General features: G+C 73.2%; 50 protein-coding genes, 1 tRNA gene and 2 pseudogenes (2 of these 53 running past the window's edge). 12 read left to right on the forward strand and 41 right to left on the reverse strand.

The genetic code is table 11. From position 1 onward, the window contains the following. From POD19_RS00845 to POD19_RS00935, 19 genes and pseudogenes are all read right to left on the reverse strand, one after another. A protein-coding gene (locus tag POD19_RS00845) for an AI-2E family transporter (RefSeq protein ID WP_144818804.1) crosses the window boundary here: on the reverse strand, nt 1-367 show its 5' end (the start). 851 nt of this gene lie to the left of the window's left edge; only the first 367 of its 1,218 coding nucleotides appear in the window; its start codon is at nt 365-367; the stop codon falls past the left edge of the window. 40 nt (nt 368-407) lie between these two features. After that, the gene (locus POD19_RS00850; RefSeq protein ID WP_340309265.1) at nt 408-1,334 is read right to left on the reverse strand and encodes an aldose 1-epimerase family protein; all 927 of its coding nucleotides are present in this window, start codon (nt 1,332-1,334) and stop codon (nt 408-410) included. A 122-nt stretch (nt 1,335-1,456) separates the two neighbouring features. Further along, nucleotides 1,457-2,329 (reverse strand): Bax inhibitor-1/YccA family protein, encoded by an 873-nt coding sequence (locus POD19_RS00855; RefSeq protein WP_073115962.1) that lies wholly within the window; start codon nt 2,327-2,329, stop codon nt 1,457-1,459. A 184-nt stretch (nt 2,330-2,513) separates the two neighbouring features. Then, nucleotides 2,514-2,590, reverse strand: a tRNA-Leu gene (locus POD19_RS00860). Nucleotides 2,591-2,681: 91 nt separating this feature from the next. Continuing rightward, the gene (locus POD19_RS00865; RefSeq protein WP_073115964.1) at nt 2,682-4,097 is read right to left on the reverse strand and encodes an NAD(P)/FAD-dependent oxidoreductase; all 1,416 of its coding nucleotides are present in this window, start codon (nt 4,095-4,097) and stop codon (nt 2,682-2,684) included. Between the two features lie 53 nt (nt 4,098-4,150). Continuing rightward, complete coding sequence (locus POD19_RS00870) at nt 4,151-5,749, reverse strand: DUF501 domain-containing protein (RefSeq protein WP_144818802.1); 1,599 nt, start codon at nt 5,747-5,749, stop codon at nt 4,151-4,153. Nucleotides 5,750-5,798: 49 nt separating this feature from the next. Further along, nucleotides 5,799-6,611 (reverse strand): FtsB family cell division protein, encoded by an 813-nt coding sequence (locus POD19_RS00875; RefSeq protein ID WP_144818800.1) that lies wholly within the window; start codon nt 6,609-6,611, stop codon nt 5,799-5,801. 136 nt (nt 6,612-6,747) lie between these two features. Beyond that, on the reverse strand, nt 6,748-8,025 hold the full coding sequence (gene eno, locus POD19_RS00880; RefSeq protein WP_036384859.1) for a phosphopyruvate hydratase: 1,278 nt from the start codon (nt 8,023-8,025) through the stop codon (nt 6,748-6,750). A gap of 177 nt (nt 8,026-8,202) precedes the next feature. Next, a complete protein-coding gene (locus tag POD19_RS00885) occupies nt 8,203-9,006 on the reverse strand; it encodes a MazG nucleotide pyrophosphohydrolase domain-containing protein (protein WP_144818798.1) in 804 nt (267 codons plus the stop codon). Nucleotides 9,007-9,013: 7 nt separating this feature from the next. Then, nucleotides 9,014-10,225, reverse strand: coding sequence for an adenosine deaminase (locus POD19_RS00890; protein WP_144818796.1), 1,212 nt, complete (start codon nt 10,223-10,225; stop codon nt 9,014-9,016). A gap of 24 nt (nt 10,226-10,249) precedes the next feature. Beyond that, entirely contained in the window at nt 10,250-10,897 is a 648-nt protein-coding gene (locus POD19_RS00895) for a DedA family protein (RefSeq protein WP_060974050.1), read from the reverse strand. A 4-nt stretch (nt 10,898-10,901) separates the two neighbouring features. Further along, nucleotides 10,902-12,236: a thymidine phosphorylase gene (locus POD19_RS00900; RefSeq protein ID WP_144818794.1), complete on the reverse strand. Its 1,335-nt coding sequence runs from the start codon at nt 12,234-12,236 to the stop codon at nt 10,902-10,904. Nucleotides 12,237-12,310: 74 nt separating this feature from the next. Beyond that, entirely contained in the window at nt 12,311-12,742 is a 432-nt protein-coding gene (locus POD19_RS00905) for a cytidine deaminase (protein ID WP_100058753.1), read from the reverse strand. A gap of 2 nt (nt 12,743-12,744) precedes the next feature. Next, nucleotides 12,745-14,052, reverse strand: coding sequence for an ABC transporter permease (locus POD19_RS00910; RefSeq protein ID WP_020626190.1), 1,308 nt, complete (start codon nt 14,050-14,052; stop codon nt 12,745-12,747). Then, a complete protein-coding gene (locus POD19_RS00915) occupies nt 14,049-15,464 on the reverse strand; it encodes an ABC transporter permease (RefSeq protein WP_115165335.1) in 1,416 nt (471 codons plus the stop codon). The genes POD19_RS00910 and POD19_RS00915 overlap by 4 nt, the downstream gene beginning before the upstream one ends. Continuing rightward, nucleotides 15,461-17,058 (reverse strand): annotated as a pseudogene (locus POD19_RS00920) (ABC transporter ATP-binding protein). The gene POD19_RS00915 and the pseudogene POD19_RS00920 overlap by 4 nt, the downstream one beginning before the upstream one ends. Nucleotides 17,059-17,184: 126 nt before the next feature. Further along, the gene (locus POD19_RS00925) at nt 17,185-18,354 is read right to left on the reverse strand and encodes a BMP family lipoprotein (protein WP_445299757.1); all 1,170 of its coding nucleotides are present in this window, start codon (nt 18,352-18,354) and stop codon (nt 17,185-17,187) included. Between the two features lie 133 nt (nt 18,355-18,487). Beyond that, on the reverse strand, nt 18,488-19,744 hold the full coding sequence (locus POD19_RS00930; protein ID WP_036314553.1) for an amidohydrolase: 1,257 nt from the start codon (nt 19,742-19,744) through the stop codon (nt 18,488-18,490). Between the two features lie 61 nt (nt 19,745-19,805). After that, complete coding sequence (locus POD19_RS00935; RefSeq protein ID WP_144818790.1) at nt 19,806-20,957, reverse strand: mannose-1-phosphate guanylyltransferase; 1,152 nt, start codon at nt 20,955-20,957, stop codon at nt 19,806-19,808. 246 nt (nt 20,958-21,203) lie between these two features. On the opposite strand from POD19_RS00935, the gene sdhC reads away from it, so the two are divergent. The 4 genes from sdhC (at nt 21,204) to POD19_RS00955 (ending at nt 24,747) form a co-directional block, all read left to right on the forward strand. Beyond that, nucleotides 21,204-21,608 (forward strand): succinate dehydrogenase, cytochrome b556 subunit, encoded by a 405-nt coding sequence (gene sdhC / locus POD19_RS00940; RefSeq protein WP_078025777.1) that lies wholly within the window; start codon nt 21,204-21,206, stop codon nt 21,606-21,608. A gap of 3 nt (nt 21,609-21,611) precedes the next feature. Then, entirely contained in the window at nt 21,612-22,091 is a 480-nt protein-coding gene (locus POD19_RS00945; RefSeq protein ID WP_036314556.1) for a succinate dehydrogenase hydrophobic membrane anchor subunit, read from the forward strand. 77 nt (nt 22,092-22,168) lie between these two features. Next, nucleotides 22,169-23,956, forward strand: coding sequence for a succinate dehydrogenase flavoprotein subunit (sdhA, locus tag POD19_RS00950; RefSeq protein WP_100057761.1), 1,788 nt, complete (start codon nt 22,169-22,171; stop codon nt 23,954-23,956). Next, entirely contained in the window at nt 23,956-24,747 is a 792-nt protein-coding gene (locus tag POD19_RS00955) for a succinate dehydrogenase iron-sulfur subunit (protein ID WP_100057760.1), read from the forward strand. Before sdhA ends, POD19_RS00955 begins: the two co-directional genes overlap by 1 nt. 29 nt (nt 24,748-24,776) lie before the next feature. Here POD19_RS00955 and POD19_RS00960 read toward each other — a convergent pair whose 3' ends face one another. The 8 genes from POD19_RS00960 to POD19_RS00995 form a co-directional block, all read right to left on the reverse strand. Then, nucleotides 24,777-25,451 carry a hypothetical protein gene (locus tag POD19_RS00960; protein WP_340309267.1) on the reverse strand — a complete coding sequence of 225 codons (675 nt, stop codon included), beginning with the start codon at nt 25,449-25,451 and terminating at the stop codon, nt 24,777-24,779. A gap of 8 nt (nt 25,452-25,459) precedes the next feature. Beyond that, on the reverse strand, nt 25,460-26,044 hold the full coding sequence (locus tag POD19_RS00965; protein ID WP_101965812.1) for a hypothetical protein: 585 nt from the start codon (nt 26,042-26,044) through the stop codon (nt 25,460-25,462). Between the two features lie 108 nt (nt 26,045-26,152). Further along, nucleotides 26,153-26,809, reverse strand: coding sequence for a hypothetical protein (locus tag POD19_RS00970; RefSeq protein WP_102708603.1), 657 nt, complete (start codon nt 26,807-26,809; stop codon nt 26,153-26,155). Between the two features lie 58 nt (nt 26,810-26,867). Continuing rightward, nucleotides 26,868-28,151: an ABC transporter permease gene (locus POD19_RS00975; protein ID WP_102708604.1), complete on the reverse strand. Its 1,284-nt coding sequence runs from the start codon at nt 28,149-28,151 to the stop codon at nt 26,868-26,870. Further along, nucleotides 28,148-28,909, reverse strand: coding sequence for an ABC transporter ATP-binding protein (locus POD19_RS00980; protein WP_049145557.1), 762 nt, complete (start codon nt 28,907-28,909; stop codon nt 28,148-28,150). Before POD19_RS00980 ends, POD19_RS00975 begins: the two co-directional genes overlap by 4 nt. Before the next feature lie 188 nt (nt 28,910-29,097). Further along, a complete protein-coding gene (trpS, locus tag POD19_RS00985; RefSeq protein ID WP_049145560.1) occupies nt 29,098-30,180 on the reverse strand; it encodes a tryptophan--tRNA ligase in 1,083 nt (360 codons plus the stop codon). 26 nt (nt 30,181-30,206) lie between these two features. Beyond that, complete coding sequence (locus POD19_RS00990) at nt 30,207-31,133, reverse strand: exodeoxyribonuclease III (RefSeq protein WP_070708991.1); 927 nt, start codon at nt 31,131-31,133, stop codon at nt 30,207-30,209. After that, a complete protein-coding gene (locus POD19_RS00995) occupies nt 31,133-31,696 on the reverse strand; it encodes a hypothetical protein (protein ID WP_020624732.1) in 564 nt (187 codons plus the stop codon). Before POD19_RS00995 ends, POD19_RS00990 begins: the two co-directional genes overlap by 1 nt. Before the next feature lie 102 nt (nt 31,697-31,798). Between POD19_RS00995 and POD19_RS01000 the strand changes: the two genes are divergently transcribed. Further along, the gene (locus POD19_RS01000) at nt 31,799-32,503 is read left to right on the forward strand and encodes an MFS transporter (protein ID WP_340309268.1); all 705 of its coding nucleotides are present in this window, start codon (nt 31,799-31,801) and stop codon (nt 32,501-32,503) included. Beyond that, entirely contained in the window at nt 32,470-33,300 is an 831-nt protein-coding gene (locus tag POD19_RS01005) for an MFS transporter (RefSeq protein WP_340309269.1), read from the forward strand. Before POD19_RS01000 ends, POD19_RS01005 begins: the two co-directional genes overlap by 34 nt. 16 nt (nt 33,301-33,316) lie before the next feature. Here POD19_RS01005 and POD19_RS01010 read toward each other — a convergent pair whose 3' ends face one another. The 4 genes from POD19_RS01010 to glyA all read right to left on the reverse strand — a co-directional run bounded on the left by POD19_RS01010 (nt 33,317) and on the right by glyA (nt 38,466). Next, nucleotides 33,317-35,185, reverse strand: a complete 1,869-nt coding sequence (locus POD19_RS01010; protein WP_144818786.1) for an ABC transporter permease — start codon at nt 35,183-35,185, stop codon at nt 33,317-33,319. Between the two features lie 3 nt (nt 35,186-35,188). Then, nucleotides 35,189-36,169 carry an ABC transporter ATP-binding protein gene (locus POD19_RS01015; protein ID WP_070709516.1) on the reverse strand — a complete coding sequence of 327 codons (981 nt, stop codon included), beginning with the start codon at nt 36,167-36,169 and terminating at the stop codon, nt 35,189-35,191. A 97-nt stretch (nt 36,170-36,266) separates the two neighbouring features. Continuing rightward, the gene (locus tag POD19_RS01020) at nt 36,267-37,178 is read right to left on the reverse strand and encodes a bifunctional methylenetetrahydrofolate dehydrogenase/methenyltetrahydrofolate cyclohydrolase (protein ID WP_020624736.1); all 912 of its coding nucleotides are present in this window, start codon (nt 37,176-37,178) and stop codon (nt 36,267-36,269) included. A 7-nt stretch (nt 37,179-37,185) separates the two neighbouring features. Further along, the gene (gene glyA / locus POD19_RS01025) at nt 37,186-38,466 is read right to left on the reverse strand and encodes a serine hydroxymethyltransferase (RefSeq protein WP_010079361.1); all 1,281 of its coding nucleotides are present in this window, start codon (nt 38,464-38,466) and stop codon (nt 37,186-37,188) included. Between the two features lie 227 nt (nt 38,467-38,693). Here glyA and POD19_RS01030 point away from each other — a divergent pair, with 227 nt between their 5' ends. Beyond that, nucleotides 38,694-40,208 carry a catalase gene (locus POD19_RS01030; RefSeq protein WP_036314582.1) on the forward strand — a complete coding sequence of 505 codons (1,515 nt, stop codon included), beginning with the start codon at nt 38,694-38,696 and terminating at the stop codon, nt 40,206-40,208. A gap of 105 nt (nt 40,209-40,313) precedes the next feature. Here the strand turns inward: POD19_RS01030 and POD19_RS01035 are convergent, their stop codons facing one another. Next, on the reverse strand, nt 40,314-41,852 hold the full coding sequence (locus tag POD19_RS01035; protein WP_101965723.1) for a hypothetical protein: 1,539 nt from the start codon (nt 41,850-41,852) through the stop codon (nt 40,314-40,316). Between the two features lie 179 nt (nt 41,853-42,031). On the opposite strand from POD19_RS01035, the gene purU reads away from it, so the two are divergent. Beyond that, nucleotides 42,032-42,937: a formyltetrahydrofolate deformylase gene (gene purU / locus POD19_RS01040; protein ID WP_036314586.1), complete on the forward strand. Its 906-nt coding sequence runs from the start codon at nt 42,032-42,034 to the stop codon at nt 42,935-42,937. 42 nt (nt 42,938-42,979) lie between these two features. Here the strand turns inward: purU and POD19_RS01045 are convergent, their stop codons facing one another. Continuing rightward, complete coding sequence (locus tag POD19_RS01045; protein WP_036314588.1) at nt 42,980-43,987, reverse strand: IS481 family transposase; 1,008 nt, start codon at nt 43,985-43,987, stop codon at nt 42,980-42,982. Between the two features lie 126 nt (nt 43,988-44,113). Here POD19_RS01045 and POD19_RS01050 point away from each other — a divergent pair, with 126 nt between their 5' ends. Together POD19_RS01050 and POD19_RS01055 are read left to right on the forward strand one after the other, a co-directional pair. Next, complete coding sequence (locus POD19_RS01050) at nt 44,114-44,635, forward strand: gamma carbonic anhydrase family protein (protein ID WP_036314590.1); 522 nt, start codon at nt 44,114-44,116, stop codon at nt 44,633-44,635. Between the two features lie 33 nt (nt 44,636-44,668). Continuing rightward, nucleotides 44,669-45,664 (forward strand): D-isomer specific 2-hydroxyacid dehydrogenase family protein, encoded by a 996-nt coding sequence (locus POD19_RS01055; RefSeq protein WP_220482126.1) that lies wholly within the window; start codon nt 44,669-44,671, stop codon nt 45,662-45,664. A 28-nt stretch (nt 45,665-45,692) separates the two neighbouring features. Here POD19_RS01055 and POD19_RS01060 read toward each other — a convergent pair whose 3' ends face one another. The 6 genes and pseudogenes from POD19_RS01060 to POD19_RS01085 all read right to left on the reverse strand — a co-directional run. Continuing rightward, on the reverse strand, nt 45,693-46,985 hold the full coding sequence (locus POD19_RS01060; RefSeq protein WP_041102958.1) for an ABC transporter ATP-binding protein: 1,293 nt from the start codon (nt 46,983-46,985) through the stop codon (nt 45,693-45,695). Between the two features lie 35 nt (nt 46,986-47,020). Next, nucleotides 47,021-47,923: a carbohydrate ABC transporter permease gene (locus POD19_RS01065; RefSeq protein ID WP_080695955.1), complete on the reverse strand. Its 903-nt coding sequence runs from the start codon at nt 47,921-47,923 to the stop codon at nt 47,021-47,023. Then, nucleotides 47,920-48,891, reverse strand: coding sequence for a carbohydrate ABC transporter permease (locus tag POD19_RS01070; protein WP_070708749.1), 972 nt, complete (start codon nt 48,889-48,891; stop codon nt 47,920-47,922). The genes POD19_RS01065 and POD19_RS01070 overlap by 4 nt, the downstream gene beginning before the upstream one ends. Continuing rightward, the gene (locus POD19_RS01075) at nt 48,888-50,189 is read right to left on the reverse strand and encodes an extracellular solute-binding protein (RefSeq protein WP_070708748.1); all 1,302 of its coding nucleotides are present in this window, start codon (nt 50,187-50,189) and stop codon (nt 48,888-48,890) included. Before POD19_RS01075 ends, POD19_RS01070 begins: the two co-directional genes overlap by 4 nt. 86 nt (nt 50,190-50,275) lie before the next feature. Further along, on the reverse strand, nt 50,276-51,226 hold the full coding sequence (locus POD19_RS01080; RefSeq protein ID WP_340309270.1) for an ATP-dependent helicase C-terminal domain-containing protein: 951 nt from the start codon (nt 51,224-51,226) through the stop codon (nt 50,276-50,278). A 341-nt stretch (nt 51,227-51,567) separates the two neighbouring features. After that, nucleotides 51,568-52,956, reverse strand: a pseudogene (locus POD19_RS01085) (helicase-related protein); the annotation flags it as partial. Between the two features lie 296 nt (nt 52,957-53,252). Here POD19_RS01085 and POD19_RS01090 point away from each other — a divergent pair. Then, nucleotides 53,253-54,869: a glutaminase gene (locus tag POD19_RS01090; RefSeq protein WP_340309271.1), complete on the forward strand. Its 1,617-nt coding sequence runs from the start codon at nt 53,253-53,255 to the stop codon at nt 54,867-54,869. Between the two features lie 43 nt (nt 54,870-54,912). On the opposite strand, the gene POD19_RS01095 is transcribed toward POD19_RS01090, so the two are convergent. Next, a complete protein-coding gene (locus POD19_RS01095; protein ID WP_036338179.1) occupies nt 54,913-56,511 on the reverse strand; it encodes a TIGR01777 family oxidoreductase in 1,599 nt (532 codons plus the stop codon). A gap of 72 nt (nt 56,512-56,583) precedes the next feature. Here POD19_RS01095 and POD19_RS01100 point away from each other — a divergent pair, with 72 nt between their 5' ends. Then, nucleotides 56,584-57,177: a methylated-DNA--[protein]-cysteine S-methyltransferase gene (locus tag POD19_RS01100; RefSeq protein ID WP_095353386.1), complete on the forward strand. Its 594-nt coding sequence runs from the start codon at nt 56,584-56,586 to the stop codon at nt 57,175-57,177. A 145-nt stretch (nt 57,178-57,322) separates the two neighbouring features. Here POD19_RS01100 and POD19_RS01105 read toward each other — a convergent pair whose 3' ends face one another. Continuing rightward, a protein-coding gene (locus tag POD19_RS01105) for an NADP-dependent isocitrate dehydrogenase (protein WP_144818782.1) crosses the window boundary here: on the reverse strand, nt 57,323-57,671 show its 3' portion. The gene runs 1,874 nt beyond the window's last position; the window shows 349 of its 2,223 coding nt (coding positions 1,875-2,223); the start codon falls outside the window, past its right edge; the stop codon is at nt 57,323-57,325.

A 57,671-nucleotide genomic window follows, 5' to 3' on the forward strand; every position in this document is an offset into this window, starting at 1 on the left:
CGATCGCGTCGTCGACGGCCTGGCCCAGCTGGTCGCCCAGTTGGGCGAAGCCCTGGACGATCTGCTGACCGGCGAGCCCCATGAGGCCCACCACGACGACGACCAGCAGCAGCACGCACAGCAGGGCGGCCGCGACGCCCGGCACCTTGATGCGCCGCATCGCCTGGAACACCGGGGCCAGCAGGGTGGCCAGCAGCGCGGCCACGAGGATAGGGATCACCACGAGGCTCACGAAGCCCAGCAGGTACACCACGACGCCGATGCCGATGACGACGGCCACCAGCCGCCAGGACCAGGCCGCGGCCACCGTCAGCCCGTAGGGCACGTCCTTGTCGATCTTGGTCTGGGCCGCCAGGGTCGAGCTCACGCGCGATCCTCCTCGTGTGGGTGGTCGGGGACATGGGGGGTCAGACCCCACTGGACGCTCCAGCGGGCGTGCGGGGCGAGCCGGTGCAGGCCCTCCCCGAGTTCAGGGCGTCCGCGGGAGCGGTGAGCGGCTCCACCGCGAGTGCCGTGTCACGGCCGGGCAGCCGGTCCGTGACGAAGACGTGGGTGTAGGCGAACGCGTGGTCGGTCCACAGGGTCACGGCGCGGCCGTCCGCGGCGAGCAGGGTCTGGCGGTGTCGGCCGTCGGCGTCCGGGGTCAGGCCGGTGAGGCACACGTCCAGGGCGGCCTCGCCCACGGCCCGGCCGCGGCGGAAGTCCAGGTCCGTGCCGTCCACCGGCAGGGTCTCCACGGGGATGAGGTCCTCCCCCGTGCGGATCCAGGCGTCCGCGGGCACGCGCAGGCTCAGCTCCGCCGTCGGGACGTCCCCGATGCGCAGGAACGGGTGGGCGCCGACCGCCACGGGCACGGTGGCGTCCGTGTGGTTCTGCACCTCGGCGGTGACGGTGAGGCCGCCGTCCGCCTCGAGCTCGTAGGTGACACGGTGGGTGAGCCGGAACGGCCAGCCGTGCTGGGGGTGGATCTCACCGCGCAGGGTCACCGCGTGGGCGGAGAACGTCTCGGTGACGAAGTGGGTGTTGCGCAGCAGGCCGTGGCTGGCGTGGCCGCGCGCGGGTTCGGTGACGTCCAGGCGCTGCTCGACGCCGTCCAGGATCCAGCGGGCGCCGGCGACACGGTTCGGCCACGGGCTCATCTGGATGCCGTTGGCGGCGGGCGGGACCACGTCCGGGCCGTACGGCTCGGTGAGGTCCACGCCGGCCACGCGGTACCTGCGCAGGGCACCGGCCAGGCCGACGACGACGGCCTCCGCGGACCCGCGGTGCAGGCGGTGCTGGGTGCCGGTGGCGTCCGGGGCCCCGAAGGCGGGCAGGTCGCTGGTCTCGGTCACGGGACCTCCTGGGTGACGGCGAGGGACCCCCTCAATCTACGCCCTCGCGGACGCAGACCGCCCCGGCCTGTGCAGGACCGGGGCGGCGGTGCGGGTCTCCGTGCGGGGACGGGACGGACGGGTCAGTCGTCGCTGCGCAGGATGGAGAGGATGCGCAGGATCTCGACGTACAGCCAGACCAGGGTCACGGTCAGGCCGAACGCGACGGACCAGGAGTACTTCTGCGGGGCGCCGTTCTTCACGCCCACGGCGGCCATCTCGAAGTCCATGGTCAGCGAGTACGCCGCGAGCAGCACGGCGATCGCTCCGATGATCAGGCCGAGGCCGCCGGTGCGCAGGTTCGCGATGCCCGTCCAGGTCAGGACCAGGTTGACGAGCATGAACACGAGGTAGCCCAGCATGGCCGTCATGACGATCTTCGTCATGCGCGGGGTGGGGCGGAACTTGCCCGAGGTGTACAGGGCCAGCATCACCGCGAACACGGAGAAGGTGCCGAGCACGGCCTGCACCACGATGCCCGGGTAGGCCGCCTCGAACACGGCGGAGATGCCGCCGAGGAACAGGCCCTCGGCCAGGGCGTAGAGCATGATCAGCACGGGCGAGGGCTCGCGCTTGAACGAGTTGACCAGGCCGAGGACGAGGCCGGCGATCGCGCCGACGATCATCAGGCCCGGCGAGAACCAGCCGACGGCGCCGGCCACGACGACCAGCACGAGCATGAGGCCGGTCTTGCCGACGACGTCGTTGTAGGTCATCCGGCCGGTGTGCTCCGGGCCGGCGGCGGGGGCGCGGAAGGCGTCCTCCATGGACCGCTGGTGGGCGTAGTCCTGCGCGGCCTGGCCGGCGCCGAACGCCTGGGCCCGGCCGGAGGGGTCCTGCTGGCCGTAGGGGGACTGCGCGGACTGCGTCCCGCCCTGGTACCAGCCGGGCTGCGCCTGTCCGCCGCCCTGCATCTGCTGCTGGAAGTTCTGAGAGTTCATGACCGGATTCGCCACGGCTCGCTCCTTCGGGTCGAGTCGGCCCGGTCGCACGCCGCTGCAGTGAGCAGCGCTCGTGCCCCGGGGTTCAGCACGATCCTATCGGGAGGTCTGTGTCCGCGCGCGGGGTCGGTGCGTGGATCCGCGCCGGTTCACCGGCTGTTCACGGTGGGCGCAGAAGCGAGGCGCGCGGGGAGACGCGTGGTGCCCCCGGCGGGACTCGAACCCGCAACACGCCGATTTTAAGTCGGCCGCCTCTGCCAGTTGGGCCACGGGGGCGTGGCGGGCCCGTGGACGCGGGCCCGGGTGCGGACGACGCCGGCCCCGCCCGATGCGCTCGGACGGGGCCGGCGGCCCGCTGGCTGCGGGATCAGCCCTTCGAGGACTCGAGGGCCCGCTGCCGCTCGAAGCGGCCGGGCTCGAGCTCGACGCCCGCGGCGCGGCGGAACGGGTTGAAGGGGGTGTCCAGGCCCGCCACCGAGGTGGAGTCGCGGCCGAACAGGGTCTCGGCGACCCAGCCGGACAGGATGCGGAACTTCCGCTCCAGGGTGGGCATCGCGTAGCCGTGGTAGCCGCGGTGGGCCAGGAACGCCGGGATGCCGGCGATCTTGGTGCCCAGCGGGTTGCCCACGCCGCGGCCGAAGCCCAGCCCCGCCACGGTGCCCAGGGACTTGTGCACGTACTCCTGCACCTCGCCCTCGCCGTGGCGCACGGCCATGTAGTTGGCGGCCAGACGCTTGGCCTGACGGATGGCGTGCTGGGCGTTCGGGACGCAGAAGCCGCCCGGGCCGGCCCCGGTCAGGTCCGGCACGGCGGAGACGTCGCCGCAGGACCACGCACCCTCGAGCGCGCCGGCCTCGCCGTCCTTGATCTGCAGGGTGGGGGTGGCCTCCACGCGGCCGCGGTCGTCCACCGGGAAGTCGGTGCTCTTGACCACGGAGTTGGCCACCACGCCGGCGCACCACACGAGGGTGTCCGCCGCGAAGGTCTCCGCCTCCTCCTTGGAGGGCATGGCCACGAGCTTCATGACGCCGTCCGTGGCGTCGCCCAGCGAGGTGTTCAGCAGGACCTCGACGCCGCGGGACTTCAGATGCTCCACCACGCCCTGGGCCTGCTCCTCGGAGACCTCGGGCATGATGCGGCCCATGGCCTCGACGAGGACGATCCGGATCTCCGACTGGGAGAGGCGCTCGTTGCGCTCCACGGCGTTGCGGATGAGGTTCTCCATCTCCGCGATGGCCTCGATCCCGGCGAAGCCGCCGCCCACCACCACGAAGGTCAGGGCACGCTTGCGCTCCTCGGCGTCCGTCATCAGGGAACCGGCGTCCAGGCGCTCCAGGATCTGGTTGCGCAGCTGGACGGCCTCCTCGACCGAGCGCAGACCGATGCCCTGCTCGCCCAGACCCGGGATCGGGAACACGCGGGTCACGGCGCCCGCGGTCATCACGATGTCCTGGTACGGGATCTCGAACTCGTCGCCGCCCTCGCCGCGCACCACGGCGGTGCGGCCGGCGTGGTCCACGGACACGACGGCGCCGCGGACGACCTCGGCGTCCTTGAGGTGCGTCTGCAGGTCCACGTTCACGTGGCGGCCCTCGATGTGGCCGCCCACGACCTCGGGCAGGAACGGGTAGTACGTCATGTACGGGCGGGGGTCGACGACGGTCACGACGCCGCCGCGCTCGGCGACCTTCTTCTGCAGCTCGCGGGCGACATGGAACCCGGCGTAGCCGCCGCCGACGATCAGCAGGCGCGGCTTGGGAGACAGTTCAGGAGTGAGAGACATACCGCCAGTCTACGCACGCACGGGCCCGGCCCCTCCACTCTCCGCCGTCGTGGTCAGGACCGCAGCGAGAGCACGATCCCGTCCAGGATGTCGTGCTCGCTCGCCCAGGCCTCGGTGACGCCCGCGACCTCGGCCACCCGCTCCAGGACGGTGCTCCACAGCAGCGCGCCCGCGCCGATCACGTCCACCCGTCCCGGGTGCATGAACCCCCGCTCGGCGCGTTCGGCCCGGGTCGCCGCCACGAGGCCCTCCGCCGCCGCGCGGAACTCGGCGATCGGCAGGCGCGCACCGTGGATGGCCTCGGGCTCGTACGTGCTGAGCCCGAGGGCCTCGGCGGTCACGGTGGTCACCGAGCCGGCCACGCCGACCACGCGCGCCACGCGTTCCAGCGGCAGGCGGGCGGCGGCGTCGTCGAGGAGACGGAGCGCGTCTGCGCGGGCCGCGGTGACCTCATCCGACGTCGGGGGGTCGGAGCGCAGATGACGCTCGGTGAACCGCACGCAGCCCATGTCCAGGCTGACCGCGCCCACGACCTCGCCCGCGGGCGTGCCGACGACCAGCTCGGTGGAGCCGCCGCCGAGGTCCACGACGAGCACGAGGTCCTCCGGGCCCAGGTCCGCGGTCTCGACGGCGGAGACGGCGCCCGCGAAGGACAGGCCGGCCTCCTCGGCGCCCGAGACGACCTCCGGCTCGACGCCGAGCCGCTCCCGGACGCCGTCGACGAACGCGGCCCGGTTGGAGACGTCCCGGCTGGCGGAGGTGGCCACGAACCGGACCCGGCCGGCGTGGTGGCGCTGGACCAGGCGGGCGTACTCGTCGACCGCCGCGAAGGTGCGCTCCAGCGCGGCGTCGGAGAACGCGCCGGTGGCGTCCACGCCCTCGCCCAGGCGCACCACGCGCATCTCGCGCACGACGTCGGCCAGCGGCGCCGCCGGGTCGGCCCCGGTCCCGGTGGTCTCGTCCGTCCCGGCCGGCCGGGAGATCAGCAGGCGGATGGAGTTCGTGCCGCAGTCCACGCCGGCCACCGTCACCTCCTTCAGCGCGGCGACGCGCTCGAGGTGCTTCACGTGCCGGGAGAGGTCCTTCGTGGGCACCGCCGCGGCCTCGTCCCACGCGCCCTCGCACGCGCAGACCTCGGGCGTCCACCACGGGGCCACCAGGGCGATCGCCTCGTCACCGAGCGGGTTCACCCCCGGCCCGGCCGCGAGCGCGTGGCCCACGAGGGCGTGCAGGCACTTCACGCGCTCGGGCATGCCGCCGGCCGAGACCCCGGCGATCTCCGGGACGGGCCCCGTGCCGGCCTCGGCCCCGACCCGGTCCCGCTCGGCGATGTAGGCCTCATGCGCCGCGCGGTGCGCGGCCGCGAGCGCGGGGTCCTGGGCGAGGCGGTCGTTCATGCGCGCCATCTCCCCGTCCGCCTCCACGCGCGAGACCGCCGCCGTCAGCACGGGGTGCGTCAGGTAGAAGGTCGTGGGGAACGGGATTCCGTTGGAGAGGCGCGGCGCGGTGGTGGCCACGAGGGGGTTGCCGCACACGCAGCGGGCGCCGATCTCCACGACATCCCGGACCGGGCGGCCGAGCTGGCGGGACAGGGTGTCCAGGTCCTTCTCGGTGACGGTGCGGTCCTGGGCGGGGCGGGGGCTGACGGTCATGGTGTCCTCGGGGGTACGGGGTGATGCGGGCGGGGGCGGGACGCGGGGTTCACTCGAGCCCGGCGCGGACGGCCGAGTCCCACAGGCCCTCGGCCCACGGCAGGCGGGTGTTGACGACCCCGTCCGCGCCGGCGGCGGGCGTGTCCTCGGCCTCGGTGCCGGTCTCGGTCTCGGTCTCGGGGGGCCGTCCCGTCACGGAGTACAGGGTCTCCCCCGGCATGACCAGTTCGAGACGCTCACGCGCCTGCTGGGTCACGTAGGCGGGATCGTCCCACAGCTGGATCCGCCGTTCGTAGTCCTCGCGCTGGGCCTGCATGGCGGCGATCTCCTCGCGCGCGGCCGAGATCTCCAGCTGCTGGTTCAGGAACGCGCGCAGCGTGGGCGCCACCAGGACGGCGGCCACCAGCAGCACGGCGACGACGATGAGCGAGCGGCCCGTGATCTGCCGGGCCGGCACCGGCTCCGGCAGCGGGGCCCGACGGCGGGCGGCCGTGGCGGCGGCGGATGCGGCGCGGCGGGGGGCGGGCTGGGGCCGACGCCCGGCCGGGCGGGCCGGTGCCGTCCGGCGCGGGGGTGCCGACGGGGACGCGGGGGCGGCGGTGTCCTCGGCGGGGGCCGTGTCGGCCCGGTCCACGTCCGGGTGACCGGCCTGGCGGCGCTCCTGGATGCTCTGCAGGTCGATGACCTCTGCGTCCGTCGCCGCGGGCGCCGGCGTGGGGGCCGCAGGGGCCGCGGGGGTCGGCGTGGGCGCGTCCGCCTTCGGGGAGGCCGTCGTCGGGGCCGCCGGGGCCGCGACGGCGGTCCGGCGCGGGGCGCCCGTCGTCGGGTCGACACGGGGCACGCGGGGGCGGCGCGGACTCATCGCGGACTCCTTCGGACGCACTGCGGGAACCCTCCCAGCCTACTGCCCGCCCCTGGCAGGATCCTGGTCGCGCCGGGACGGGCACGGGCCCGCCCGGAAGGATCCGGGCGGGCCCGCGCGTCGTCGTCGGGGACGGTCAGCCGCGGAAGCGCGGGAAGGCGGAGCGGCCCGCGTAGACGGCGGCGTCGGCCAGGTCCTCCTCGATGCGCAGCAGCTGGTTGTACTTGGCCACGCGGTCCGAGCGGGCCGGGGCGCCGGTCTTGATCTGGCCGGCGTTGGTGGCCACCGCGAGGTCCGCGATGAACGTGTCCTCGGTCTCGCCCGAGCGGTGCGAGATCATGCAGTGGAACATGTGGCGCTGGGCCAGGGCGATCGCGTCGAAGGTCTCGGTCAGGGAGCCGATCTGGTTGACCTTCACGAGCAGGGCGTTGCCGGCCTTCTCGTCGATGCCGCGCTGCAGCCGCTCCACGTTGGTGACGAACAGGTCGTCGCCCACCAGCTGGACGCGATCGCCCAGCTGCGCGGTCAGGTGCTGCCAGCCGTCCCAGTCGTCCTCGTCGAGCGGGTCCTCGATGGAGACGATCGGGTAGTTGTCCACCAGCTCGGTGTAGTAGGCGGCCATCTCCTCGGCGGAGCGCTGCTGGCCCTCGAAGGTGTAGGAGCCGTTGTCGAAGAACTCGGAGGAGGCGACGTCCAGCGCCAGCGCGATGTCCTCGCCCAGGCGGTAGCCGGCCTTCGTCACGGCCTCGGCGATGAGGTCCAGGGCGGCGCGGTTGGACTCCAGGGACGGGGCGAACCCGCCCTCGTCGCCCAGGCCGGTGGACAGGCCCTTCTCCTGCAGCACGGTCTTCAGGGCGTGGTAGACCTCGGTGCCCCAGCGCAGGGCCTCGCGGAAGGACGGGGCGCCGATCGGGGCGATCATGAACTCCTGGATGTCCACGTTGGAGTCCGCGTGGGCGCCGCCGTTGAGGATGTTCATCATCGGCACGGGCAGCACGTGGGCGTTCGGGCCGCCCAGGTACTTGTAGAGCATGAGGTCGGAGGCCTGCGCGGCGGCCGCGGCGACGGCCATGGACACGCCCAGGATCGCGTTCGCACCCAGATTGCCCTTGTTGGGGGTGCCGTCCAGGTCCCGCATCGCGCGGTCCACGGCGCGCTGGTCCGCGGCGAACTCGCCCTCGAGCTCCTCCGCGATGCCCTCGACGGCGGCGACGGCGTCCAGCACGCCCTTGCCGCCGTAGCGCTTCTTGTCCCCGTCACGGCGCTCGACCGCCTCGAACTCGCCGGTGGACGCGCCCGAGGGCACGGCCGCGCGGCCCAGGGAGCCGTCGGTGAGCAGGACCTCCACCTCGACGGTGGGGTTGCCCCGCGAGTCGAGGATCTCGCGAGCGTGGATGGCGTCGATCAGGGCCATGGACGGGTCTCCTTCAATCGAAGTCGGAAGTCGTGCCCGCGGCGTGGACACGGCCTCAGCCTAGCGGGGACCTCCGGTTCCGGTCGGCCGCGCGCCGGCGACAAGACCGCCGTTCCCCCCGGCTGCGATGTCGCTGGGGCGCGGTCGGGGCTGCGGCCGGGCCGGCGCGGCGCCGCGTCAGCCGGACGGACGCAGCGCCGACCAGTCCCCCGCACGCACCCGCGCCACCGTGGTGCGCAGGGCCCGTTCGGGGTCCAGCCCCGCCGCCCGGGCCCGGCGCACCAGCGCGAACAGCTCCGCCCCGAGCGCGGTCTCGTCCGGCCACCCCACCGGGCGCTCCCCCGCCTCGGCGGCCGGCGCCGGGACGTGCGCCGCGAGCGGGTCCGGCTCCTGCCGGGCCGCGCGGTCGACCACCTTCGCGGCGGCGGCCAGCGCCGGCAGCCGGGCCGGGATGTCGCCGACGTCGAGGCCCGGGCCGGTGCCGCCGTCGTCGTGGGCCGGGGCGGCGGACGAGCACCCCGCGGCGGCCCGCTCCTGCGCCTTGACCCGCTCCCAGGCCAGCTCGACGGCCTCGGGCGTGACGGCGGCGAGCTCCTCGGCCGGGCGCAGGCCGCCCTCGGGAGTGAGCACGAGCGGATTGCGCCGGATCATCTTGGCGGTGAGGGCGTCGGCGGCGTCGTCCAGGCGGAACCCGGCCGTCTCCGCCGGGGCGCCCGGCGCCCGGGAGACGGCGGCGTGCAGCACCACCTGGAACAGGACGTCCCCGAGCTCGGCGGCCAGGGCGGGATACGCGCCGTCGGCCCGACGCGCGGGCACGTCGGCCCACGCGGCGGCATCGCGGGACTCGATCTCCGCCACCGCCTCATACGCCTCCTCCACGAGGTACTCGGCGAGGTCGGCGTGCGTGAGCGCGGCCGTCCAGGGGCAGTGATCGCGCAGGGCCTCGACCACCGCCACCAGACGGTCCACACTCGCGCTCACGGGAGGATCAGTCGTCCTCGTCCTCGACGTCCAGCGCCTCGAGGACCGGGCCGACGGCGTCGCCGGAGATGACCTCGCCCCAGCCGGCCACGAGGATCTCGGCGAGGTCCTCGCGCTCGTCCACGGACAGGAAGGCGGCCTCGGCGGCGTTGAGCTGCAGGTCCAGCAGCTCGGAGAGCGAGTAGCCGAAGGTCTCGGCGAGCAGGTAGAGCTCGTCGGTCAGGGACACGTCCGAGACGAGCCGGTTGTCCGTGTTCACGGTGACGCGGAAGCCGAGCTGCACGAGCAGGTCGATGGGATGGCCCGCGATGCCCGCCGCGGCGTCCACCGCGCCGGTCTGCAGGTTCGAGGACGGGCAGACCTCCAGGGCGATCTGCCGGTCCCGCACCCACGCGGCGGTCTCGCCCAGGTCCACGAGGCCGGTCAGCTCGTCCAGCTGCTCGCCGTCCTCGTCCACGCCGCCGTACTCCACCGAGATGTCCTCGGCCAGGCGCACGCCGTGGCCCAGGCGCAGGGCGCGGCCGTCCACGAGGGCCGAGCGGACGGAGTCCAGGCCGTCGCCCTCGCCCGCGTGCACGGTGACGGGCAGGTGGTGGGCGGCCAGCCACGTGAACGTGTCGGCGAAGCGGGAGGGCGGGAACCCGGCCTCGGCGCCCGCGATGTCGAAGCCCACGACGCCGGCCTCGCGGTGGCGCACGGCCAGCTCGGCGATCTCCTGGGCCCGGTCGGCGTGCCGCATCGCGGTGATCAGCTGGCCCACGCGGATCACGTGGCCCGCGGCGTCGGCGGCCTCGACCGCCTCGTCCAGGCCGGCCTGCACGGCCTCGACGGCCTCGTCCAGGGTCAGCCCGCCGGCCAGGTGCTGCTCGGGGGCCCAGCGGATCTCGCCGTAGACGACGCCGTCGGCGACCAGGTCCTCGACGAACTCGCGGGCCACGCGGCGCAGCTGTTCGCGGGTCTGCATCACGGCGGTGGTCAGGGCGAAGACCTGCAGGTACTTCTCGAGGGACTCGCCGTTGGCGTGCTCGGCGATCCACTCGGCCAGGCCCTCGACGGTGTCCGCGGGGACGTCGACGCCGGCCTCGCGGGCCAGGTCGAGGACGGTGCCCACGCGCAGGCCGCCGTCGAGGTGGTCGTGGAGGGAGACCTTGGGCAGGACGGCCAGGTCGACCTCGAGCGGGGAGGGGGATGCGGTGTCCGGAAGCTGCGTCGTCGTCACGGGCGTCACTCTACGGCAGGGTGCTCAGCGCAGGGCCTCCTGCTCGGCCAGGGTGAGGCCCTTCACCCCGGCGCCCAGCCGGCGGCGCAGCAGGGCCTTGAGCAGACGGTCCAGCAGCAGGCCCACGAGCGCGGCACCCGTCACGGAGACGGCGATCTGCAGCACCGGGTTCTCCAGCCAGCCCGCGGTCAGGCGCGCGATCATGATCGAATACGCGGCCCAGCTGGCCGTGGAGAGCAGGTCCAGCGCCACGAACCGCACCGGCGGATAGCGGGTGGCGCCGGCGGTGAAGTTGAGGGCCACGCGGCCGCCGGGGATGAACCGGGCGGTGAACAGCAGCAGCGCGCCGTGGCTGTGCAGGTGGTGCCGGGCGACCTCGACCGTGGCCCGCACCCGCCGCAGCCGCATCCACCGGAACCGCTCCACGCCCACGGCACGGCCGATCGCGTACGCGGCCACGTCCCCCAGGAACGCGCCCGCGAAGCCGACCCCCCACAGCGCCCACAGGGAGAACGGATGCCCGTCGCGGACGATCGCGCCGAGGGCCACCAGCACCGACTCCGACGGGAAGATCGGCACGATGCCGTCGAGCAGGCACAGCAGCAACGTCAGCGGCAGGACCCACCACTGCGCGGAGGCGTGGAGGATCGCCCCCTCGAGCCACGCGAGCATCCGGTCAGCCGATCCGGTCCAGGATCACGGAGCGCTCGCGCAGGGCCCGGGCGGCGTCGTCGTCGAGCTCGCCCACGGCCCAGCCACCGGCGAGCGCGGCCTTCGCCCGCTCGAAGCGCTCCGGCGTGTCCGTGTGCAGGGTCAGGACTTTCTGACCCCGGCCCACGCGCTCGCCGGGGCGCACGTGCACCTCGACGCCGGCCGCGGCCTGGACGGCCTGGCCCTGCCGCTCCCGCCCGGCGCCGAGGCGCCACGCGGTCAGGCCCACGGCCATCGCGTCCAGCTCGGTGAGGACGCCGTCCGTCTCCGCGACGACGTCCTCGGTGTGGGCCGCCGTCGGGAGGGCCGCGCGGGGGTCGCCGCCCTGGGCCTCGATCATCCGGTTCCACACGTCCATCGCCCGGCCGTTGGCCAGGTGCTCGGCCGGGTCCACGTCCGTGACCCCGGCGCCGGCGAGCATCGCGGCGGCGAGCGCCACGGTGAGCTCCACGACGTCGGCCGGGCCGCCGCCGGCGAGCACCTCCACCGACTCGCGGACCTCGAGGGCGTTGCCGGCCGTCCGGCCCAGGGGCACGGACATGTCCGTGAGCAGCGCCGAGGTGTCCACCCCGGCGTCCCGGCCGAGATCCACCATGGTTCGGGCCAGCTCGCGGGCGGACGCCTCGTCCTTCATGAACGCGCCCGAGCCGCACTTGACGTCCAGCACCAGGGCGCCGGTGCCCTCGGCGATCTTCTTGGACATGATCGAGGAGGCGATCAGCGGGATGGCCTCCACCGTGCCGGTGACGTCGCGCAGGGCGTACAGGCGCTTGTCCGCCGGGGCCAGGCCCGAGCCGGCCGCGCAGATCACGGCGCCCACCTCGGAGAGCTGGCGCAGCATCGCCTCGTTGCTGAGGTCGGCCCGCCACCCGGGGATCGCCTCGAGCTTGTCCAGGGTGCCGCCGGTGTGGCCGAGGCCGCGGCCGGACAGCTGCGGCACCGCCACCCCGAAGGAGGCCACGAGCGGGGCCAGCGGCAGGGTGATCTTGTCCCCCACACCGCCGGTGGAGTGCTTGTCCGCGGTGGCCAGGGGGCGGCCGTCCGGGGTGGTGAGCCCGCCGAAGTCCATGCGCTCGCCCGAGGCGATCATCGCGTCCGTCCAGCGGGCGATCTCGGCGCGGTCCATGCCGTTGAGCAGGATCGCCATGGCCAGGGCGGACATCTGCTCGTCCGCCACCACGCCGCGGGTGTACGCGTCCACCACCCAGTCGATCTGCTCGGGGGACAGCGTCCCCCGGTCCCGCTTGGTGCGGATCACCTCGACGGCGTCGAAGGGCTCGGCCTGCGGCTGCGCGGTCATGGGGGTCTCCTCGGAGGACGGCTGCGACGGTCAGCCTCCGACTCTAGCGAGCGGGCCCGGGAGCGCGCCGCAGGTCAGGGACGGTCCGCCCGCTCCAGGTCGGCCGGGCCGAAGGCGTCCGGCAGCACCGCGTCGATCCCCCGCTCCCCCGCCGGGGTGAGCAGCACGAGCCCGGGGGCGCGGAACTCGTACAGCAGCTGGCGGCACCGCCCGCAGGGCATGGTGAGCACACCCGCGCCGTCCACGCACACGAACGCGGCCAGCCGGCCGCCCCCGCCCATGCGCAGGTCGGCCAGCAGCGCGCACTCGGCGCACAGCGTCAGCCCGTAGGACGCGTTCTCGATGTTGCAGCCCGAGACGAGGCGGCCGTCCTCGGTGAGCGCGGCGGCGCCCACCCGGAACCCCGAGTAGGGCACGTAGGCGTGCTCCGTGGCGGCCAGGGCCGCGGCCCGCAGCCGGTCCCAGTCCACGCGCGGCGCCGTCGTCGTGTGCTGCCCGTCCGCCACGGCTACTCCTTCACGTACGGCACGCCCGAGGCGGCCGGGCCGCGCGAGCGGCCCACGAGGCCGGCCACGGCGAACACCGTGACGAGGTACGGGAGCATCGCCATGAACTGGCTCGGCACCGGGGTGCCGAGGATCGCCAGGACGTACTGCATGTTGGTGGCGAAGCCGAACAGCAGCGCCGCGAAGAACGCGCCGATCGGGTTCCAGCGGCCGAAGATCACGGCCGCGAGCGCGATGAAGCCCTGGCCCGCCGTCATCTCCTTGGAGAAGGACGACGCCGAGACGAGCGTGAAGAACGCCCCGCCCATGCCGGCCACCGCGCCGCCCAGCAGGACGGCGGCGTACCGCGTGCGGTTCACGTCGATGCCCACGGTGTCCGCGGCCTTGGGGTGCTCGCCCACGGCGCGCACGCGCAGGCCCCAGCGGGTGCGGAACAGGGCGAACCACAGCGCGATCACGAGCAGGTACATCGCGTAGCCCAGGATCGTCTGGTCGAACAGGATGGGCCCGAGCACGGGGATGTCCGCCAGGCCCGGGATCCGCAGGTTCGGGAAGTGCGGCGGCGCGTTGAGCTCGGTGTCCCCGCCCGTGAGGACGGTGGAGTACAGGAAGCTCGTCAGGCCGGCTACGAGCACGTTGAGCACGACGCCGACGATCACCTGGTTGACCAGGTACTTGATCGAGAACACGGCGAGCAGCCAGGACACGAGGACGCCGGCCACGATGGCGGCGGCCAGGCCCGCCCAGGGCGAGCCGGTGGCGGTGCCGACGACGGCGGCCGTGAACGCGCCCGCCAGCAGCTGACCCTCGATCGCGATGTTCACCACGCCCGAGCGCTCGGCCAGGATGCCGGCCATCGAGCCGAAGATCAGCGGGACGGCCAGCGCGAACGACCCGGCGATCAGGCCGGTGAGGAACACGGTGGTGTTGTCCGCCGAGCCGATCACCCAGATGAGGAACGCGGCCACGAAGGCGACGGCGAACAGGGCCGCGGCCCAGCCGGGGGTGCGCCCCGAGCGCAGGGTCGCCAGCCAGGCCACCGCGGTCAGCACCGCCATGAGCCCGACGAGCAGCCAGCCCCCCAGCACGGGGTCGGCGGTCAGGTCCGGGAGCACGACGGCGTCGGACGCGTGGGAGAGCCGGAAGGTCGCCGTCGCCTCGGGGGCGCCGAGGGCGAAGACGGCCAGGGCCAGCAGGGTCAGGATCGTCAGGGCGATCGGGGTGGTCCAGTGCCGGACCACGACCCGGGCGGGCTCGGCGGCCTCGGGGCGGACGACGTCGGCGTGGGGCCGGGCGGCGGTCGCGCTCATCGGGCGTCCCCCTTCTGCTCGTGCGGGCGGTGGGTCGGGGCCGTGTCCGTGGGCTGCGTGGTCGGGGCCTGCGGGTCCGCGACGGCGGTGGCCGCGGCCTCCTGGACGCCCGTGGACGGGGCGGCGGCGTGGCCGCCGGCGCCGGTCACCGCGGCGCCGGCCACGGCGGGCTGGGTCACGGGGTCGGCGGCGCGGCGGGCACGGGCGGCGCCCGGGGCGGGCAGTCGGAAGATCGCACGCACCAGCGGCGGGGCCGCGATGAGCAGCACGATCACGGACTGCACCACGAGGACGATGTCGACCGGCACCCCGGTCTCGGTCTGCATGGTCACGCCGCCGGCGCGCAGGGCGCCGAAGAGCAGGCCCGCGAACAGCACGCCCACCGGGTGGGACCGGCCGAGCAGGGCCACCGTGATCGCGTCGAAGCCGAAGGACCCGGCCACGGAGGTGTTCAGCGTGCTCTCCGTGCCGGCGACGTGGGTGGCGCCGGCCAGGCCGGCGAGGCCGCCGGAGATCGCCATGGCGGCCAGGTAGGAGCCCTTGACGGAGATGCCGGCCGTGCGGGCGGCGTCCGGGTTGGCGCCCACGGCCCGCAGACGGAAGCCGAGGGTGGAGCGCTGCATCAGCCACCACGTGAAGAGCACGGCCAGCAGTGCGACGAAGAAGCCCCAGTGCAGCCGGAAGTCGGTCCCCAGCAGCCGCGGGAACATGGCGGAGCGGTCCAGCGGCGCGGACACCGGGTTCGTGGTGCCGGGCGCCCGCAGGACGGGGGTGTTCAGCAGGTACGCGAGCAGGTTCACCGCCACGTAGTTGAGCATGATCGTGAGGATCACCTCGTGCGCGCCCGTCCAGGCCTTGAGCACGCCGACGACGGAGCCCCACAGCACGCCGCCGAGCACGCCCATCACGACGACGAGCAGCAGGTGCACGCCGGGCGGCAGATGCAGGTGCACGCCGAACCACGTGGCGAACATGGCGCCGAAGATGAACTGGCCCTGGCCGCCGATGTTGAACAGGCCCGCCCGGAAGGCGATGGCGATGCCCAGCGAGATGATGATCAGCGGGGTCGCCACGGTGAGGGTCTCGGTGAGCGGGTAGAGCATGCCCGTCGCGTCCGAGGCCCGGTAGTTGAAGACGGCGCCGCGGAACAGGGCCGCGAAGGCTCCGGCGAACGCGGCCCAGGCGGCGGAGAGCAGGTCGCCCGGGCGGGCGAAGAAGTAGCCGGCGGCATCGCGGACGTCCTCGTCCACGGCGATGATCAGCAGGCCGGAGATCAGCAGGGACAGCAGGATCGCCAGGACGGTGACCGTGCCGTTGCCCGAGAGGATCCGGCGCAGGGCGGAGTCGGCGGGGGCGGGCCGGACGCGGGGGTCGGACGCGGGGGCCGGGCGCTGCGGGGCGGCGGTGCTCACGGGCGCTCTCCTTCCGTGGTGGGGTGGGCGGCGGGCGCCGCGCCGGCGGTGCCGGGCGTGTCCGCGGCGACGTCCGCGCCGGAGGCGAGGGCCGCGTCGTCGGGGGTCTGGCCGGCCATCATGAGGCCGAGCGTCTCGCGCGAGGTGTCCCCCGGCACGATGCCGACGATCCGCCCGTGGTACATCACGGCGATCCGGTCGGCCAGCTCGAGGACCTCGTCCAGCTCGGTGGAGACGATCAGCACGGGGGTGCCGGCGTCGCGCTCGGCGATGATCCGGTCGTGCAGGAACTCGATCGAGCCGACGTCCACGCCGCGCGTGGGCTGCGAGGCGATGAACAGGCGCAGCCCGTCCACGAGCTCGCGGGCCATGACGACCTTCTGCTGGTTGCCTCCCGAGAGGGAGGAGACCGGCAGGTCCACGCCCTGGGTGCGGACGTCGAACTCGGCCACGCGGCGCTCGGCGAGCGCCCGCACCGCGGCGGGGCGCATCTGCACGGCGTTGCCGGCCGGGGCGACGTCGTACCGGTTGAGCACCATGTTCTCCGCCACGGAGAACGGGCCGACGAGCCCGTCCGTGGAGCGGTCCTCGGGCACGAAGCCGACGCCGGCGCGGATGATCTGGCGGGTGGACCGGCCGATCAGCTCCCGGCCGTCCAGGGTGACGGAGCCGGTGGCCTTGACCAGGCCCATGATCGCCTCGGTCAGCTCGGTCTGCCCGTTGCCCTGCACACCGGCCACGGCGAGGACCTCGCCCTGGCGGACGGCGAAGGACACGGCGTCCAGCAGCACCTGGCCCGTGGGCGAGACGACGGAGAGGTCCTCGACGCGGAACGTCTCCTCCCCCAGGGTCGGGGCCGTCTTGCGCCGCTCGAGGACGACGTTCCGGCCCACCATGAGGGCGGCCAGCTCGGCGGCCTCGGCGGAGGGCTCCGCCGTGCCGACCACGCGGCCGCGGCGCAGCACGGTGATGTCGTCCGAGACGGCCTTGACCTCGCGCAGCTTGTGGGAGATGAACACGATCGCCGTGCCGTCCGCCCGCAGCTGCCGGATGATGCCGAGCAGCTCGTCGGTCTCCTGGGGGTGAGCACGGCGGTCGGCTCGTCCAGGATGAGGATGCGCGCGTCGCGGACGAGGGCCTTGATGATCTCGACGCGCTGCTGCACGCCCACGGGCAGGTCCTCGACGACGGCGTCCGGGTCCACGTCGAAGCCGTACTGCGCGGAGATCTCCCGGATCCGCCGGCGGGTGGCCTCGAGGTCGAGCACGCCCAGGGCGCGGGTGTGCTCGTCGCCGAGGGCCACGTTCTCGGCCACCGTGAAGACGGGCACGAGCATGAAGTGCTGGTGCACCATGCCGATGCCCGCGCGCATGGCCTCGCCGGGGCCGGAGAACCGGACGGGCTCGCCGTCGAGCAGGATCTCCCCCTCGGTGGGCTCGTAGAGCCCGAAGAGGACGTTCATCAGGGTGGACTTGCCGGCGCCGTTCTCGCCGAGGAGGGTGTGCACCCGCCCCGACTCCACGGTCAGGTTCACGTCCTCGTTCGCGGCGAACGAGCCGAAGCGCTTGGTGATCCCGCGCAGTTCGAGCCTCATCGAGGGCCTTCCGTCTGGTCGATGCTCGTGGTGCCGCGCTCGGCGGCGGGGGCGGGCCGGGCGCCCGCGCGCCGCGGGGCCGGTCCGGAGGGGTCCGGGCCGGCCCTGCGGCGGTGGCGAGGCGGGTCAGGCCTCCGGGGAGTACTCCGAGCCGACCTTCAGCTCGCCCGAGACGATCTTGGCCTCGAGATCCTTGAGCTCGTCCTTGAGCTCCTGCGGCACCGTGTCCTCGAAGTCGTGGAACGGGGCCAGCTCGACGCCCTTGTTCTCCAACGTGCCCACGTAGGGCTCGGCCGAGAACTCGTCCTTCAGGTCCGCGGCGATCACGTCGGCGACGGACTGGCCCATGTTCTTCTTCACCGAGGTGAGGATCAGGTTGCCGTCCTTGGTGGACTCGTAGCCGTCCGAGTCCGGCCAGATGACCTTGACGTCCTTGCCGCCCTGGTTCGCCTCGCGGACGGCGTCCAGGGTGCCCAGGCCCACGGGGCCGGCCACCGGCATCACGATGTCGGCGCCCTCGTTGATGAAGTTGGCGGTGTTCGTCTTGCCGTTGGCCACGTTCTTGAAGTCGCCCGTGAAGGAGCCGGTCTTCGCGTCCTTGTCCCAGCCCAGGACCTTGACGTCCTTGTCCTTGACCTCGTTGTAGTGCTCCACGCCGCGGGCGAAGCCGTCCATGAAGATGGTGACGGTGGGGATCTCCATGCCGCCATAGGTGGCCACGGTGCCGGTCTCGGTGGTGCCCGCCGCCAGGTAGCCGGCCAGGAACGCCGCCTGCGCCGTGTCGTAGGTGAGCTTCTGGACGTTGTCGGAGAAGCCCTCCGCGGTGACGTCCACGCCGAAGAAGTGGGTGTCCGAGTGCTGCGCGGCGATCGGCTTCATGGCGTCGCCGAGGAGGAAGCCCACGCCGATGACGGCGTCGCAGTCGGCGTTGACCATGGCGGTCACGTTCGGGGTGAACTCGCTGGGCTCGTTCGACTCGGCCTCGCTGGTGGTGATGCCGTAGGCCTTCTCGGCGGCCTTGAGGCCCTCGTAGGAGGACTGGTTGAAGGAGCGGTCGTCGAAGCCGCCCTCGTCCGAGACGATGCAGGCCTTGTAGTCCTTGTTGTCCGAGCCGACGCCGTCCACGGTGGCGATGGCCTCGCTCTCGGCGGCGCCGGAGCCCGAGGCCTCGGACTGCTCCGGCGGGGCGCCGCACGCGGTCAGCAGCAGGCCGGAGACGCCGAGCGCGGCGGCGGGGAGCAAGGAGACGACGGCGGCGCGCGGCCGACGGGGTGGCGATGCCCATGGGGTCCTCATTTCGGAAGGCACGGTGCGAGGCCCGCGGCCGGTGGCCGCGGAAAGACGGGGCCCGTGCGGGTGGCCCCGTCCGGATGAGCGCGAGTCTACCGAACGGTGGGCCCGTCCCCTCCGGCGGGGGCGGGCGGTGGGGTCAGTGGTGGTCCTCGCCCGTGAGCACCTGCAGCGCGGCGGCGGTGAAGACCCGCATGCCCACGCCGATGGCCCGCTCGTCCGGCGCGTAGTCCCCGCGGTGCAGATCGTAGATGGGGCCACCCGGGGACCGGGTGCCGAGGCGCAGCATGGAGCCGGGCACCTTCTGGGTCATCCAGGCGAAGTCCTCGCCGCCCATCGACTGCGGGGTCAGGACGATCGCCCGCGAGCCGAGCTCCCGCCGCGCCGCGGTCTCGATCAGCGCCGTCTCGCCCTCGGTGTTGTGCACCGGCGGGACGCCGCGCACGTGCTCGAGCTGCACGTGCACGCCGTACGGCGCGGCCACCTGTCGGACCACCTCGTCGAGCAGCGCGCCGGCCTCCTCCCACACGTCCGCGTCGAGGCAGCGCATGGTCCCGGCCAGGTAGCCGGTGTTGTCGATCGCGTTGGGCGCGCTGCCGGCGGCGATCTGCCCCCACACCACGGAGACGGCCGAGCGCACGTCGATCCGCCGGGAGAGCACGGCGGGCACGTTCACGGCGATCTGGGACAGGGCGAAGACCATGTCCTCGGTGAGGTGGGGCCGCGAGGTGTGCCCCCCGCGTCCGGTGAGGGTGATCCGGATCGTGTCCGCCGCCGAGGTGATGGCGCCGATGCGGGTGCCGATCGAGCCGACGTCGACCTGGGGGTCGCAGTGCGCCGCCAGGATGCGGGGAACGTCGTCGAGGATCCCCTGCCGCAGCACGGCCAGGGAGCCGCCGGGCAGCCGCTCCTCCGCGGGCTGGAAGATGACGCGGACCGTGCCGTGGACCCGCTCGCCGACCGCGCGCAGGTCGGGGTCGGCGGTGGCCCCGCGGAGGATGCGGCCGAGGGCGACGGCCACACCCGCCATCACGGCGGTGTGCATGTCGTGGCCGCACGCGTGCGCGACGCCGTCATTGACGGACACGTAGGGCAGGCCGGTCTCCTCCTCGACCGGCAGCGCGTCGATGTCCGCGCGCAGGGCCAGCACCACCGGCCCCTCCCCGACGTCCACGTAGGCGCCCGTGGACTCCATCCGCACGGGCGAGAGCCCGTAGCCGGAGAGCAGCTCCACGATGCGGTCGGTGGTGCGGTACTCCTCATAGGAGAGCTCGGGATGCCGGTGCAGGTCCCGGCGGAAGGACACGATCTCGTCCTCGAGCTCGGCCACCACGGGGCCCACCGAGGGGACGGAGGTCGGACGGGGCCCGGTCAGCACGGAGTCGGAGGTGGTCATGGCCCAGCACCCTACTCCGGGGGTGCCGGTCGATGCGGGCCGGACCCGGCCCAGGGCGCGGTCAGAGGACCTCGTCCACACCCTCCGCCTTGAGCGCCTCGACGGCCTTCTTGACCTCCTGGGCGTGCTCCGTGGTGGTGACCAGCAGCGCGTCCTCGGTGTCCACCACGACGACGTCCTCGATGCCGATCAGCGCGATGACGCGCTTCGTGTCCGTCACCACGACGCCGGACGCGTCGTCCGAGTACACGCGCGGGGTGTCGCCGATCACCGTGATGCCGGAGGCGTCCTTGACCGGGTTCAGGCGGGCGATCGCCGCGAAGTCCCCCACGTCGTCCCACGTGAAGGAGCCGGGGATCACGGCCACGTCGCCGACGGCGGCGGCGGGCTCGGCCACGGCGTAGTCGATGGCGGTCTTCGTCAGCTCGGGCCACACCCGGGCCATGACCTCGTCCCGCTCCGGCGTCTCCCACGCGCGGGCGATCTCCATCAGGCCGGCGTGCAGCGCGGGCTCGTTCTCCTCGAGGTGGGCCAGCATGAGGCCCACGGGCGCCACGAACATGCCCGCGTTCCAGAGGTAGCGGCCGGACTTCACGTACTGCTGGGCGACCTTCAGGTCCGGCTTCTCCACGAACGCGGCGACGTCGTGCGCGTCCGGGGCGCCGGCCACGCGGAGACGGCGGCCCCGGCGGATGTAGCCGAAGCCCGTGGCCGCGTGCGTGGGCTCGATGCCGATGGTCACGATCCGGCCCGTGGCCGCCGTCTCGACGGCCTGCCGCACCGCGTCCTGGAAGACCTCCACCGGGGAGATCACCTGATCCGCCGCGAACGAGCCCATGATCGTGTCCGGGTCGCGCAGGGAGAGGATCGCCGCGGCCAGGCCGATGGCGGCCGCGGAGTCCTTGGGCGAGGGCTCGAGCACCAGATCCGTCTCCGCCAGGGCCGGCAGCTGCATGCACACCGCCTCCCGGTGGGCCTCCCCGGTCACCACGAGCATGCCCGCGGCCAGGGGCGCCAGACGGTCCCACGTGGCACGGATCAGGGTCTGGCCCGAGCCGGTGAGGTCGTGGAGGAACTTCGGCGCGGCGGCCCGCGAGAGGGGCCACAGGCGGGTGCCCACGCCCCCGGCGGGGATCACGGCGTGGAAGCGGGACAGGGCCGTGCCCGGCGCGGCCTCGCGCGGGGCATCGGTCAGGTTCGGATCGGTGCTCACCGGGCCAGACTACGGAACCGTCCGGACGGGGGACCACTCGACGCGTCCCAGGCGGGGCACAGCCCAGACCGAACAGGACGGCGGCGGGGCGCCGCACGCGTCACAGTGGTCGCCCGGGTCCCGATCGGGCACGGAGGCGCGGGAAGGGTCTACCCTAGGTGGAGGAATCCACTCGCACACGCCCCTGCCCGTCGTCGTCCCACGGCGGAGGACCGGGATCGTGCATTCCCCCTGGAGGTATCAACCGTGTCTAGCGCCACTGCGCAGGCCCCGGCCAAGAACGGCCGCGGAACCCTGTACCGGGGCCACGGCGGCATGTGGTCCTGGGTGGGCCACCGCGTCACCGGCGTCGTCATCTTCTTCTACCTGCTCGTCCACGTGCTGGACACGGCCCTGGTCCGGGTCTCCCCCGAGGCCTACAACGCCGTGATCGGCTCGTACAAGACGTGGTACTTCGCGCTCGGCGAGGCCGGCCTCGTCGCGGCGATCATCTTCCACGCCCTGAACGGCCTGCGCATCATCCTGGTCGACTTCTGGAAGGGCGGCACCCAGCACCACAAGACCCTGCTGTGGATCGTGCTGGGGCTGTGGGTCGTCCTGACCCTGGGCTTCGCCATCCGTCACTTCAGCCTCGCACTCGGAGGTCACTGAGCCATGAGCACCACCGCTGAGACCACCATCGCGGCGCCCCGCAGCCGCCGTCTGGACCCCAAGTACACGCGCGACGGCGGCGGCCGCGGCAACTTCGAGATGCTCGCCTGGCTGTTCATGCGCATCTCGGGCGTCTTCCTCGTCGTGCTGATCGCCGTGCACCTGACCACCAACCTGCTGGTGGGCGACGGCATCCACGCCATCGACTTCGGCTTCGTGGCCGGCAAGTGGGCGCACCCGCTGTGGCAGTTCTGGGACCTGGCCCTCCTGTGGCTGGCCATGCTGCACGGCGCCAACGGCGTGCGCACGATCATCAACGACTACACCCGTCGCGGCAGCGCCCGCTTCTGGCTGACGATGATCCTGTACATCGCCACAGCCGTGATCATCATCCTCGGCACCCTGGTGATCTTCACCTTCGATCCCTGCATGGTGGACGCCTCCGGCGCCCTGCTCGAGGGCTCCCCGGCCTTCTGCGGCTGACCTCGGAAACGCTCGCCCTGCGGTGCGGCCGGCCCGAGCGGCCGCCGCGTCACAGACACCCAGAAAGAGAGACCTGAATGCAGGTGCACAAGTACGACGTGGTGATCGTCGGCGCCGGCGGCGCGGGCATGCGCGCGGCCATCGAGGCCGGTCAGCGCGCGCACACCGCCGTCCTCACCAAGATCTACCCCACGCGTTCCCACACCGGCGCGGCCCAGGGCGGCATGTGCGCGGCCCTCGCCAACGTCGAGGAGGACAACTGGGAGTGGCACACGTTCGACACCGTCAAGGGCGGCGACTACCTGGTGGACCAGGACGCCGCGGAGGTCATGGCCAAGGAGGCCATCGACGCGGTGCTCGACCTCGAGAAGATGGGCCTGCCCTTCAACCGCACCCCCGAGGGCAAGATCGACCAGCGCCGCTTCGGCGGCCACACCCGTGACCACGGCAAGGCGCCCGTGCGCCGCGCCTGCTACGCCGCGGACCGCACCGGCCACATGATCCTCCAGACGCTGTACCAGAACTGCGTCAAGCACAACGTGGAGTTCTACAACGAGTTCTACGTGCTCGACCTGCTGCTGGTGGAGGAGGACGCCGTGCGCGAGGACGGCACCGCCTACAAGCAGAAGCGCACCGCCGGCGTCGTCTCCTATGAGCTGGCCACCGGCGAGATCCACGTCTTCCAGGCCAAGTCGGTCGTCTTCGCCACCGGCGGCGCCGGCAAGGTGTACAAGACCACCTCGAACGCCCACACCCTCACCGGCGACGGCATGGCCATCGCCTACCGCGCGGGCCTGCCGCTCGAGGACATGGAGTTCGTGCAGTTCCACCCGACCGGCCTGGCCGGCCTGGGCATCCTGCTCTCCGAGGCCGCACGCGGCGAGGGCGGCATCCTCCGCAACGCGGACGGTGAGCGCTTCATGGAGCGCTACGCCCCCACCATCAAGGACCTCGCCCCGCGCGACATCGTGGCCCGGTCCATGGCCGAGGAGGTCCGTCAGGGCCGCGGCGCCGGTCCCAACAAGGACTACGTGCTCCTCGACCTGACGCACCTGGAGCCCTCGCACATCGACGAGAAGCTCCCGGACATCACCGAGTTCGCCCGCACGTACCTGGGCGTCGAGCCCTACACGGAGCCGGTGCCGGTGTTCCCCACCTGCCACTACTTCATGGGCGGCATCCCCACGAACATCAAGGCCGAGGTCCTCCAGGACAACGACACCGTCGTGCCGGGCCTGTACGCCGCCGGTGAGGTGGCCTGCGTGTCCGTGCACGGGTCCAACCGCCTGGGCACCAACTCGCTGCTGGACATCAACGTGTTCGGCCGCCGCGCCGGCATCTACGCCGCCGAGTACGCTGCCCAGGCGGACTGGGTGGAGCTGCCCGAGGGCGGCGAGCTGCCGACCGTGGAGCACATCGAGAACCTGCGCTCCGCCACCGGCTCCGAGCGCGTTGCGGACATCCGCGCCGAGCTCCAGGAGTCGATGGACGCGGACATGCAGGTCTTCCGCGACGAGGACTCGATCCGCCGCGCACTGGCCAAGATCGAGGAGCTGCGCGGCCGCTACGAGAACGTGTCCGTCCAGGACAAGGGCCACCGCTTCAACCTCGACCTGCTCGAGGGCATGGAGCTGGGCTACCTCCTGGACATCGCCGAGGCGATGACCCTCGCGGCCCTGGGCCGCAAGGAGTCCCGCGGCGGGCACTACCGCGAGGACTACCCCGACCGCGACGACGAGAACTTCATGGCGCACACCATGATCTACCGTGACGAGACCGCGGAGATGGAGGGCGTCAAGGGCATCCGCTTCGAGACCAAGCCCGTCGTCGTGACCCGTTACCAGCCGATGGAGCGTAAGTACTGATGAGCCACTCAGCAACCGAGACCGAGGCCCCCGTGGCCCAGGCGCAGACCCAGTCCGCCGGCGGCGGCGTAGGCGAGGTCGAGAGCTTCGACATCGTGCTCAAGGTCCGCCGCTACCTCCCGGAGTCCTCCGAGGAGTCCTACTGGGACGAGTGGCGCCTGACCATGTACGGCACCGACCGCGTGCTGGACGCCCTGCACAAGGTCAAGTGGGACCACGACGGCACCCTGTCGTTCCGCCGCTCCTGCGCCCACGGCGTGTGCGGCTCCGACGCCATGCGCATCAACGGCCGCAACCGCCTGGCCTGCAAGACGCTCCTGAAGGACCTCGACCTGTCCAAGCCCATCCTGGTGGAGCCCATCAAGGGCCTGCCGGTGGAGAAGGACCTGATCGTGGACATGGACCCGTTCTTCCAGTCCTACCGCGAGATCATGCCGTTCCTGGTCGCCGAGGGCCACGCGCCCACCAAGGAGCGCTACCAGTCCCAGGCCGACCGGGCGATCTACGACGACACCACGAAGTGCATCCTGTGCGCCGCGTGCACCTCGTCCTGCCCGGTGTTCTGGACGGACGGCCAGTACTTCGGCCCGGCCGCCATCGTCAACGCGCACCGGTTCATCTTCGACTCGCGTGACGAGGCCGGTGACATGCGCCTGGAGATCCTGAACGACAAGGAGGGCGTGTGGCGCTGCCGCACGACCTTCAACTGCACCGACGCGTGCCCCCGCGGCATCCAGGTGACCAAGGCGATCGCCGAGGTGAAGCGGGCCATCCTGGCCCGCCAGTTCTGATCCCCGCACCACGACGGCGGCCCGTCTCCTCACGCGAGGAGGCGGGCCGCCGTCGTCGTGGGTGGTGCCCCTCCCGCCGAGGCCCGCAGACGCGCCGTCACCGGCCCGGTGTCGCGGCGTGTCTGCGGGCCTCGGCGTGGGGACGGGACCGGAGGCGGAGGCGGAGGCGGTCCGAGCTCAGCCGTCGAAGCCGTCGCGCGTCTCCCGCCGGTGCGCCACACGCAGCCACATCGCGCTGGACACGAGCATCCCGACGACGGCGCCCAGCACGACCGGACCCCCTCCCCGGCCTGCACCATCCGCCCGCCGTCGACCATCCAGAAGGCCGCCGTGAGCATCCCCAGCACCACGATCACGCTCCCCACGGGGCGCACGGCCCGGATCCGGCGGGTGATGCCGGCCAGGAGCACCAGGGTCAGGACGACCACCGCCGCGGCGGCCACCGGCCCCGCCCCCGCCGGGGTGAGGAACGCGGCGACGTCGGCGTCGGTGACCTCGCTCGCGCCCCAGGAGCGCGCCTCCAGCACGGCGCGGGCGTAGCCGGGCGTCGCCTGCAGCGCGAGCACGCCCCCCACGCCGGCCGCGCTCAGTGCCCCCGTGACCGCCGTGACGGTCTGGAACAGGCGCAGGGGACGCAGGGCCGCGCGATCGGGACCGGGGTCGCGCTCCGTGGTCTCGTGGGGATCGTCGTGGAGGGGGTGCATGCCCCCCATCATGCCCGGCGGCGCAGGAAGGTCGTCGCGAGGCCCGGGTTGAAGGCGCACACGAGCCAGGCCGCGTTCACGAGCGCGAACAGCCCGCCCAGGACCAGGGGCAGCACCACGTCCCCGGCGGGGAAGACGAACAGGCGGATGGCCCCCAGCAGCGTCACGAAGATGGCGATCGAGGCGAACAGGGCACCCATGATGCGCGCCGTGTTGCTGTGCCGGGTCAGGCCGACGAGGACGATCGCGTAGACCGCCAGACCCAGCAGGGTCGCGAACCAGACACTGCCGGTGAGGGCGCCCTCGATGGCCTCGGCGGTCATCGCGGGCGACTGCGCGCCGCCCTCGGGCAGCGAGTCCGCGATGTCCTGGGCCGCGCCCGGGAGGAGGTTGCGCAGGATCGACGCGGCATAGAGGACTGCGGACGCGACCGTCAGTCCGAGCAGCGCCCGGAACACGCCGGGGGTGCGGGCGTCGGGGCGGATCAGCGGGCGGGCGTCCGGGCCGGAGTGCCCGGCGATGCGCCGCCGCGCCTCATCCGGGCCCACCACGGGCCGCCCGCCGCCGTCCAGGTCGTCGGGGTGGGGGGACACGGGATGCGGGGGTCGATGATCGGAGGCCATGTCGTCATGGTCTCCGCTGGCCGACGCCGGGGCGAGGGCTGGCGACCCCGGACTCGCCGCCGGCGAACGGCGTCGGGATCAGGCGCGGCGGCCCTGACGGGTGTAGGCCGCGACCTGCGGGTTGAAGGCCTTGACCAGCCACAGGATGTTCACGATCACCAGCGCCAGGCTCAGCACGGAGGCCAGGACGCCGCCGATGCCGGGGTAGGTCACGAAGGAGAAGATGCCGCCGACGGCGCTGAGGGTGCCCAGGATCGCGACGACGATGCCGAGGATGCGGGCCCAGTTCTTGGCCCCGCGGAGGTTGAAGTACACCAGGGCGTACAGGGCCACGCCGATGAGCAGGACGATGATCGTGCCCACCGTCACGGAGGCGCCCACGACAGGCGCGATCTCCTCCACCTGCTCGGGGGTGAGGCCGCTCTGGCGAAGGGAGTCCCGCATGCGTTCGATGCTCTCCTCGCCGCCGAACAGGGCCGGCAGGGAGGACAGCACGTACAGCGCGAGCGACGTGAGCGTCAGCGTCAGGAGCGCGGGGAACGCGGCCGGCTCCGGGACGATGCCGTACGAGCTGCCCGGCTGGGCACCATGGCCCGGGGCCGCGTAGGGCTGCGTGCCGTAGCGGGAGCCCGCGGCGGGCTGGCCGTATGCGGGGTTCTGGCCCGGGTACGGGCCGGGGCCGCCCGCGGCGGGCTGCTCCGGGTTCGGGTCCGGGTTCGGTCGATCGGTGGTCATGGTGTGCTCCTCGGTGTCGGGGGTGCGGGTGGTGGTGATGACGGGCGCGGCGGCAGGATCACTCGTGCCGCAGTGCCTCGATGGGATCCTTGCGGGCCGCACGCAGGGCGGGCAAGGTGCCGGCGATGAACGCGATGGCCACGATCAGCAGCAGGATCAGCAGCAGGGCGAGGGGGTTGACCGCGAACAGGACCAGGCCGGTGACGCCGCTGAGGGGGCCGGTGGTCAACACCTGGTTCGCGATGAGTCCGACGGCGACGCCCAGGCCGATGCCGACCAGCGAGCCGAGCAGGCCGATCACGACGGCCTCCATGGTGAACAGGCCGAAGATCTTCCCGCCGGTCATGCCGAGGGCCTTCATGAGGCCGATCTCCCGGGTGCGCTCCTGCACCGCCATGAGCAGGGTGTTGATGATGCCGAAGCTGGCGGCGAGCAGCGCGATGAGCGCGAAGCCGGTGAGCACCCACGTGACGGCGTCGATGATGCCGCGGATCACGCCGAGCTGCTCCTCGAGGGTCTGCGCCAGCAGGCCCTGGTCGGCCAGCGCCTGCTTCACGGCGTCCTCGTTCGCCTCCGGGTCCTCCACGATCGCCGTGGCCTGGAAGTAGGTGTTCCGCTGCGACTCCGGCAGGCCCTCCGTCGTGATGTCGTAGATCGCCTGCTCCAGCGACTCCGACGGCGTCGGGGCGGTGCCCGCACCGGACGCGGCCGCCTTCGTCACACCGACCACGGTGGCCGTCACGGACTTGTGCTCCTGCAGCGGGGTCGCCGCCACGACGGTCAGCTCCGTGCCGACCAGGTCCTCGGCGTCGCCGGCGCCCAGGTCCTCCACCCACGACTCGGGCATGACGATCTCCGCGGCGCCGGCCTCGGGGGCACGGCCGGCCGAGAAGGTGAGCATGTCGATCTCGCCGGAGCTGCCCATGAAGCCGGTCTGCCACTTGCGGTCGTCCGGGCCCTGGATGTACTCCGGCTCGGCCACCCGATAGGTCTTCACCTCGGTGACGTGCTCGGTGTCCTCGATCGCGGCGAGGTCCTCCTGCGTGAGCAGCGGCATGCCGAACATCTCGCCGCCGGCGGCGTCCTGCTCCGTGTACTCCTGGGGCGAGCCGCTCGCCGCACCGGCCGAGGACATGTCCTGCTGCTTCATCACGGTCAGCTCGCCGGGCTTGCCGAAGCCCTCGACCACGTTGTCCACGTACTTGTTGATGCCCGCGCCGAGCCCCGTGGTGAGGGTCAGCGTGAATGCGCCGATCACGATCGCGACGACGGTGAGGAAGGTGCGCAGCTTGGAGCGCATCGTGTTGGCGAGCGCCGTGCCCGCGACGTCGGTGGCCTTCATGCCCGCGCTCCGTCCCGCTCGGTGCCGACGCGCTCGTCGGCGATGACCACGCCGTCCTGCAGCTCGACGCGACGGTCACACTTCGCGGCCAGGTCGTCGTCGTGCGTGACCACCACGAGGGTGATGCCCTCGTCGCGGTGCAGGCCGAAGAGGATGTCCTCCACGGCCGCCGAGGTGGCGGAGTCCAGGTTGCCCGTGGGCTCGTCCGCGAACAGCACCGTCGGGTTGTTCACGAGCGCACGGGCGATGCACACGCGCTGCTTCTGGCCGCCGGAGAGGTCCGTGGCCTTGTTCTTCGCCTTGTCCGCGAGCTCGAGCCGCTCGAGCACCGCCATGCCGCGGCGGGTGCGCTGGGCCCGGCCCACGCCGGCGATCTTCAGCGGCAGCACGGTGTTCTCCAGGACCGTCTGGTTCGGGTTCAGGAAGAACTGCTGGAACACGAAGCCGAACCGCTCGTTGCGCAGCTGGGAGATCTCCGCGGCCTTGAGCTGGGAGACGGGACGGCCGTCCATCGCGACGACGCCGGCGGAGGGCTGGTCCAGCAGCGCCAGCAGGTGCATCAGGGTGGACTTGCCGGAGCCGGACTTGCCGACGACGGCCAGGGACTCGCCGCGCTGGATCTGCAGGGTGATGCCCTTCAGCGCGTCGAAGCGGGACGCCCCGCGACCGTAGACCTTGACGAGGTTCTCCGTCTCCAGGACGGGTTCGGCGCCGGGCGGGACCTCGGCGACGGCGGGGATGGGGACAGCGGTGGACATGGCTCCGGCACTCCTCTGTCGGTGGGGCTCGCCCCCGCTGCGGCAGGAGCGGAGGCAGTGCCTCCATCCTGACAGCCGCGCACGCGCCGCCGCCTCCACCTCGAGTCGGAGAACACGACGGCCCGCGTCCCCCGCAGGTCGGGGGCGCGGGCCATCGTCGGGAGGCCGCGGGGCCGGTGCGGCCCGGCTCAGCGCAGCGGCGGCAGGAAGCCGACCTTGGCGTAGACGTCCTCGAGCACGGGCGTGGCCACGGCGCGGGCCTTCTCGGCTCCGGAGGCGAGGATGCGGTCCAGCTCAGCGGGGTCGGCGAGCAGCTCGAGGGCGCGCTCGCGCACGGGGGCCAGGCGCTCGACGACAGCGTCCGCCACCGCGACCTTGAGGTGCCCGTACATCTTGCCGACGAACTCCTCCTCGAGCTGCGGGATCGGCGTGCCGGACACCGCGGCGAGGATGGTCAGCAGGTTGGAGACGCCGGGCTTGGCCTCGCGGTCGAAGCGCACCTCGGTGCCGTCGTCGGTGACCGCGGACTTGATCTTCTTGGCGGTCTTCTTCGGCTCCTCGAGGATGTTGATGAGCCCGTTCGGGGACGCCGCGGACTTGGACATCTTCGACGTGGGGTCCTGCAGGTCGTAGATGCGCGCGCCGGTCTCCGGGTAGAAGCCGGTGGGCACCACGAACGTCTCGCCGTAGCGGTGGTTGAAGCGCTGGGCGAGGTCGCGGGTGAGCTCCACGTGCTGGCGCTGGTCGTCGCCCACGGGCACGCCATGCGGCTGGTAGAGCAGGATGTCCGCGGCCATGAGCATGGGGTACGCGAGCAGGCCGACGCCGGCCGCGTCCGCGCCCTGCTTGGCGGACTTGTCCTTGAACTGGGTCATGCGCATGGCCTCGCCCATGCCGGTCATGCAGGTCAGCACCCACGCCAGCTGCGCGTGCTCGGGCACCTGGGACTGGACGAACAGCGTGGAGCGCTCGGGGTCGATGCCGCCGGCGATGAACTGCGCGGCGGCCACCCGCGTGCGCTCCGCCAGGGCTGCCGGGTCCTGCGGCACGGTGATGGCGTGCAGGTCGGGGATGAAGAAGAACGCCTCGAAGTCGGCCTGGGTGCGCTCCCAGTTCACGAGGGCGCCGAGGTAGTTGCCCAGGTGGAGGGAGTCCGCCGATGGCTGCATGCCGGAGAGCACGCGGTGCCGGGCGGACGCGCCGGGCAGGTGGGCGGTGGCGGCGGCGTCCTGGGCCAGGACGTCCTGGACGGAGTTCTTCTTCATGGTCATCTCAGCCTCGGGTCTCTCCTGCACGGTCAGAACTGGTAGTCGACCACGAGCGGGGCGTGGTCGGAGAAGCGGGTGCCCCAGCTGGGGGCGCGGTCCACGACGGCGGTCGTCGCCCGCTCGGCCAGGCCCGCGGTCGCCATGTGGTAGTCGATGCGCCACCCGGCGTCGTTGTCGAAGGCCTTGCCGCGCATGGACCACCACGTGTACGGGCCCGGCACCGGCCCGGCGAGGGCGCGGTGCACGTCCGTGAAGCCGAGCTCGCCGAAGAACCGGTCGAAGTAGGCGCGCTCCTCGGGCAGGAAGCCGGCCTTCTTCACGTTGCCCTTCCAGTTCTTGATGTCCAGCTCGGTGTGGCCCACGTTGAGGTCGCCCGTGACGAGGGCGTGCCCCTCCCCCGCGGCCAGCTCGGAGAGGCGGCGGACCATCTCGTCGAGGAACCGGTACTTGTCCTCCTGCTTCGGGGTGTCGACCTCGCCCGAGTGCACGTACGCGGAGACCACGGTCAGCGGCGAGCCGTCCGGCAGGCGCAGGTCGGCCTCGATCCAGCGGCCGGCGTCGTCGAAGTACCCGTCGGCGTCGGCGATGCCCGTGCGGACCTCGCCGAGCGGGAACCGCGAGGCGATCGCGACGCCGGCCCGCCCCTTGGCGGCGGCCACGGCGTCCGCCAGGTGCACCTCGTCCCAGTCCTCGCCCACGATCTCGCGGACCAGCTGCGCCGTGACGTCCGCGGGGGCGCGCACCTCCTGGAGGGTGAGCACGTCCACGCCGCGGCCGGCGAACCACTCCCGCATGCCCTTGCGGTGCGAGGCGCGGATGCCGTTGACGTTCACGGTGGCCACGCGCACGGCGCCGTCGGCCTTGGGCGCCCCGGCGTGGGCGTGCACCACGGGCTCGCCCTCGGCGGGCTCGGGGTACTTCCCGGTGACGGGGTCCTTCTCGGGCAGCGCCGTCATCAGCCGATCACCGTCCCGCTCACCGGGCCCTCGGCGCCGCCGGTCCGGGACTCCTTGATCATGTCGCGGGCGTTGGAGGCCGTGATGTCGATGGTCTCCAGGGCGCGGTCCACCATCTCGCGGTCCATGCCCTCGCCTGCGGCGAGCTGCTCGCGCACCACGCGCACCTGCACCTGGGCGATCTTGAACGAGTGGTCCAGCTTGGTGTCCCGCAGGGGGTCCGCGGCCGGTGCCGGCGGGGCCACCGCGGGGGCGGCGGCGTCGGTGTCCCGGCCGCGCAGGGCGGCGACGTCGGCGCGGGCGTTCTGCATGGCGGTGTCCACCTTGCGGCCCGCGGCCTGGACGCCGCGGCGCATCTGCAGGTACACGACCACCGCGAACACGAGCCAGCCGGCGGCGACGGCGACCACGAGCCACCCGATCACGTCGTTCTGGTTCGCGGCGAAGATGATCGCCACGATCAGGATGACGATCATCGCAACGAAGCCGAGCGATCCCACGCGCAGGCCGGCGCGGGGGCCGCGGCGCGCGCCGTCGGGACCGGGGGTCAGGGACTGGGACATGGGTGCTCCTCCGGAGGGGCTCGTGGGGTCTGCCCTCCATCATCCCGCATCGTGGGGTGCGCTCCGAATCGGGCGGCCCGCATCGGCGCCTATCCTGAGACGATGACCCCCCGGCCCCCACACCCCGCCGACCCCGTGTCCGGGGCCTTCACCCCTGACCAGCACCGCATCCTCATCGCACTGCTCATGCCGCTCTTCCTCGCGCTGATGAGCGTGTCCGTGGTGAACGTGGCGCTGCCGGCCATCGAGTCGGGCCTGGACGCCACGAGCGCGGATCTGCAGTGGGTGCTGGCGGGGTACACGCTGACGTTCGGCACCGTGCTCGTGGCCGCGGGCCGCGCCGGCGACCTGTGGGGGCGCAAGAACCTGTTCCTGGCGGGCATCACGCTGTACATGCTCGGCTCCCTGCTCTCCGGCTTGGCCGGGGACACCCTGCTGCTCAACGCGGGGCGCCTGCTCACGGGCCTGGGCGCGGGCGTGTTCAACCCCCAGGTCATCGGGTTCATCCAGTCGAACTTCCACGGCCGCGCCCGCGGGCGGGCCTACGGGCTCTTCGGCACCGTGGTGGGCCTCGGCGTGGCCGTGGGGCCCCTGCTCGGCGGGCTGTTCCTCGGCGCGTTCGGCCCCGAGTGGGGCTGGCGCTCCACGTTCCTCATGAACGTGCCCGTGGGCCTGGCCGCCGTCGCGATGGGCGCCCTCTGGCTGCCGCCGCCCACCCGCGTGCACGGCCTGCCCCCGCCCCCGGACCACGCGGGATCGCCGCGCTCGACCCGGTGGGCGCCCTGCTGCTCGGCGCCGGCGGGGTGAGCCTCATGGTGCCGTTCATCGTCCCGGGCACCGCCTGGCTGCTGGTGCTCGCCGCCGCGCTCGTGACGGCGTGGTGGCTGTGGGAGAAGCGCGTGAAGGCCCGGGCGTCGGCCACCGGCGTGCAGCCCATGGTGGACCCGGCCCTGTTCCGGCGGCCGTCCTTCACGATCGGCGCGCTCGAGTCCACGATCTACCTGGCCACCATGCCGGCGGTGTTCGCGATCGTGGCGATCTTCCTGCAGCGCGGCATGGGGTTCACGCCGCTCGAGGCCGGCCTCGTGGGTCTGCCCGGCGCCGTCGTCGTGGCCTCTCTGTCCCCGTGGGTGGGCTCGATGGTGCAGCGGCGCGGGCCCGTGCTCGTGCTGCTCGGCGCTCTGGTGGGCCTCGTGTCGCTGGGGGTGCTCGCGCTCGCGTTCGAGCGCAGCGCAGCCGGCGCGTGGTCGCCGTGGATCGTGGGGGTGGGGCTGATCGTGCAGTCGGCCTCGCAGGCCCTGCTGCTCACCAGCACGCAGGTGCTGATGATGGACGACGTCGCCGGCCACGAGGCGGGGGCGGCCGGCGGCGTCGCCCAGACGGCGCAGCGCCTCGGCACCGCCCTGGGCCTGTCCGTGGTGACGGGCGCGTTCTTCGCGGCCCTGGCCGGCGCCGCAGCCGAGAGCGCCGGGCCACCGTCGGCCGCGGCGTACGCGCACGCGGCCTCGACCGCCATGGGCATGGTGGCCGTGTGCTGGGCGCTCACCGCCGTGGTCGCGGCCCTGGACGTGGTCCGGCGGCGCCGCGCGGTGCGCGCGGCCTGACCGGCCCGCGGGGGCCTCAGCGCAGGAACAGCGCGCCGAGCCGGCGGGCGGCGAGCCACACCCCGATGCCGGCCATCACCACGAAGTAGAGGACGTGGCCGGCGGTCGCCCAGCTCAGCACGCCCACCGCGAGCGCGCGCATCATCTCCACCGCGTGCCACAGCGGGAACACGCGGATCACCCACTGGATCGGCTCCGGGTAGACCGCGAGCGGGAAGAACGTGGCCGAGAACAGGAACATGGGCATCAGCACGATCTGGACCCAGTCCATGTGCTGGAACGTCTTCATCCAGCTCGTCACCGCCATGCCGAGGGAGGCGAAGCCCAGCGCCACGAGCAGGGCGCCGGGGATCATGAGCAGCGCCGTCCAGGAGGTGACGAGCCCGGCCACGGTCATGACGATCAGGAAGCCGACCGCGTAGATCAGCCCGCGCAGCAGCGCCATCGCGATCTCCCCGAGCGCCACGTCCAGCGGGCCCAGCCGTGTGGAGAGCATGGTCTGGTACGTCTTCGCGTAGCGCAGCTTGAAGAACACGTTCCACGTGGAGTCGTAGATGGCGCCGTTCATCGCCGAGACCGCCAGCAGTGCGGGGGCGAGGTACATGCCGTACGGGACGGGGGTGCCATCCGGGCCGGCCACGTCGCCGACCAGCGCACCGAGCCCCAGCCCCAAGGAGGCCAGGTAGAGCACGGGCTCGAAGAACCCGGAGAAGAACACCACCCAGTTGTTGGACTTCAGGGAGAGGAACGCCCGCTCCATCACCGCGCGCACGTTGCCCGAGTACGCGCCGGCCAGCGGGCCGCGGCGCACGGGGATCTCGGGCAGGGGCGGCACGGCGACGGCGTGTTCCCGCACCACCGACGACGACGGCGCGGCCGGGTCCGCCTGCGCGGCGGCGGGTGCGACGTCGACGCGGGCGGCCCCGGTGCGCGCGGCACGGCAGCCCAGGCGCGGGGCACGGTCCCGACGGGCGACCGTGACGGCGTCGCGGTCCGGGGTGCCGCGGACCCAGCCGAGGCGGCGCGTGTAGATCCGCACCGCGAGCCAGGCCCCGCCGAGCGCGAGGGCCAGCAGGAACGCCACGTGCACCACGGTGAGCCAGACCGGCTCGGCCATCCCGTAGGAGAGCACGCGGCCGAGCTGGGCGGCATGCCACTGCGGGGAGAGCCAGCCGATCCAGCGCAGCCACACCGGCAGCGCCTCGAGCGGGTAGAAGGTGGCGGAGAACAGGAACAGGGGCATGACCACGAGCCGCTGCAGGGTGGCGAACTGGCCCTTGTCCTCCCTCAGGGAGGCCGCGAACGCCATGATCGGCGCGCCGACGGCGAGCCCGCCGAGCGTGGCGGTGAGGACCTGCACCCACGCCCACGGGCTCGAGACCACGCCGAACGCCAGCATCACCAGCAGGAACACGGCAGCCTGGAACACGAACCGCAGGCTCACCGCCACGAGGTGGCCCAGGGCGATCTGCGCCGGAGACAGCGGAGTGACCTGCGCCGCGTAGTACGTGCGCTGCCACTGGAACCCGCCCATCACCGGGTAGGAGAACTCGACGGACGCGGTCATCAGCGCGCCCGAGGCCAGCAGCGCCGGGGCGATGAACGCGACGTAGGAGACCCCGCCCAGGGCGTCCTGCGGCATCCCGCCGCCCATGAGCTGGGCCAGGCCCAGACCCATGGCCAGCAGGTAGAGCACGGGCTCGCCGAGCGCCCCGACGAGCAGCACCGCGCCGTAGCGACGCATGGACCGCAGCTGGTGCTCGGCGTAGAGCAGGACGCCGCGGCGCTTCACGCGCTCCGCGGACGCCGCCGCGGTGACCGGCGGGCGAAGCGGCTCGGCGGGCGAGGCGGGGCCGGGGGTCGTCGTCGTGGTGGGGGACGGCACGGGTCAGTCCACCAGGGTGCGGCCGGTGAGGATGAGGAACACGTCCTCGAGGCTCGCGCGGCGGGTCAGCGTGGTGGCGGGGGCGGGCAGGGCGCCCTCGTCGACGAGGCGCTGCACGACGTCGTGCAGGTCGTCCGCGCGTCGGGCGTAGACGAGGACGCGGTCCGGGAGGACCTCGACGCGGTGCACGACGCCGTCACCTGCGTGGGCCTGGACGGTGCGGGCCGCGGCCTCGTTGCGGTCCGCGCCGAAGCGCGCCTCGAGGACCTCGCGGGAGGCGTGCTCGCGGATGAGCTCGGCGGGGGTGCCGGCGGCCATGATCTCGCCGCCGTCGACCACGACGAGCCGGTCGCACAGCTGCTCCGCCTCGTCCATGTGGTGCGTGGTCAGCAGCAGCGTGGTGCCGCGTTCCTTGAGCCGGTAGAGGCGGTCCCACAGGATGTGGCGGGCCTGCGGGTCCAGGCCCGTGGTGGGCTCGTCGAGGAGGAAGAGGGCCGGCTCGTTGACCAGGGCGCGGGCGATCACGAGCCGGCGCTTCATGCCGCCGGAGAGGTCGGTGACCTTGGCGTCCGCCTTCTCGGTGAGCTGGGCGAAGGCCAGCAGCTCCTCGGCCTTGGGCCGCAGGTACGAGTAGGGCAGGCCGAAGTAGCGGCCGTAGATCAGGATGTTCTCCCGGGCGGTGAGCTCCTCGTCCAGGTTGTCCTGCTGCGGCACCACGCCCAGGCGCGCACGGACGGCCGGCCCGTCCTCCTCCGGGTCGATGCCCAGGATGGTCAGCTCGCCCGCGGTGCGCTGCGAGGTGCCCGCGAGCATGCGCATGGTGGTGGACTTGCCCGCGCCGTTGGGGCCGAGCAGGCCGAAGCACTCCCCGGGGCGCACGTCCAGGTCGATGCCCTTCACAGCGTGGAACTCGCCGTACTGCTTGCGCAGCCCACGGGCACGGATGACGGAGGCGGGGGCCGCGTGCAGAGTGGTGTGACTCACAAGGCGACAGCATAGGCGCACCACCCGCCCGGACGCGCGCCGCCCCCTCGGCGACGAACCCTGCGATTCGCAGGGTTCGTCGCGGGGCGGGGAGAGGTCAGGCTCCGGCCCGCTCCCCCGCCCAGTCCTCGCCGTCGGCGGCGCGCTCGGCGGCCTCGACGACGTTCGCCAGCAGCATGACGCGGGTCATCGGCCCGACGCCGCCCGGGTTCGGCGCCATCCAGGCCGCCTTCTCCTTCACGGCCGGGTCCACGTCGCCCAGGACGCGCGACGTCCCGTCCTCCCCGGTCACGCGGGAGACGCCCACGTCCAGGACGATCACGCCCTCCTTGACCTGCTCCGGCTTCACCATGTGGGCGGAGCCGGCGGCGGCGATCACGACGTCGGCGCTCGCCAGCAGCTCGTCGAGGTTCGTGGTGCCGGTGTGGGCCAGGGTCACGGTGGCGTTGACCTCGCGGCGGGTGAGCACGAGGCCGGCGGGCCGGCCGATGGTCACGCCGCGGCCGATCACGAGCACGTGCTTGCCGGCCAGCTCCACACCGTGGTGGCGCAACAGCTCGACGCAGCCGGCCGGGGTGCACGGCAGCGGCGAGTCCAGCTCGCCGCCGACCGAGGCCACGAGCCGCCCCAGGTTCATGGGGTGCAGGCCGTCCGCGTCCTTGTCCGGGTCGATGGCCTCGAGCACCTTCTGGGTGTCCACGTGCTTCGGCAGCGGCAGCTGGACGATGTAGCCCGTGCAGGCCGGGTCCTCGTTCAGCTCGCGCACGACGTCGAGGATCTGCTCCTCCGTCGCGTCCGCGGGCAGCTCACGCTGGATGGACTCGATGCCCACCTCGGCGCAGTCGCGGTGCTTGCCCGCCACGTACTTCTGCGAGCCGGCGTCCTCACCGACGAGCAGGGTGCCGAGGCCGGGGGTGTGCCCGCGCTCGGCGAGGGCGGCCACGCGGCCGCGCAGCTCCTCCTTGATCGCGGCGGCGGTGGCCTTGCCGTCCAGGACCTTCGCGGTCATCGGCGGCTCACCAGCCCTCGAGGCCGTCGTACAGCGGGAAGTCCTCGGTGAGCTTCACGACGCGGGCGCGCAGCGCCTCCACGTCCGGGCTCGGCTTCAGCGCCTCGGCGATGACGTCGGACACCTCGCGGAACTCGGCCTCGCCGAAGCCGCGGGAGGCCAGCGCGGGGGTGCCGATGCGCAGGCCGGAGGTGGTCATCGGCGGACGCGGGTCCCACGGCACCGAGTTGCGGTTCACGGTGATGCCGACCTCGTGCAGGATGTCCTCGCCCTGCCTGCCGTCCAGCTGGGACTCGCGCAGGTCCACCAGGACCAGGTGCACGTCCGTGCCGCCGGTGAGCACCGAGATGCCGTGCTCGGCCATGTCCGGGGCGGTCAGGCGCTCGGCCAGGATCTGCGCGCCGGCCAGGGTCCGCTCCTGCTTCTCCTTGAAGTCCGCGGAGCCGGCGATCTTGAAGGCCACGGCCTTGCCCGCGATCGCGTGCATCAGCGGGCCGCCCTGCTGGCCCGGGAACACGGCGGAGTCGATCTTCTTCTTCAGCTCCTCGGTGGAGAGGATGAAGCCCGAACGGGGGCCGGCGAGGGTCTTGTGCACGGTGGAGGAGACGACGTCGGCGTGCGGCACCGGGTTCGGGTGCAGGCCGGCGGCCACGAGGCCGGCGAAGTGGGCCATGTCCACCCAGAGCCGGGCGCCGACCTCGTCCGCGATCGAGCGGAAGGCGGCGAAGTCGAGCTGACGGGGATAGGCGGACCAGCCGGCCACGATCACCTTCGGCCGGGCCTCGAGGGCCTTCTCGCGCACCTTGTCCATGTCGATGCGGTGGGTGTCCGGCTCCACCTCGTACGCGGCGATGCTGTAGTTCTTGCCGGAGAAGTTCAGCTTCATGCCGTGCGTCAGGTGGCCGCCGTGCGCCAGGGACAGGCCCATCATCGTGTCCCCGTGGTCCAGCAGCGAGGTCATCACGGCCACGTTGGCCTGAGCGCCGGCGTGCGGCTGGACGTTGGCGTGCTCGGCGCCGAACAGGTCCTTGGCGCGCTGGATGGCCAGGTTCTCGGCCACGTCCACGAACTCGCAGCCGCCGTAGTAGCGGCGGCCCGGGTAGCCCTCCGCGTACTTGTTGGTCAGCACCGAGCCCTGCGTCTCGAGGATGGCGCGCGGCACGAAGTTCTCCGAGGCGATCATCTCGAGCGTGCCCCGCTGGCGGCCGAGCTCGTCCGCGAGCGCCGCGGCGATCTCCGGGTCCACCTCGGCGAGGGGCTGGGTGTTGATGTCGGGCGTCTGCGTCACGGGGGTTCCCTTCGAACGGGGGTCTGTGCGGCCGGAAGGCTCCGGTGCCCTCCATCCTAGTGACCAGGCGCCGTCGTCGGGCCTGCGCGACGGCGGCCCGCGGCCCCGGCGACCGACCCCGGCACCCGGTTCTTTTGACTGATTCAGAAATATGCCAAGATCGGGGATGACGCCGCCCACCGCGCCGATCGGTGCGCGGCCGACGTCGATCGACGAAGGAGAGTTCCATGACGGAGTACCAGAAGAAGACCCCGCACGCGACCGGTTCCACCCGCCAGAACGGCGCCCCGGCCATCAGCGACCGCCAGTCCCTGACCGTGGGCAGCGAGGGGCCCATCGTCCTGCACGACACCCACCTGCTGGAGACCCACCAGCACTTCAACCGCATGAACATCCCGGAGCGCCGCCCGCACGCCAAGGGCTCCGGCGCCTTCGGCGAGTTCGAGGTGACCGAGGACGTGTCGAAGTACACCAAGGCCCTCGTGTTCCAGCCGGGCACGAAGACCGAGACCCTCCTGCGCTTCTCCACCGTGGCCGGCGAGCTCGGCTCCCCGGACACCTGGCGCGACGTGCGCGGCTTCGCACTGCGCTTCTACACCGAGGAGGGCAACTACGACATCGTCGGCAACAACACCCCGATCTTCTTCCTGCGCGACCCGATGAAGTTCACCCACTTCATCCGCTCGCAGAAGCGCCTGCCGGACTCCGGCCTGCGCGATGCCACCATGCAGTGGGACTTCTGGACCAACAACCCCGAGTCGGCGCACCAGGTGACCTACCTGATGGGCCCGCGCGGCCTGCCCCGCACCTGGCGTGAGATGAACGGCTACGGCTCCCACACCTACCTGTGGGTCAACGCCCAGGGCGAGAAGCACTGGGTGAAGTACCACTTCATCTCCCAGCAGGGCGTGCACAACCTCTCGAACGACGAGGCCACCAAGATCGCCGGCGAGAACGCCGACTTCCACCGCCAGGACCTGTTCGAGTCCATCGCCAAGGGCGACCACCCCAAGTGGGACCTCTACATCCAGGCGATCCCCTACGAGGAGGGCAAGACCTACCGGTTCAACCCCTTCGACCTGACGAAGACGATCTCCAAGAAGGACTACCCGCGCATCAAGGTCGGCACGCTGACCCTGAACCGCAACCCGGAGAACCACTTCGCGCAGATCGAGTCCGCCGCGTTCAGCCCGAGCAACACCGTGCCGGGCATCGGCCTCTCCCCGGACCGCATGCTCCTGGGCCGCGCCTTCGCGTACCACGACGCGCAGCTGTACCGCGTGGGCGCCCACGTGAACCAGCTGCCGGTGAACCGTCCCAAGAACGCGGTGCACAACTACGCCTTCGAGGGCCAGATGTGGTACGACCACACCGGCGACCGCTCCACCTACGTGCCGAACTCCAACGGCGACTCCTGGTCGGACGAGACCGGCCCGGTGGACGACGGCTGGGAGGCCGACGGCACCCTGACCCGTGAGGCCCAGGCGCTGCGCGCGGACGACGACGACTTCGGCCAGGCCGGCACCCTCGTCCGCGAGGTCTTCTCGGACCAGGAGCGTGACGACTTCGTGGAGACCGTGTCCGGCGCGCTGAAGGGTGTCCGCCAGGACGTCCAGGCCCGCGCCTTCGAGTACTGGAAGAACGTGGACGCCACGATCGGCCAGCGCATCGAGGACGAGGTCAAGCGCCACGAGGGCGACGGCATCCCCGGCGTCGAGGCCGGCGGCGAGGCCCGCATCTGACGGCCCCCTCCCCCGGCGGGCGCCCGCGCGCCCTCCGCTGAACGCACGGCGGCCGCTCCCTCACACGAGGGGGCGGCCGCCGTCGTCGTGGGGCGAATGCCTTGGTCAGCGCTTGCCCCAGCGGCGCTCCTGCGCCTGGGACAGCTTGTCCTTGACCACCTTCACGACCTTGTCCTTGGCGGGCACGGCCACGTTGTCCCGCAGCGGGACGGCGACCTTGTCACGCACGGTCTCGAACGCGGAGGCCGCCACGGCGCCGGCCTGGGCCAGCTTCGACTCACCCTCGGCGTCCGAGGCTCGGGTCTCGTCGCGGTCCGCCCGCAGGTCCGGGAGGGCGGCGCCCTCGGTGTCGTCCTCGGCGGGCTCCTCATCCGTGGGGGCGGAGGAGGTGGAGGTGTCTGGGGCCACGGTCGTGGGCGTCGACGACGTCGGCGCGGCGGTCCCGGCAGTCCCGGCGGCTGCCGCCGACTGGGCGGCGCGGGCCTCGCGGCGGGTCGCCGGAGTGGCGTCCTCCGCACGGCCGGACGAGGCCGCGGTCGGATCCAGCTCCGGGGCGCCGCCCAGGGGCGTGGCCGGCGTGGTGCCGGCGTGGGTCTCCGGGGCCTCGGCCCGGCGGGTGGCCGGGGCGGCCTCGAGCGGCGGGCGCTCAGCCGCGGGCTCGACCGCCGCCGGCTGCGCGACGTCCGCGCCGTGGTCATCGGTGCGCGCCGGCTCGCGGTCCGCCTCCGCCACGCGACCGGGCACCCCGGGCGTGCCGTCGATGCGCAGGGACCCGGCGGCCGAGCGCTCCGTCCCGTCGACGCCGGTCTGCTGGGCCTGGTCCGACTCGGTGGCCACGACGGTGACCGAGCCGTGCGCGGTGGTGGCGACCGTGTGCGTCTCGAGGTGCTCGCCCTGCGGGACGGGGATCCCGTCCGTGGCGAACTCCTTGGTGGGGGTGTGCTCGGCGGCGACCTCGTCGGCGGGGACGGTCCCGTGCACGTGCTCGGGGGCCGGGGTGAGGTGGCTCCTCTGCTGCGGAGCCTCGGCCACCGGTGCCGCCGGGGCGGGGGTCTCGGTCACCGGGGACGGGGAGGCCGGGGTCGCCGGGACGTCCGCCGCGGGCGTCTGCTCGTCCAGGGTGACGCCGGAGCCGCCGGCCACACCGGCCGCGCCCAGGCCCACGGTGTCCGCCTCGCGCACCGTGCTCGGCACCGCCGGAGCGGGGCGCAGAGTGCCCCGGGTGGCCGGAGCCGCGGCGTCGCGGCGGTGGGTCTGAGCGGTGGCCTCGGTGCTCGGGGCGTCCTGCTGGTCCACGGTCACCCCGGCACCGCCGGCCACGCCGGCGCCGGACTCGTCGGTCTCGCGGTCCGCCGCGGCGGTGTCGAACGCAGCCAGACCCCCGGCGGGCCTCACGGCCGGCGCCGGGCGCGCGTCCTTCTCGGCCGCCACCTCGTCCAGGCGGGAGAGGCGGGTCGGGGCCGCGGGGGCGGCCGCCTGCTCACCCGCGGTGTCCGCGCTGACGCCCCGGCGCTCGAGCCGGGTCTCGGCGGCCTCGGCCTCGGCCTCACGACGACGGCGGGAGGCGATCACCGAGACGATGATCAGGATCAGCAGCACGACGATGATCGCCGCGATGATCCAGTAGAGGGTGGACTGTGGCATGGGGGTGCTCCTCGGTCGTCTGGGGCGACCGGCCGGGCCGGGCGCCGCGTCGTGCCTCCCCCGCCGCCGCGCGGCGGGGAACCTGGTCTTGAGGATGACACGGGGCCCGGCTCCCCGACCAGGGATCAGCCCCGTCATCCCGCGGTTCCGCGCGGCCGGCACCGCCTACCATCGACGCCATGGACACGGCAGCCCTCTCCCCCAGCCCCTCCCCCGCCTCCGGCGCGGAGCACGCCCGCGTGCTCACGCTGGCCTGCACGAACCGCAAGGGCATCGTGCACGCCGTGACGGGCGCCCTGCTGGGCGTGGAGGCGGACATCACCGAGTCGCAGCAGTACGACTCCCCGGACACCGGCGACTTCTTCATGCGCGTGGAGTTCGTGACCCCGGCCACGCGGGAGGACATCGAGCAGGCGCTCGCGCCGGTGCGCGAGGAGTTCGGCATGCGCATGGGCCTGTGGGACGCGGCGCAGCGCATGCGCACCCTCGTGATGTGCTCCAAGGACGGGCACACCCTCAACGACCTGCTCTTCCAGCAGCGCGCCGGCACCCTGCCCATCGAGATCCCCGTGGTGGTCTCGAACCACCTGGACCTGCAGCCGCTCGCCTCCTTCTACGGCGTGCCCTTCATCCACGTGCCCGTCTCGAAGGACCCCTCGAGCCGGGACTCCAAGGAGGCCGCGGAGGACCGGCTGCGCGACCTGATCGCCCAGTTCGACATCGAGCTGGTGGTCCTGGCCCGCTACATGCAGATCCTCTCGGACGAGCTGTGCCGGGACCTGGCCGGGATGGCCATCAACATCCACCACTCGTTCCTGCCCTCCTTCAAGGGCGCCCGCCCCTACCACCAGGCGCACGAACGCGGCGTGAAGCTCATCGGCGCCACCGCCCACTACGTGACCGCCGACCTGGACGAGGGCCCGATCATCGCGCAGTCCGTGCAGCCGGTGACCCACGCCCAGACCGCCGCCGACTTCGTGGCCCGCGGCCGCGACGTCGAGGGCTCCACGCTCGCGCAGGCCGTGCGCTGGCACGCCCAGCACCGCGTCCTCGCGGACGGCCGGCGGACCGTCGTCTTCAGCTGAGCCCGGGACGACGGCGCCACGCGGCGCCGTCGTCCTGCCCGCCTAGGTGTAGGAGGGCATGACGTTGTTGACTCGGGCCGGTGCCAACGAGGCCGGAGGGGCGTCCCCGCAGGAGGTATGAGGCCGATGGTAGTTGTAGTGGTTCACCCACACGGCCAGCGCCTCACGCCGAGCTTGCTCTGAGGTATACGGGCGGGCGTAGAGGACCTCATCGACCATCAGCCGGTTGTACCGCTCGACCTTCCCGTTATGGCGCGGGGTGTAGGGTCGGATCCGGTGATGCCGGCCCCCGAGCGAGACCACCTTGGCGGTGAAGTCCACGGCCCGGTAGTTGTTCCCGTTGTCCGTGACCACCCGGTCCACGGTGATGCCGTGGGCGGCGAAGAACGCGCGGGCCCGGCAGAAGAACCCGATCGTGGTCACCGCCTTCTCATCCTCCAACGCCTCGGTGTACGCCAGGCGGGTGTACCCGTCGATCGCCGAGTGCAGGTAGGTGTACCCGACCCGCCGGCCGGCACCACGCTTGGAAGCACGGCCTGCTTCACTTTCACGTCCGTGAGCACGCCAGCCGCCCCCGTCAGGGATCTTCCCGATCTTCTTCACGTCCAGGTGCACCATGTGCCCCGGGCCGCGGGCGGTGATCTTCTGGGGTCGTTGGCGCAGGTCCTCACCCGTGGGCGCGAGGTCTGGCAACCGGGAGATGCCCAGTCGGTGCAGCCACCTGCCCACAGTGCGCAGGCACAGCTGGTGGCCTTCAGAGACGAGGTGGTGATGGATGCGGCGGGCTGACCACTTCTCCCTGCGACGCAGGGTCTGGATCTGGGCCACCACCTCGGGGTCGAGCTGGGCAGGTGAACGGCGCGGACGGCTGGGCCGGTCGAGCAGCCCGGCCTCGCCCTCGGCGCGGTAGCGGGCCACCCAGGTGGCCACCGTGGGCCGGCTCACCCGGAACTCGGCGGCCACGTGTGCCTGCGGGATCCCGTCGTGCAGGTGGCGGTGGACCATCCTGAGACGGCCGGTGGGAGTCAGGGGTGCGTTAGCGTGAGTCATGAGTGGGTCTCTTCTGGCAGGTGGGTTGTTGAGGAACTTCCATCCTGCGGGAGAGGCCCACTCGTCTCATCTCAGCCCGGTACGGATGTCAAGAACCTCATGACCCACAACACCTAGGCTGGTGGCATGGCCCACATCATCACCGTCGCGGGTGCCACCCCGCGCATCCACGAGTCCGTCTTCCTCGCCCCGACCGCCGCGATCACCGGCGACGTCGAGATGGCCGAGCGCTCCTCGGCCTTCTACGGCGTCTCCGCCCGCGGTGACTCCGCCCCCATCCGCGTCGGGGCGGGCACCAACCTGCAGGACAACGTGGTGCTGCACGCGGACGAGGGCTTCCCGTGCACCCTGGGCGCCGGTGTCTCCGTGGGCCACTCCGCCGTGGTGCACGGGGCCACCGTGGAGGACGACTGCCTGATCGGCATGTCCGCCACGGTGATGAACGGCGCGGTCATCGGCGCCGGTTCGCTCGTGGCCGCCGGCGCCCTGGTGCTCGAGGGGACGCAGGTCCCGGCCGGCTCGCTCGTGGCGGGCGTCCCCGCGAAGGTCCGCCGCCCCCTCACGGACGAGGAGCGGGAGGGCCTCAAGAAGAACGCGGCCACCTACCTGCGGCTGTCCGCCGCGCACCGGGACGCCGTCGCCGGCTGAAGCGGGCCCGGAGGATGTGGGACGGTGGGCACCATGCCCACCACTTCCGCTCTCCCCCGCACCCGACCCGACGACGTCCCCGAGCGCCTGCTCGTCCTCCCCGCGGCGCAGGACGTCGCCGGCACCCCCTACGCCCACGCCCGTCGGCTGGCCGAGCAGGCCGTGGCCGACGTCGGCGGCGCCGCCGTGGCCGAGGGCGACACCTCCGCCACGGCCCTGCTGATGGTCCGCCCGATCCCGGTCGATGCGCTCGCCGCGGCCCTGGCCGCCCACCCCCACGTGAGCTGGGTGCAGCTCCCGTTCGCCGGGATCGAGCCGTTCGTCCCCCTCGTGCGCAGCCGCCCGGACATCGTGTGGACGTCCGCCAAGGGCACGTACGCGCCGCCGGTGGCCGAACACGCGCTGCTGCTCACCCTGGCCCTGCTGCGGGACCTGCCCGCGCGCGTCCGCGCCACCACATGGGGCCCCTCCTCCGGTCGCACCCTGAACGGCCTGACCGCCGTGGTCGTGGGCGGCGGCGGGATCGCACAGGAGTACATCCGCCTGCTCAAGACCTGGGACGTGCACGTCACCGCGGTCCGCCGACGCGCGGGCGACGTGCCCGGCGCGGACCGCACCGTCACGACCGACCGCCTCGACGAGGTCCTGCCCGGCGCGCAGGTCGTGATGATCGCCGCGGCGGCCACCGAGGAGACCCGCGGCATGTTCGACGCCGACCGCCTCGCCCTCCTGGACGAGGACGCCGTGCTCGTGAACGTCGCCCGCGGGGCGCTGGTGGACACGGACGCCGTCGTCCAGACCCTCGCGGCGGGCCGGCTGCACGGCTACGGCACGGACGTCACCGACCCCGAGCCCCTCCCGGACGGCCACCCGCTCTGGACCGAGGAGCGCGCCCTCATCACGCCGCACACGGCGGACACCCCGGAGATGTGCGTCCCGCTGCTCCACGCGCGGGTCGAGCGGAACCTGCGGGCCCGCGCGGCCGGGACGGAGCTGGAGGGCCTGGTGGACGCCGAGGGCGGATACTGACCCGCCCCCGGCGTCCCGCGGCGCCGGCTCAGCGGCGCGGCGCGTCCGCCTCGTGCTCGGCGGCGTCACGCTCGGCCGCCATCTCGATCTGGCGGCGGCGCTCCTCGCCGGCCCGGCGGGTCAGCTCGGCGCCGACCTCCGGGTCGCGGGTGAGGTTCTCACCGGTCGTCGGGTCGAACAGGTGCACCCGCGTGGTGTCCACCCACAGGCGGGTCGGCGTGCCCGGCCGGGCGCGGGACTCGCCGGAGAGGGTGGCCACGACGACGGGGCGCAGCTCATCCGCATCCAGGTCCTTGGCCAGCGCGGAGAGCATCTCGGCCACGGCCGGGTCCGGCTCGAACTCGATGTAGCCGTACTGCTCGTGGCCCAGCCACTCCAGGTGCGTGAGCGTCGCGTCGAAGGTGGAGCCCCGGTCGCGGCGGCTGTCCTCCACCAGCTCGGCGTCCTCGAAGAACTCCGGCCGCAGGCCGAGGAACACGATGTCCCGCCCCTCGGCGGCGCGGGCCTTCTCGGGCGGCACCGGGATGTCACCGATCGGCGAGGACAGCACGTGGCCGCCCTCCTTCTGCTTCAGCGAGGCGGGCAGGAAGTTCATCGACGGCGAGCCGATGAAGCCGGCCACGAACAGGTTGAGCGGCTGCTCGTAGAGCTCGCGCGGGCTGGCCACCTGCTGCAGCTCGCCCTTCTTGAGCACGGCCACCCGGTCGCCCAGGGTCATGGCCTCGGTCTGGTCGTGCGTCACGTAGACGGAGGTCGTGGCCAGGCGGCGCTGCAGCTGCGAGATCTCCGCGCGCATCTGCCCGCGCAGCTTGGCGTCCAGGTTGGACAGCGGCTCGTCGAAGAGGAACGCGTCCGCCTCGCGCACGATCGCCCGGCCCATGGCCACACGCTGACGCTGGCCGCCGGAGAGGTTGCCGGGCTTGCGCTCGAGGTGGTCCTCGAGCTCGAGCACGCGGGCGGCGTCGCGCACCTTGCGGTCGATCTCCTCCTCGGAGGGCTTGTTGTCCTTGATCAGCCGCAGCGGGAAGGCGATGTTCTCGTACACCGTCAGGTGCGGGTACAGCGCGTAGTTCTGGAACACCATCGCGAGGTTGCGGTCCTTGGGGGCCGCCTCGTTCACGCGGCGGCCGTCGATCAGCATCTCGCCGTCGGTGATGTCCTCGAGGCCCACGATCATGCGCAGCAGCGTGGACTTGCCGGAGCCGGAGGGGCCCACGAGGATGACGAACTCGCCGTCCTCGATCTCCAGGTTCACGTCCTTGATGGCGTGGAAGCCGTCGTCGTAGGTCTTGTCGATGTGGTTCAGGGTGATGGAGGCCATCGGGGGGTCCTTTCGGGAGGTCTCGTGTGCGGGCCTCAGCCCTTCACCGCGCCGTTGGTCAGGCCGGCCACGATCTGACGCTGGAACGCCAGCACCAGGATCACGATCGGGATGGTCACGATGATCGCGGCCGCCGAGATGGCCCCGGTCGGCGACTCGAACTGCGAGGCGCCGGTGAAGAAGGCCAGGGCGGCGGGCACGGTGCGCGCGGTCTCGGTGGAGGTCAGGGAGATGCCGAACACGAAGTCGTTCCAGGCGATGAAGAAGGCGATGATCGCCGTCGTGAAGACGCCGGGGGCGGCCAGCGGGACGATCACCTTGCGGAACGCCTCGAGCGGGGTGGCGCCGTCCACCTGCGCGGCCTGGTCGAGCTCCCACGGGATCTGGCGGAAGAACGCGGCCAGGGTCCAGATGGAGATCGGCAGGGTCAGGGACAGGTAGGGGATGATCAGGCCGACCCACGTGTCGTACAGCCCGAGGGTGCGCCACATGTTGAACAGCGGCGTCACCAGGGAGATGACGGGGAACATCGAGACCATCAGGGACACCGTGAGCACGATCCGCTTGCCCGGGAAGTCCAGGCGGGCGATCGCGTAGGCGCACAGCGTGGCCAGGATGACGGCGATGATCGTGGCGATCACGGTGATGCCGATCGAGTTGCGCAGCGCCGTGAGGAACAGCTCGCGCGAGCCGCCCACGAAGATCTCCTCGTAGTTCACCGTGGACCACTGGGTGGGCAGCAGCTTGCCGTTGGCGAGGTCGGCGGGCGTCTTGAAGCTGGTCGCGAAGATCGAGAACAGCGGGAAGAGGCACCACACGCCGATCACGACGGTGAGGATCCACCACAGTGCGGTGGCCTTCCCGGTGCCGCGACGGTGGGGCGCGCGGCCCTCAGGCGCGCGGCCCTCAGGGGCGGGAGCGGATGCGGCGGTGCTCACTTGGAACCTCCTCGGTCGGCCAGGTCCACCTTGAAGCCCTTGACGGCGATGACCGCCATGAGGGCCACGCACAGGAACAGGATCACGGAGACCGCCGAACCCATGCCGATCTCGAGCCGGCCGATGGACGTGCGGTAGGCCAGCAGCGAGAGGACCTCGGTGCCGTAGGCGCCGTTGGTCATGATGTAGATGGAGTCGAAGATGCGGAACGCGTCCATCGCGCGGAACAGGACGGCCACCATGATCGAGGCCTTCATGTTCGGCAGGATGACCAGCTTCATCCGCTGCCACCACGAGGCGCCGTCGACGGCGGCGGCCTCGGTGAGGTCGCCCGGCACCTGGGCCAGGCCGGCCAGCAGGAGCAGGGAGATGAACGGGGTGGTCTTCCAGATCTCGGAGAGCATGATCACGAACAGCGCGGTGCTGCCCTGCGCGAACCAGTTCAGGTCCGCGTCGACGCCCGGCAGCCACTCGAACCAGGCGTTGATGTAGCCCGAGTCGATCGAGAACATGTAGAACCACGCGAACGCGGAGACCACGGTGATGATGCCGTACGGCACCAGGATGATCGTGCGGATCAGGCCGCGGGTCTGCTTGATGGCGTGGTGCATGGCCAGGGCCAGCAGGAAGCCGAGGATGAGCTCGACCACCACGGTCACCACGGTGATCAGCAGGGTCACCCCGAGGTCCTTCCAGAACACGGGGTCCGTGAGGATCACGCCGTAGTTGCCCAGGCCCACGAACTCGCGGTCGCCCGGCGCGGTGAGCCGGTACGTGAACAGCGAGTCGTAGAGGGCCTGCAGGATCGGGTACAGGACCACGAACAGCATCACGAAGAACGCGGGGCCGGCCAGGAGCCAGCCGAGACGCGCCTCGGACTTCGCGCGCTGGGACTTCACCCGGCGGGGGCGGCGACCCTCGGCGGCGCGCGGGGTGGATGCGGCGGGTGCGGTGTCGACGTGGCTCACAGCAGACGCTCCCCTCTCAGGACTTCCTGGATGAAGTCGTCGGTCTCGGCCGGGGTGGACTCGGTGACGCCCGACGGCGGCGCGTAGCGCTGCTGGATCGCGGTGGAGACCTCGTTGTAGTACGGGGTCTGCGGCCGCGGGGCGCCCAGCTCGAGGGACTCCCGGATGGTGTCCGCCATGGGGTACTTCTCGGCGACCTCGGGGGCGTCGTAGGCCGCCGGGTCGGCGGGCGGGTTGCCGTTCTCGACGAAGTACTGGCTCTGGTGCTCGGTGGTGGTGATGCAGGAGATCGCGTCCCAGGCGAGGTCCTGGTGCTCGGACTTCGCGCCCACCCCCAGGTTGATGCCGCCCACGGGCGGCGCGGCGTCCTTGCCCTCGACGGTGCGGGGGTAGACGGCCCAGCCGATGTCCTCGGGCAGGTCCTCCGGCAGCGAGCCCTCCTCCACGGAGCCGAGGGTGGCCGGCCAGACGAACGGCCAGTTGACCATGAACGAGCCGTTCTTGCCCTGGAAGAGCAGCATGGAGGCGTTCTCGTCCTGGGTCGGCAGGCCGGCGCTGCCGAGACCCTCCTTGCCGATGGTGGAGATGATCCGGGCGGCCGTGCGGCCGGCCTCGGAGTCGAGGTTCGTGGTGACCTCGTCCGTGGGCGCCTCGGCGTTGGGGACGATCTGCTCCCCGCCGCCCTCGATGAGCGCGTTGAGCCACACGGTCATGGACTCCGCACGGGCGCCCTGGACGGCCAGGTCCTTGTCCTGGCTGCGGGCGGCCTCCATCAGCTGGTCCCACGTGACGGGCTGGGACATGTCCAGCCCCGCGGCCTCGGCGACCGACTTGCGGTACCAGAGCAGCTGCGTGTTGGCCCAGAACGGGACCGTGACGAGCTCGTCCTTCCAGCTGGCGGCCGCGAGCGCGCCCTCCAGGGCGTTGTCCTTCGCGTACGCCTGCATCTCCTCCGGCACGGGGGCCAGGAACCCGGGCTCGGCGAGCTCGGGGACGAACGGCGGGTCGAGGGACATGATGTCCATCGACGTGTCGCCTGCGGCGAGGCGGCGGGTCAGCTGCTCGCGCTGGGATGCGGCGTCCGTCGGAAGCATGGACGTCTCGACTCTGTACCGGCCGTTCGCGGCGTCGGTGCACTGGGCGGCGATCTTCGCCTGCCCGCCGTCGTCGGGGTTGGTGTACCAGGTCAGGGTGGGCGTCTGCTCGGCCGGAGCACACCCGGCCAGGAGCGCGCCCGCGGCGACGGCGCCGGCCAGCGTGGCCCGGCGCCGTTGACGTGCCCGCGTGTCGTGTCTCACAAGTGGAACCTCAATCGATGCGAGTCGGATGTGACGGCCATCATCACGCATCACAGCGATTCCTGCACGTTTCGCGGACCCCTTTCTCAGCGGGCGCGGCGGTTCGTCCGGGCGGTCGGCTCCGCGGCGGCGGGATCCTCGGGCCACGGGTGCTTGGGGTAGCGCCCCCGGTTCTCAGCGCGGACCTGCGCGTAGGGGCCGGCCCAGAAGGAGGGCAGGTCGGCGGTCACGGCGAGCGGGCGACCTGCCGGGGAGAGCAGGTGCAGGACCACCGGCTCACGACCGTCCGCCACAGCGGGGGTGACATGCGCCCCGAAGAACTCCTGCAGCTTGGCGGCGACCACGGGCGGGGTGTCCTCGTGGACGGCCGGATAGTCCACGACGACGGCGCGCCCGCTCGGCACGGGCAGGCGCTCGGGGGCGAGCTCGTCCAGCCGCCCCGCCTCCGGCCACGGCAGGGCACCGCGCAGCAGCGCCTCGGCGTCCAGGCGCGCGAGGGGCCGCCCCGCGGCCAGGTCGGCCGCGAGCCCGTCGACCAGCGCGTCCAGGCCGGGCAGCGCCGCGTCCGAAAGGTCCGGCCACGGGGCGCCGAGGACGCGGTGGAGCAGGTGCACCCGGCGGCGCAGGCGTTCGGTCCGACCGCTCGGGTCGAACCGGGCGAGGCCGTCGGCGGCGAGTGCGGCGCACACGGCCTGCGCGGCGGCGTCGGGGGCGACGGGGGCCGGCGTCTCCGCCAGCACGAGCGCGCCCAGCCGGTCCACGCGGCGGCCGGTGAGCCGGTCCCCGCGCCAGTCGGCGGTGTCCTCGGTGCGCCGCAGGCCCGCGCCGGCGAGTTCGGCGAGCGTCCGGTCGATCGGCGCGGCCGAGCGGATCGCGGCACCCGTGCCGGCCGCGTCCCCGGCGATGCGGGCGACCTCGGCCACGGCCAGCCACTCCTGCCCCGCCAGGCCGCCGCCGGCGGCGTCGCGGGGCAGGGCCGCGCGGGTGCCGGAGGCGAGCAGGTACGCGCCCGCCTCCCCGCGCGTCGGGCGATCCACGCGGGGAAGGCCAGGGCGGCCACGAGGCCGGCGGGGTGCCGTCGCGCGGCCGCCGTCGCCTCGGGCCCGGGCTCATCCGGGGCGTGGTGTGCGTGCCGACGGGCGAGTCGTTCCAGTCGGTCCGCCTCCCGGCGCCAGCGCCCGGCCTCCGGGTGCCGGCCGGCCCGCACGGCCGCGACCAGCGCCTCGAGGTCGGCCCCGGGGGCGCGCAGGTCCAGGGTGAGGGCCGCCGTCACCTCGGCCGCGGGGCGGGGCCCCGTCCACGGTGCCGCGCGCAGGAGGGCGTGGCCGAGGGGCGGGTCCAGGGGCAGCTCGGCCAGGACGGCGCCGTGCGGGGTGATGCGCCCGTCCTCGTCCACCGCGCCGAGGGAGGCGAGCGTGCGCTCGGCTGCGGCCATCGCGTCGGCCGGCGGGTCCTCGGGCAGGGTCAGCCCGCGCCCACCTGGGGCACCCCACGCCGCGAACGCCAGGGCCACCGGCGCGAGGTCGACGACGGCGAGGGCCGGCGTCGGGGCTGCGGGCGCGGTGCCCAGGGCTGCAGCGGTGTGGCAGCGGACCACGGTGCCGGGGCCGAGGCGGGCGGCGCGGCCCGCGCGCTGGCCGGCGGCCGCGCGCGAGGCCTGGACGGTGACGAGCCCGGCCATGCCGCGCCCCCGGTCCCGGCGCGGCTCGCGGGCCAGGCCCGAGTCGATGACGAGGCGCACCCCCGGCACGGTCAGCGAGGACTCGGCGACCGCCGTCGCGACGACGACGCGCGGCACGGCGGGGTCGGCGCGGCCGGCGAGCGCGGCGTCCTGGTCAGCGGGTTCCTGGCGGCCGTGCAGGACGCGGACCTCGGTGTCCGGGGCGAGCGCGGCGACGCGCCCCGCGACGGCCTCGACCTCGGCCACGCCGGGCAGGAAGACGAGGGCGTCCACGGTCGGGTCGGCCTCGAGCGCCTCGGCGTGGGCGCGTGCGGCCGTGGCCGCGACGTGGTCGAGGAAGGCCCGGTCCACGCGGCCCTCGGCGGTGAGGCGGTGGCCGCGGAAGGGGGCGTGCTCCTCGCGCAGCGGGTGCAGCACGGCCGGGGTGGAGACCACGGGCAGGGGCGCCTCCTCCCCCATGCCGCGGGCCCAGCGGGCGGCCAGGGCCGCCGCGTCCACGGTGGCGGACATGGCCACGAGCACGAGTTCGGGGCGCAGCTGCCGCAGGTCGGCGAGGAGGGCGAAGAGCACGTCCGTGTCCAGGTCCCGCTCGTGGACCTCGTCCAGGACCACCGCGCCCACGCCGTCGAGCCCGGGGTCGGCGAGGAGGCGGCGCAGCAGCAGGCCCGGGGTCACGAACTCGACGGCCGAGGCCCCGCCGCCCACCGCGTCGCCGCGCACGGCGTACCCGACGGCGGCGTCCGCGAGCCGAGCCTGCGCGTCGGGGTCGGCGCCGGGCTGCGCGTCGGCCGCGGCGGCCAGCACCGCCGTGCGCAGCCGCCGCCAGGCCGCGCGCACCGCGACCCGCCGCGGCTGCGTGACCAGGACGCGCCCGCCGCCGTGGTCCGCGAGCCGGACCGCGAGCGCGGGCGGGACCACGGTGGTCTTGCCCGTGCCCGGGGGCGCCTCGACGACGGCCGCCCCGCGCGCGTCCAGTGCGTCTTCGAGCTCGGGCAGGGCGGCGGCGAACGTCAGGCCGGTGCTGAGGCGGCCCAGAGCGGCGGAGAGGCAGGCGGGGACGGAGACGGGATCGACGGGGGTGGGCATCGGGACCCATTGTGCCCGCCTCCGTCGCGCTGTCCCGGGGCCGCCCCACTGACTAGGCTGTGACCCATGACCACACCCGTCCAGGAGCACCTCGATCGCCTCACGTCGGCCCACGCGGGTGAGGGGGAGGTCCCGGACGGGCTGGGCGTCGCGATGCTCCTGGTGGACGGGCACCGCTACGTCTCCGGATCCATGACGGCCGTGCCCCTGGCCACGCTCGCCTCTCCCTGTTCCACGCGCAGGCCCTCGAGGACCTCGGCGCGGTGCGGGTGGGCGAGCGAGTGGGAGCCGCCCCCGTGCGCGACCTGGACCACCGGGTCGAGGTGGACGCCGTCACGGGCCTGCCGCACAACCCGCTGCAGAACGCGGGCGCGGTGGCCACCGCCTCCCTCGTGAAGGGCCGCGGTGGCCGCGACCGGACCGCACGCATGATGCAGCTGCTCTCCGCACTGTTCGACCGCGAGGTCACCGTCACGGAGTCGGCCGCCCGCGCGGAGAACCGCGCCCAGCATCACACCCGGTCGGCTGCGTGGCTGATGAAGTCCCTCGACACGCTGGACGCCGACCCCGAGACGTTGCTCGAGGACATCGCCACGGTGCGTGCCGCCGCCGTGACCGTGGAGGACCTCGCCCTGCTCGCCGGCACCCTCGCGCACGGCGGCGTCCACCCCGTCACCGGGGACCGGGTGCTGAGCGAGGAGACGGTCCGCGGCGTGCTCTCGGTGATGGACTCCTGCGGCATGGACACCCGGGACTCCCGGTGGGCGTACGACGTCGGTCAGCCTGGCTGGGCGTCCACCCGCGGCGGCACGGTGCTCGTGGTGGTGCCGGGCCACCTCGGTCTGGCGCTGCAGTCGGACACGACGGACGAGAACGGGCTCGGCGCCGCGGCGATGGCCGCCCTGCGGACTATCGTCGAGGACTTCGAGCTGCACCCGTCGGTGGTCACCGGTTCCCCGCGCGCGGCCCTGCGCACCCACTACCGGATCGATCAGGCGCCCTCGGGCACGGTGCGCAGCGCCGTCGTCCTCGAGGCGCTCGGGCGGTTCGCGGACACCGTGCACGTCATGGAGCTGGGCGGTCACCTCGGCTTCAGCCAGGTGGACGCGATCGCCCGCGTCAGCCGCGGTCTGCCGGAGGCCCTCGAGACGCTCGTGGTGGACATGCGCTCGGTCAGCTCCATCTCCCGCCCGGCCCGCCTGCTGGTGGCCCAGTGGTTCGCCCGCGCGCTGGGCAACGGGCTCGACGTCGTCGTCGTGGACCGGGACGCCGCCGAGATGAAGGAGCTGATGTCGGCCGTCGAGGAGTCCGTGGAGGTGGACCTGCCCGAGCCGCTGCAGGATGAGGCCGAGGGGGTGGACCCCGCCGCCGAGGGCGCGCAGTTCGTGTTCTTCGACTCCCGCTCGCGGGCCGCCCAGTGGGCCGAGCAGCGGCTGCTCTCCCGGCACGCCCCCCACCTGCTGCCGCGGGACGCCCAGGAGGCGGCCGTAGCACCCCTGCTGCAGCACCTCTCCGCGGACGATGCGCGCCTGCTCGAGTCCATGATGGACGAGCGGGTCTACTCGGACGGCCAGATCATCCGTCGCGCCGGCCAGCCGTTCGGCGGCATCTACGTGATCGTCTCCGGCACCGTGGAGCTCTCGGGCCAGGGCACGGGCAGCCGTCGTGTGCGCCGCACCCTGCTCACCCCGGGGATGACGTTCGGCGAGATGGCCCTCGGCCAGCCGGGCCGTCAGCCCTCCACCGTTCGCGCGCGCGGGCCGGTGACGGCGCGAGTCCTCACCGCCCAGGTGATGGTCGCGCTCCAGGAGGGCTTCCCCCAGCTGGCCCTGGCCCTCTGGGAGGCGCTGGCCCGCGACGCGTTCACCGCGCTGAGCCAGCTCATCCGGGAGACCGGCGCGCTGCAGGACTGACAACCCGCGGGGGCGGCGTCCCGGGGGACGCCGCCCCACCCCGTCACCGCCCGAGCACGTGGCGCAACGCGCCCTCCAGCTCGGGGTCGCGCATGTCGTAGCCGGAGGCGACCAGTCGGTCCGCCACGACCTTCTGGTCCGCCGCCACGGTCTCCACCCGGCCCTCCTCACCCAACAGTAGGCGCGGCCCGGCGTCGGGCACCGGGATGACCGCCGGCCGGTGCAGCACCCGCCCGAGGACGGTGGCGAACTCCCGGGCCGTGACCGGCTCCGGCGCCACCGCGTTCACCGGGCCGGTGACGCCGTCGTCGATCACCGCGTGGGCGAAGGCGCCGGCGATGTCATCGGCACCGATCCAGCTCAGCCACGGGCTGCCGTCGTGGCTCTCCCCGCCCGAGGTCGCGACCGGGCCGCCGAGGCCCGCGAGGAACAGCGGCAGCACCTGCTGCAGCATGCCTCCGGCCGGGCTCAGCACCACGCCGGTCCGCAGCATCGCCACCCGGATGCCGGCCGCCTCGGCGCGCCGGGCCTCCGCCTCCCAGTCCGCGACGACCTCGGCGAGGAAGTCGTCCCCGGGCTCCAGATCCTCGACGAGGCCGCTGCCGAACGGGCCCGTGCCCGCGTCCGCCCCGTAGTACCCGATCGCCGAGCCGTTCACGAGTGCCCGCACCCGCGCGTCGTCCCCCTCCCGTGCGGCGATCCGGGCGAGCGCGTCCACGAGGGTGCGCGTGCCGCGGACGCGCGAGTCGTGCACGGCCTCCTTGTGCGCGTCCGTGAACCGGCCCGCGATGGGCTCGCCCGCCAGGTTCACGACGACGTCGGCCTCGGCCAGGGCGTCCTCATCCACGGTCTCCCGGCCGGGGTCCCACAGCGCCGCGTCCAGCGCACCGGCCCTCTTCGGGCTCCGCACGAGCCGGATGACGCGGTGGCCGCCGGTGGTGAGCAGGGCACAGAGCTGCCGACCGATCAGTCCACCGGACCCCGTCACGGCGACCGTGCGGGCCGGCCCGCCGACGAGGGGGCCGGGGTGGGCGGCGTGGAAGTCCAGGTCATCGGCCATCACGCGGGCGCGGTAGGCGAACTGGCGGCCCAGCTCCGCCTCGAACGCCTCGTGGGTGCGGCGCGAGGCCGCGGCGCCCAGACCGGGCACGCGGGACACCAGGGACTCCCCCGGCAGGGCGTACTCGATGTGGTCCGTCACGACCGTGCCGCGCCGGCCGTCCGCCGTGTCCGCCTCACCGGGCGCGGCGTCGTCGAGCAGGTGGGTGTGCCGCCAGGAGGCGAGGGGACCGGAGACCATCTCGTCCCGGAACATGCGGCCCTCCTCGTAGGCCGTGTGGCGGGCTCGCCACGGCACCGCGGGCGCGGCCCCACCGGGCAGGCGGGAGGCGACGGCGTCCGGCAGCAGGCCGGTGAGCATCCCGTGGGCCGCGCCGGCGAACAGGCCGGCCGCCCCGGGGGCCTGGATGCGCAGCCGCGACTCGGAGCCCACGCGGAGGCCGTCCGTGGGCCCCTGGACCACCTCGCCGGCGAAGGGCGGGGTGAGCCGCTCCAGCGCGCCGGGGTTCTCCAGCCAGCGGAAGACGACCTCACGCGGGTGGCGCAGGAGGGTGCGATGCTCGAAGACGCGGATCTCGGTCATGGACGCCAGCCTGACACAGGGAGGGGACGCGCGAACACCTGTCCGGGCCGGGCCGTGCAGGACAATGAGGGGATGGACCTGCTTCCCGAGCTGCGCTGGACCGCCGCCGCCCTGCCCGCCACCGAGCTCACCCTCGTGGCCGTCTTCTCCCCCGAGGACCAGACGGTGCGCGCCTCCGGCGTGGCCGTGCCGGAGGACTCGGAGCCCCCCGCCGCCGCGATCGGGCGCCTCCTCGAGACGCTCATGGACCGGCTCGTGGCCCTGGACCCGGAGACCGCCGACCGCGAGATGAACCCGCGCCCCGTGGAACCGCGTCCGGGTGCGTCCCAGCCCGTCGCCGACGCCCTGGCCGCCTACGCCGCGGGGGACGTGGCCGCGCTCGACGCCCTCGACGTCACCCAGCCGGGCACCGCGTTCCGGCAGCGGGCGTGGCGGGAGCTGCGCGGCATCGCCCCCGGCTCCCCCGCCACCTACGGCGGCCTGGCCGAACGGTGCGGGGCCCCGCGGGCCGTGCGCGCCGCCGGCGGGGCGTGCGCCGCCAACCTGGCGGCCGTCGTCGTGCCCTGCCACCGCGTGGTGCGCGCCGACGGCGCCGCGGGCCACTACCTCTACGGCACCGCCGCGAAGCAGGCCCTGCTGGCCCACGAGGCGGCGCGCGCGGGCTGACCGGCCCCTCCCCACGGCAACGTCGGTTGAGTTGTCACGGGTCCCGGGCACGCACACCCGTGACAACTCAACCCGCGTTGCGGACACGAGAAGGGGCCGGGCCGCGCGCTCCACGCACGCGACCCGGCCCCCGGCGCTCGAACGCTCAGACGGAGAGCTTGTCCACGATCGCGTTGAGCGTCGCGGACGGGCGCATCACCGAGGTGACCTTCTCCAGCTCCGGCGCGTAGTAGCCGCCCAGGTCCACCGGGGAGCCCTGCACGCCGTTGAGCTCGGCCAGGATGGTCTCCTCCTGGGCCTCCAGCTCCTCGGCGACCGGCTTCGCCGCGGCCGCCAGCTCGGCGTCCTCGGTCTGCTTCGCCAGCTCGCGGGCCCAGTACAGCGCCAGGTAGAAGTGGCTGCCGCGGTTGTCCAGCTCGCCGACCTTGCGTTGCGGGGACTTGCCCTCGATCAGCAGGGTGCCCGTGGCGGCGTCCAGGGTGTCCGCCAGGACC

The organism is Micrococcus sp. GPGPB33 (assembly GCF_037853785.1).
Classification (GTDB): domain Bacteria; phylum Actinomycetota; class Actinomycetes; order Actinomycetales; family Micrococcaceae; genus Micrococcus; species Micrococcus luteus.

Coding starts and splice junctions, on each gene's coding strand:
- POD19_RS01000 (WP_340309268.1), top strand. CDS start 31,799: ATGACCCCCCGGCCCCCACACCCCGCCGACCCCGTGTCCGGGGCCTTC.
- POD19_RS01045 (WP_036314588.1), bottom strand. CDS start 43,987: ATGACTCACGCTAACGCACCCCTGACTCCCACCGGCCGTCTCAGGATG.
- POD19_RS01060 (WP_041102958.1), bottom strand. CDS start 46,985: ATGGCCTCCATCACCCTGAACCACATCGACAAGACCTACGACGACGGC.
- POD19_RS00870 (WP_144818802.1), bottom strand. CDS start 5,749: ATGACCGTCAGCCCCCGCCCCGCCCAGGACCGCACCGTCACCGAGAAG.
- POD19_RS00960 (WP_340309267.1), bottom strand. CDS start 25,451: ATGCACCCCCTCCACGACGATCCCCACGAGACCACGGAGCGCGACCCC.
- POD19_RS00955 (WP_100057760.1), top strand. CDS start 23,956: ATGAGCCACTCAGCAACCGAGACCGAGGCCCCCGTGGCCCAGGCGCAG.
- POD19_RS01095 (WP_036338179.1), bottom strand. CDS start 56,511: ATGACCGAGATCCGCGTCTTCGAGCATCGCACCCTCCTGCGCCACCCG.
- trpS (WP_049145560.1), bottom strand. CDS start 30,180: ATGACCATGAAGAAGAACTCCGTCCAGGACGTCCTGGCCCAGGACGCC.
- POD19_RS01050 (WP_036314590.1), top strand. CDS start 44,114: ATGGCCCACATCATCACCGTCGCGGGTGCCACCCCGCGCATCCACGAG.
- POD19_RS00865 (WP_073115964.1), bottom strand. CDS start 4,097: ATGTCTCTCACTCCTGAACTGTCTCCCAAGCCGCGCCTGCTGATCGTC.
- POD19_RS00910 (WP_020626190.1), bottom strand. CDS start 14,052: ATGAGCGCGACCGCCGCCCGGCCCCACGCCGACGTCGTCCGCCCCGAG.
- POD19_RS01100 (WP_095353386.1), top strand. CDS start 56,584: ATGGACCTGCTTCCCGAGCTGCGCTGGACCGCCGCCGCCCTGCCCGCC.
- POD19_RS00875 (WP_144818800.1), bottom strand. CDS start 6,611: ATGAGTCCGCGCCGCCCCCGCGTGCCCCGTGTCGACCCGACGACGGGC.
- eno (WP_036384859.1), bottom strand. CDS start 8,025: ATGGCCCTGATCGACGCCATCCACGCTCGCGAGATCCTCGACTCGCGG.
- POD19_RS01055 (WP_220482126.1), top strand. CDS start 44,669: ATGCCCACCACTTCCGCTCTCCCCCGCACCCGACCCGACGACGTCCCC.
- POD19_RS01030 (WP_036314582.1), top strand. CDS start 38,694: ATGACGGAGTACCAGAAGAAGACCCCGCACGCGACCGGTTCCACCCGC.
- POD19_RS00980 (WP_049145557.1), bottom strand. CDS start 28,909: ATGTCCACCGCTGTCCCCATCCCCGCCGTCGCCGAGGTCCCGCCCGGC.
- POD19_RS00895 (WP_060974050.1), bottom strand. CDS start 10,897: ATGCTCGCGTGGCTCGAGGGGGCGATCCTCCACGCCTCCGCGCAGTGG.
- POD19_RS00900 (WP_144818794.1), bottom strand. CDS start 12,236: ATGACCGCGCAGCCGCAGGCCGAGCCCTTCGACGCCGTCGAGGTGATC.
- POD19_RS00925 (WP_445299757.1), bottom strand. CDS start 18,354: ATGAGGACCCCATGGGCATCGCCACCCCGTCGGCCGCGCGCCGCCGTC.
- POD19_RS01020 (WP_020624736.1), bottom strand. CDS start 37,178: ATGACCGCGAAGGTCCTGGACGGCAAGGCCACCGCCGCCGCGATCAAG.
- sdhA (WP_100057761.1), top strand. CDS start 22,169: ATGCAGGTGCACAAGTACGACGTGGTGATCGTCGGCGCCGGCGGCGCG.
- POD19_RS00945 (WP_036314556.1), top strand. CDS start 21,612: ATGAGCACCACCGCTGAGACCACCATCGCGGCGCCCCGCAGCCGCCGT.
- POD19_RS00930 (WP_036314553.1), bottom strand. CDS start 19,744: ATGACCACCTCCGACTCCGTGCTGACCGGGCCCCGTCCGACCTCCGTC.
- POD19_RS00970 (WP_102708603.1), bottom strand. CDS start 26,809: ATGACCACCGATCGACCGAACCCGGACCCGAACCCGGAGCAGCCCGCC.
- POD19_RS00990 (WP_070708991.1), bottom strand. CDS start 31,133: ATGACGGCGCTGCCCGAGAAGGACCCCGTCACCGGGAAGTACCCCGAG.
- POD19_RS00975 (WP_102708604.1), bottom strand. CDS start 28,151: ATGAAGGCCACCGACGTCGCGGGCACGGCGCTCGCCAACACGATGCGC.
- POD19_RS01035 (WP_101965723.1), bottom strand. CDS start 41,852: ATGCCACAGTCCACCCTCTACTGGATCATCGCGGCGATCATCGTCGTG.
- POD19_RS00995 (WP_020624732.1), bottom strand. CDS start 31,696: ATGTCCCAGTCCCTGACCCCCGGTCCCGACGGCGCGCGCCGCGGCCCC.
- purU (WP_036314586.1), top strand. CDS start 42,032: ATGGACACGGCAGCCCTCTCCCCCAGCCCCTCCCCCGCCTCCGGCGCG.